Source organism: Bradyrhizobium sp. HKCCYLS20291, assembly GCF_051167715.1.
Taxonomy (GTDB): Bacteria; Pseudomonadota; Alphaproteobacteria; order Rhizobiales; family Xanthobacteraceae; genus Bradyrhizobium.
In genome coordinates, this window is sequence record NZ_JBNPTO010000002.1 from 560,667 (window position 1) to 616,851 (window position 56,185).

The 56,185-nt window shown below is 65.9% G+C and carries 51 protein-coding genes and 1 tRNA gene; 18 read left to right on the forward strand and 34 right to left on the reverse strand.

Annotated features, from left to right (window positions below):
* Positions 1–84: 84 nt before the first annotated feature.
* The 3 genes from ACQR07_RS06715 to ACQR07_RS06725 all read left to right on the forward strand — a co-directional run bounded on the left by ACQR07_RS06715 (position 85) and on the right by ACQR07_RS06725 (position 3,146).
* Positions 85–321, forward strand: a complete 237-nt coding sequence (locus tag ACQR07_RS06715; protein ID WP_434901521.1) for a hypothetical protein — start codon at positions 85–87, stop codon at positions 319–321.
* Positions 318–2,027, forward strand: coding sequence for a long-chain-fatty-acid--CoA ligase (locus tag ACQR07_RS06720; RefSeq protein WP_434901522.1), 1,710 nt, complete (start codon positions 318–320; stop codon positions 2,025–2,027). The genes ACQR07_RS06715 and ACQR07_RS06720 overlap by 4 nt, the downstream gene beginning before the upstream one ends.
* 141 nt (positions 2,028–2,168) lie before the next feature.
* Positions 2,169–3,146, forward strand: coding sequence for a zinc-binding dehydrogenase (locus ACQR07_RS06725; protein ID WP_434901523.1), 978 nt, complete (start codon positions 2,169–2,171; stop codon positions 3,144–3,146).
* A 375-nt stretch (positions 3,147–3,521) separates the two neighbouring features.
* Here ACQR07_RS06725 and ACQR07_RS06730 read toward each other — a convergent pair whose 3' ends face one another.
* The 16 genes from ACQR07_RS06730 to ACQR07_RS06805 all read right to left on the reverse strand — a co-directional run bounded on the left by ACQR07_RS06730 (position 3,522) and on the right by ACQR07_RS06805 (position 21,429).
* Complete coding sequence (locus ACQR07_RS06730; RefSeq protein WP_434901524.1) at positions 3,522–4,292, reverse strand: esterase/lipase family protein; 771 nt, start codon at positions 4,290–4,292, stop codon at positions 3,522–3,524.
* A gap of 169 nt (positions 4,293–4,461) precedes the next feature.
* Positions 4,462–5,745 (reverse strand): DUF445 domain-containing protein, encoded by a 1,284-nt coding sequence (locus tag ACQR07_RS06735; protein ID WP_434901525.1) that lies wholly within the window; start codon positions 5,743–5,745, stop codon positions 4,462–4,464.
* Positions 5,746–5,823: 78 nt separating this feature from the next.
* On the reverse strand, positions 5,824–6,300 hold the full coding sequence (locus ACQR07_RS06740) for a phasin (RefSeq protein ID WP_434901526.1): 477 nt from the start codon (positions 6,298–6,300) through the stop codon (positions 5,824–5,826).
* Between the two features lie 158 nt (positions 6,301–6,458).
* Positions 6,459–7,052: a GNAT family N-acetyltransferase gene (locus ACQR07_RS06745; protein ID WP_434901527.1), complete on the reverse strand. Its 594-nt coding sequence runs from the start codon at positions 7,050–7,052 to the stop codon at positions 6,459–6,461.
* Complete coding sequence (locus ACQR07_RS06750; protein WP_434901528.1) at positions 7,049–8,134, reverse strand: PHA/PHB synthase family protein; 1,086 nt, start codon at positions 8,132–8,134, stop codon at positions 7,049–7,051. Before ACQR07_RS06750 ends, ACQR07_RS06745 begins: the two co-directional genes overlap by 4 nt.
* Positions 8,131–8,508 (reverse strand): poly(R)-hydroxyalkanoic acid synthase subunit PhaE, encoded by a 378-nt coding sequence (locus tag ACQR07_RS06755; protein ID WP_434901529.1) that lies wholly within the window; start codon positions 8,506–8,508, stop codon positions 8,131–8,133. Before ACQR07_RS06755 ends, ACQR07_RS06750 begins: the two co-directional genes overlap by 4 nt.
* A 68-nt stretch (positions 8,509–8,576) precedes the next feature.
* Positions 8,577–11,822 carry a bifunctional cytochrome P450/NADPH--P450 reductase gene (locus ACQR07_RS06760; protein WP_434901530.1) on the reverse strand — a complete coding sequence of 1,082 codons (3,246 nt, stop codon included), beginning with the start codon at positions 11,820–11,822 and terminating at the stop codon, positions 8,577–8,579.
* 178 nt (positions 11,823–12,000) lie between these two features.
* Positions 12,001–12,996, reverse strand: a complete 996-nt coding sequence (locus ACQR07_RS06765; protein WP_434901531.1) for an alpha/beta fold hydrolase — start codon at positions 12,994–12,996, stop codon at positions 12,001–12,003.
* Positions 12,997–13,215: 219 nt separating this feature from the next.
* Positions 13,216–14,757 (reverse strand): WS/DGAT/MGAT family O-acyltransferase, encoded by a 1,542-nt coding sequence (locus tag ACQR07_RS06770; RefSeq protein ID WP_434901532.1) that lies wholly within the window; start codon positions 14,755–14,757, stop codon positions 13,216–13,218.
* A 610-nt stretch (positions 14,758–15,367) separates the two neighbouring features.
* Positions 15,368–15,443, reverse strand: a tRNA-Lys gene (locus tag ACQR07_RS06775).
* Between the two features lie 164 nt (positions 15,444–15,607).
* Entirely contained in the window at positions 15,608–16,198 is a 591-nt protein-coding gene (locus ACQR07_RS06780) for a Spy/CpxP family protein refolding chaperone (RefSeq protein WP_434901533.1), read from the reverse strand.
* Positions 16,199–16,348: 150 nt separating this feature from the next.
* On the reverse strand, positions 16,349–17,674 hold the full coding sequence (locus ACQR07_RS06785; protein ID WP_434901534.1) for a TRAP transporter large permease: 1,326 nt from the start codon (positions 17,672–17,674) through the stop codon (positions 16,349–16,351).
* Positions 17,671–18,231, reverse strand: coding sequence for a TRAP transporter small permease (locus ACQR07_RS06790; protein ID WP_434901769.1), 561 nt, complete (start codon positions 18,229–18,231; stop codon positions 17,671–17,673). The genes ACQR07_RS06785 and ACQR07_RS06790 overlap by 4 nt, the downstream gene beginning before the upstream one ends.
* A gap of 146 nt (positions 18,232–18,377) precedes the next feature.
* Complete coding sequence (locus tag ACQR07_RS06795; RefSeq protein WP_434901535.1) at positions 18,378–19,397, reverse strand: TRAP transporter substrate-binding protein; 1,020 nt, start codon at positions 19,395–19,397, stop codon at positions 18,378–18,380.
* A 204-nt stretch (positions 19,398–19,601) separates the two neighbouring features.
* Positions 19,602–21,176, reverse strand: a complete 1,575-nt coding sequence (locus ACQR07_RS06800; RefSeq protein ID WP_434901536.1) for a 2-isopropylmalate synthase — start codon at positions 21,174–21,176, stop codon at positions 19,602–19,604.
* Positions 21,177–21,303: 127 nt separating this feature from the next.
* Positions 21,304–21,429 carry a hypothetical protein gene (locus tag ACQR07_RS06805; RefSeq protein ID WP_316192860.1) on the reverse strand — a complete coding sequence of 42 codons (126 nt, stop codon included), beginning with the start codon at positions 21,427–21,429 and terminating at the stop codon, positions 21,304–21,306.
* Between the two features lie 1,254 nt (positions 21,430–22,683).
* Here ACQR07_RS06805 and ACQR07_RS06810 point away from each other — a divergent pair.
* From ACQR07_RS06810 to ACQR07_RS06830, 5 genes are all read left to right on the forward strand, one after another.
* On the forward strand, positions 22,684–23,421 hold the full coding sequence (locus tag ACQR07_RS06810; RefSeq protein WP_434901537.1) for an alpha/beta fold hydrolase: 738 nt from the start codon (positions 22,684–22,686) through the stop codon (positions 23,419–23,421).
* Positions 23,422–23,549: 128 nt separating this feature from the next.
* Positions 23,550–24,878, forward strand: a complete 1,329-nt coding sequence (locus tag ACQR07_RS06815) for a serine hydrolase domain-containing protein (RefSeq protein WP_434901538.1) — start codon at positions 23,550–23,552, stop codon at positions 24,876–24,878.
* A 232-nt stretch (positions 24,879–25,110) separates the two neighbouring features.
* Complete coding sequence (locus ACQR07_RS06820; RefSeq protein ID WP_434901539.1) at positions 25,111–25,356, forward strand: CopG family ribbon-helix-helix protein; 246 nt, start codon at positions 25,111–25,113, stop codon at positions 25,354–25,356.
* Entirely contained in the window at positions 25,353–25,646 is a 294-nt protein-coding gene (locus ACQR07_RS06825; RefSeq protein ID WP_434901540.1) for a type II toxin-antitoxin system RelE/ParE family toxin, read from the forward strand. The genes ACQR07_RS06820 and ACQR07_RS06825 overlap by 4 nt, the downstream gene beginning before the upstream one ends.
* 118 nt (positions 25,647–25,764) lie before the next feature.
* Complete coding sequence (locus ACQR07_RS06830) at positions 25,765–27,324, forward strand: serine hydrolase domain-containing protein (RefSeq protein WP_434901541.1); 1,560 nt, start codon at positions 25,765–25,767, stop codon at positions 27,322–27,324.
* A 22-nt stretch (positions 27,325–27,346) separates the two neighbouring features.
* Here the strand turns inward: ACQR07_RS06830 and ACQR07_RS06835 are convergent, their stop codons facing one another.
* Both ACQR07_RS06835 and ACQR07_RS06840 read right to left on the reverse strand, forming a co-directional pair.
* Positions 27,347–27,913, reverse strand: coding sequence for an HXXEE domain-containing protein (locus ACQR07_RS06835; RefSeq protein ID WP_434901770.1), 567 nt, complete (start codon positions 27,911–27,913; stop codon positions 27,347–27,349).
* Positions 27,914–28,044: 131 nt separating this feature from the next.
* Complete coding sequence (locus ACQR07_RS06840) at positions 28,045–28,335, reverse strand: hypothetical protein (protein ID WP_434868897.1); 291 nt, start codon at positions 28,333–28,335, stop codon at positions 28,045–28,047.
* A gap of 176 nt (positions 28,336–28,511) precedes the next feature.
* Between ACQR07_RS06840 and ACQR07_RS06845 the strand changes: the two genes are divergently transcribed.
* A complete protein-coding gene (locus tag ACQR07_RS06845) occupies positions 28,512–29,120 on the forward strand; it encodes a TetR/AcrR family transcriptional regulator (RefSeq protein WP_434901542.1) in 609 nt (202 codons plus the stop codon).
* Here the strand turns inward: ACQR07_RS06845 and ACQR07_RS06850 are convergent.
* A complete protein-coding gene (locus tag ACQR07_RS06850; RefSeq protein ID WP_434901543.1) occupies positions 29,117–29,350 on the reverse strand; it encodes a hypothetical protein in 234 nt (77 codons plus the stop codon). The genes ACQR07_RS06845 and ACQR07_RS06850 overlap by 4 nt on opposite strands.
* Positions 29,351–29,470: 120 nt before the next feature.
* Here ACQR07_RS06850 and ACQR07_RS06855 point away from each other — a divergent pair, with 120 nt between their 5' ends.
* A complete protein-coding gene (locus tag ACQR07_RS06855) occupies positions 29,471–30,196 on the forward strand; it encodes a Crp/Fnr family transcriptional regulator (protein WP_434901544.1) in 726 nt (241 codons plus the stop codon).
* Positions 30,197–30,206: 10 nt separating this feature from the next.
* Here the strand turns inward: ACQR07_RS06855 and ACQR07_RS06860 are convergent, their stop codons facing one another.
* Complete coding sequence (locus ACQR07_RS06860; RefSeq protein WP_434901545.1) at positions 30,207–30,833, reverse strand: CAP domain-containing protein; 627 nt, start codon at positions 30,831–30,833, stop codon at positions 30,207–30,209.
* Positions 30,834–31,026: 193 nt separating this feature from the next.
* Here ACQR07_RS06860 and ACQR07_RS06865 point away from each other — a divergent pair, with 193 nt between their 5' ends.
* Positions 31,027–32,274 carry a multidrug effflux MFS transporter gene (locus ACQR07_RS06865; protein ID WP_434901546.1) on the forward strand — a complete coding sequence of 416 codons (1,248 nt, stop codon included), beginning with the start codon at positions 31,027–31,029 and terminating at the stop codon, positions 32,272–32,274.
* Between the two features lie 6 nt (positions 32,275–32,280).
* Here the strand turns inward: ACQR07_RS06865 and ACQR07_RS06870 are convergent, their stop codons facing one another.
* Entirely contained in the window at positions 32,281–34,074 is a 1,794-nt protein-coding gene (locus ACQR07_RS06870; protein WP_434901547.1) for a ShlB/FhaC/HecB family hemolysin secretion/activation protein, read from the reverse strand.
* A 126-nt stretch (positions 34,075–34,200) separates the two neighbouring features.
* On the opposite strand from ACQR07_RS06870, the gene ACQR07_RS06875 reads away from it, so the two are divergent.
* Both ACQR07_RS06875 and ACQR07_RS06880 read left to right on the forward strand, forming a co-directional pair.
* Positions 34,201–35,400, forward strand: coding sequence for a FecR family protein (locus ACQR07_RS06875; RefSeq protein WP_434901548.1), 1,200 nt, complete (start codon positions 34,201–34,203; stop codon positions 35,398–35,400).
* A gap of 149 nt (positions 35,401–35,549) precedes the next feature.
* Positions 35,550–38,312: an EAL domain-containing protein gene (locus ACQR07_RS06880; RefSeq protein WP_434901549.1), complete on the forward strand. Its 2,763-nt coding sequence runs from the start codon at positions 35,550–35,552 to the stop codon at positions 38,310–38,312.
* A gap of 309 nt (positions 38,313–38,621) precedes the next feature.
* On the opposite strand, the gene ACQR07_RS06885 is transcribed toward ACQR07_RS06880, so the two are convergent.
* The 5 genes from ACQR07_RS06885 to ACQR07_RS06905 form a co-directional block, all read right to left on the reverse strand.
* Positions 38,622–39,548, reverse strand: coding sequence for a polyphosphate kinase 2 family protein (locus tag ACQR07_RS06885; protein ID WP_434901550.1), 927 nt, complete (start codon positions 39,546–39,548; stop codon positions 38,622–38,624).
* Positions 39,545–40,261: an NUDIX hydrolase gene (locus tag ACQR07_RS06890; RefSeq protein WP_434901551.1), complete on the reverse strand. Its 717-nt coding sequence runs from the start codon at positions 40,259–40,261 to the stop codon at positions 39,545–39,547. Before ACQR07_RS06890 ends, ACQR07_RS06885 begins: the two co-directional genes overlap by 4 nt.
* A 3-nt stretch (positions 40,262–40,264) precedes the next feature.
* Complete coding sequence (locus ACQR07_RS06895; RefSeq protein WP_434901552.1) at positions 40,265–41,278, reverse strand: ABC transporter substrate-binding protein; 1,014 nt, start codon at positions 41,276–41,278, stop codon at positions 40,265–40,267.
* Between the two features lie 219 nt (positions 41,279–41,497).
* A complete protein-coding gene (locus tag ACQR07_RS06900) occupies positions 41,498–42,283 on the reverse strand; it encodes an ABC transporter permease (RefSeq protein WP_434901553.1) in 786 nt (261 codons plus the stop codon).
* Positions 42,283–43,095, reverse strand: a complete 813-nt coding sequence (locus ACQR07_RS06905) for an ABC transporter ATP-binding protein (protein WP_434901554.1) — start codon at positions 43,093–43,095, stop codon at positions 42,283–42,285. Before ACQR07_RS06905 ends, ACQR07_RS06900 begins: the two co-directional genes overlap by 1 nt.
* A 117-nt stretch (positions 43,096–43,212) precedes the next feature.
* On the opposite strand from ACQR07_RS06905, the gene ACQR07_RS06910 reads away from it, so the two are divergent.
* Positions 43,213–43,998: an ATP-binding cassette domain-containing protein gene (locus ACQR07_RS06910; RefSeq protein ID WP_434901555.1), complete on the forward strand. Its 786-nt coding sequence runs from the start codon at positions 43,213–43,215 to the stop codon at positions 43,996–43,998.
* Positions 43,995–45,551 (forward strand): ABC transporter permease/substrate-binding protein, encoded by a 1,557-nt coding sequence (locus ACQR07_RS06915; protein WP_434901556.1) that lies wholly within the window; start codon positions 43,995–43,997, stop codon positions 45,549–45,551. The genes ACQR07_RS06910 and ACQR07_RS06915 overlap by 4 nt, the downstream gene beginning before the upstream one ends.
* Positions 45,552–45,711: 160 nt before the next feature.
* On the opposite strand, the gene ACQR07_RS06920 is transcribed toward ACQR07_RS06915, so the two are convergent.
* The 3 genes from ACQR07_RS06920 to ACQR07_RS06930 form a co-directional block, all read right to left on the reverse strand.
* Positions 45,712–46,107 carry a rhodanese-like domain-containing protein gene (locus tag ACQR07_RS06920; protein ID WP_434901557.1) on the reverse strand — a complete coding sequence of 132 codons (396 nt, stop codon included), beginning with the start codon at positions 46,105–46,107 and terminating at the stop codon, positions 45,712–45,714.
* A 112-nt stretch (positions 46,108–46,219) separates the two neighbouring features.
* Positions 46,220–47,926, reverse strand: a complete 1,707-nt coding sequence (locus ACQR07_RS06925) for a sulfatase-like hydrolase/transferase (protein WP_434901558.1) — start codon at positions 47,924–47,926, stop codon at positions 46,220–46,222.
* Between the two features lie 201 nt (positions 47,927–48,127).
* Positions 48,128–49,063 carry a DUF2380 domain-containing protein gene (locus ACQR07_RS06930; protein WP_434901559.1) on the reverse strand — a complete coding sequence of 312 codons (936 nt, stop codon included), beginning with the start codon at positions 49,061–49,063 and terminating at the stop codon, positions 48,128–48,130.
* A 184-nt stretch (positions 49,064–49,247) separates the two neighbouring features.
* On the opposite strand from ACQR07_RS06930, the gene ACQR07_RS06935 reads away from it, so the two are divergent.
* Positions 49,248–50,657: a HAMP domain-containing sensor histidine kinase gene (locus tag ACQR07_RS06935; protein WP_434901771.1), complete on the forward strand. Its 1,410-nt coding sequence runs from the start codon at positions 49,248–49,250 to the stop codon at positions 50,655–50,657.
* Positions 50,654–51,295 carry a response regulator gene (locus tag ACQR07_RS06940; RefSeq protein WP_434901560.1) on the forward strand — a complete coding sequence of 214 codons (642 nt, stop codon included), beginning with the start codon at positions 50,654–50,656 and terminating at the stop codon, positions 51,293–51,295. Before ACQR07_RS06935 ends, ACQR07_RS06940 begins: the two co-directional genes overlap by 4 nt.
* 35 nt (positions 51,296–51,330) lie before the next feature.
* On the opposite strand, the gene ACQR07_RS06945 is transcribed toward ACQR07_RS06940, so the two are convergent.
* Entirely contained in the window at positions 51,331–51,621 is a 291-nt protein-coding gene (locus ACQR07_RS06945; RefSeq protein ID WP_434901561.1) for a hypothetical protein, read from the reverse strand.
* An 8-nt stretch (positions 51,622–51,629) separates the two neighbouring features.
* Entirely contained in the window at positions 51,630–52,487 is an 858-nt protein-coding gene (locus ACQR07_RS06950) for an SDR family oxidoreductase (RefSeq protein ID WP_434901562.1), read from the reverse strand.
* A 545-nt stretch (positions 52,488–53,032) separates the two neighbouring features.
* On the opposite strand from ACQR07_RS06950, the gene ACQR07_RS06955 reads away from it, so the two are divergent.
* Entirely contained in the window at positions 53,033–54,145 is a 1,113-nt protein-coding gene (locus tag ACQR07_RS06955; RefSeq protein ID WP_434901563.1) for a DUF2336 domain-containing protein, read from the forward strand.
* Between the two features lie 4 nt (positions 54,146–54,149).
* Here ACQR07_RS06955 and ACQR07_RS06960 read toward each other — a convergent pair whose 3' ends face one another.
* Genes ACQR07_RS06960 through ACQR07_RS06970 form a run of 3 tightly spaced genes read right to left on the reverse strand, consistent with a single transcriptional unit; the run spans position 54,150 to position 56,158 of the window.
* Positions 54,150–54,800 carry a hypothetical protein gene (locus ACQR07_RS06960; protein WP_434901564.1) on the reverse strand — a complete coding sequence of 217 codons (651 nt, stop codon included), beginning with the start codon at positions 54,798–54,800 and terminating at the stop codon, positions 54,150–54,152.
* Positions 54,797–55,372, reverse strand: coding sequence for a histidine phosphatase family protein (locus tag ACQR07_RS06965; RefSeq protein WP_434901565.1), 576 nt, complete (start codon positions 55,370–55,372; stop codon positions 54,797–54,799). Before ACQR07_RS06965 ends, ACQR07_RS06960 begins: the two co-directional genes overlap by 4 nt.
* A 15-nt stretch (positions 55,373–55,387) precedes the next feature.
* Positions 55,388–56,158 (reverse strand): CbtA family protein, encoded by a 771-nt coding sequence (locus ACQR07_RS06970; protein WP_434901566.1) that lies wholly within the window; start codon positions 56,156–56,158, stop codon positions 55,388–55,390.
* Positions 56,159–56,185 lie beyond the last annotated feature (27 nt).

The following is a 56,185-nucleotide window of genomic DNA, read 5'->3' on the forward strand; positions in this document are numbered from 1 at the left end:
GCCTTTTCGAGGCTCCGGGTTCCCGATAGCGTTGTTTCCAAATCAGGGCGCGCGAGACGCCCCAACTGGGGAAGGAACGTTGGCATGGGACGGGCGACCGAGCCTGGTGCGCCGCCGTCGCGGCTGCTGATGCTGGCGCTGGAAATGCGCGGCATCTTTGAGTTGCAGGCATTCTCCGCCGTTCATCCGCTGTTGCGACGGGCTCCGCGAGGAGACGATCATCCCGTGCTCGTCCTGCCCGGTCTGGCGGCGAGGGACCTCTCGACCAGCGCCCTGCCCTATCCCGATCCGCAGCGCAACAGCAGGAGACCTTTGCAATGAACGACATGCCCTGGACAAAGTCCTACCCCGCAGGTGTCCGTTGGGACACCACGATCGTTCCCATGCCGGTGCAGCAAATCCTCGACGACAGCATCGCCAAGTGGCCGGATCGTCCCGCCGTCAATTTCATGGGCAAGCGCCTGAGCTATCGCGAGCTCGGCGATCACGTGAACCGCGCGGCGCGGGGCTTGCAAAAACTCGGCGTGAAGCCTGGGGTACATGTCGGCCTGTTTCTGCACAACACGCCGCACTACATCATCTCGTTCTTCGCGGTCCTCAAGGCGGGCGGCACGGTCGTGAACTACTCGCCGCTCGATGCGGCGAAGGTGCTGGAGCACAAGATCGAGGACAGCCGGACTGACTTCCTCATCACGCTCGACCACGTGACGCTGTATCCGCAGATGGCCGGGATGCTCGGCAAGACGCGGCTGCAGAAGCTGGTGGTCGGGAGCCTCGCCGAGATGACCGCGGCGCCCGACGCGGTCGCCGCCCAGATGAAGGCCGGGAAGCAGGTCAGCGACGTCAACTGGGACGAGAGGCACATCAGCTTCGCTGACCTGCTCGACAATGATGGCGCGTTCGAAAATCACCCGATTGCCGATCCGCGCGAAGCCATCGCCGTGCTGCAGTATACGGGCGGCACCACCGGACTGCCGAAGGGCGCCATGCTGACACACGGCAATCTGTCGGCCGCATGCCAGCAATACAAGGAGACCACGCGCGGCGAGCCGGCGGTGCTCTTCGAAGGCCAGGAGCGGTTGCTGGCGGTGCTGCCGCCCTTCCACATCTACGCGCTGACCGTGAACGTGCTGTTCGGCCTCCTGTACGGCATGGAGATCGTCCAGCATGTCCGGTTCGATCCGCAGGCGGCGCTGGCCGAAATCGCGCAGAAGCAGATCAACGTCTTCTGCGGCGTGCCGACCATGTTCACCGCACTGATCAACCACCCGGAGACGCCCAATCACAGCCTGCGCACACTCAAATATTGCGGCTCGGGGGGAGCCCCGTTGCCGCTCGAGGTCGCGCAGCAATTTGCTTCGATCACGGGGTGCCAGCTGACCGAAGGCTGGGGCATGACCGAGACCTCCCCTAGCGGCACGTTCACGCCGGCTCAGCCGGGCGCGATGCGCAAGGCGGGCTCCTGCGGCATGCCTTCACCCGGGATCATCATCAAGTTCCTCAGTGTCGACGACCCCACGCAGTATGTCGCGCTCGGCGAGCGCGGCGAAATCTGCATCAAGGGGGCCAACGTCATGAAGGGCTACTGGAACAACCCTCAGGCGACCGCCGAGGTGACCACGTTCGATGGCTTCATGCGCACGGGCGACGTCGGCTATATGGACGAGGACGGCTTCATCTTCATCGTCGATCGGACCAAGGACATGCTGCTGTGCAGCGGCTACAACGTCTATCCGCGGGTGCTGGAAGAGGCGATCTACAAGCATCCCTCCGTCGAGGAGGTCGCGGTGATCGGCATACACGACACGTATCGTGGCCAGTCTCCGAAAGCCTTCATCAAGCTGAAGGCTGGAGCGGAAGCACCTTCCCTCAGCGAGCTGCAGAGCTTTCTGAAAGACAAGCTCGGCAAGCACGAAATGGTGCAGGCGCTCGAAATCCGTGCTGAGCTGCCGAAGACCGCTGTCGGCAAGCTCTCGAAAAAGGAACTGTACGACGAGGAGCAGCGCAAGGGCGCCGCCCCGGCCTAGTTCGACGCGGGCAGCTTGCTCCTGCTACTGACAGGTCGACGTCGGCTGCGGCTGCAGGAGCGATGGCCGCTGCACGTTGATGTTTCGGCGTAAGCTGGACCAGCCGTTATTAGTTCAATACGTAAGCTCAAGGATCTTTTCATGCGCAGTGCCATCCACAACTCGTTCGGCGAACCCGCGGACGTCCTCGTCGCTGGGGATAGCGCCATTCCACAACCGGGCCCCAACGAGGTCCGCATCAAGACCATCCTGTCGCCGATTCACAATCATGATCTCTGGACGGTGCGGGGCAGCTATGGCTACAAGCCAAAGCTGCCCGCCATCGGCGGCTCGGAAGCGGTCGGCACGATCGATGCCCTCGGCGAAGGCGTCACCGGTGCGACGATCGGCCAGCGTGTCGCGGCCGCTTCGGTCCACGGCACCTGGGCAGAGTACTTCATCGCCCCCGCTGCCGGGCTCGTCCCGGTGCCCGCCGCGATTTCGGACGAGGCGGCGGCGCAACTGATCGCCATGCCATTCAGCGCCATCTCGCTGCTCGAATTCCTCGAGGTGAAGAGCGGCGACTGGGTGATCCAGAACACCGCCAACGGCGCCGTGGGCAAGACGCTGGCCATGCTCGCGGCCGCGCGCGGCGTGCATACCGTCAATCTCGTCCGTCGCGACGCGGGCGTCGACGAGCTGAGCGCGCTCGGGATTGCCAACGCCGTCTCGACCGCGACCGCAGGCTGGCAGAAACAGGTCCGTGCCATCACCGGAGGCGCGCCCATCCGTGCGGCGGTCGATTCCATTGGCGGCAAGGCCAGCAGCGAGCTGCTGTCCCTGCTCGGCGAGGACGGGCTGCTGGTGTCGTTCGGCACCGCCACGGGCGAGCCGATGCAGATTTCCTCCGGAGACCTGATCTTCAAGCACGCCGTCGTGAAGGGATTCTGGGGCGCAAAGGTCAGCGCCGCGATGCCGGCGGCAACCAAGGGCCGTCTGATCGGCGAGCTGCTGAGACTGGTCGCGAGCGGCGAACTGAAGCTGCCGATCGAAGGCATTTTCGAACTGGAGCGTATTGCCGACGCCGTGAAGGCCTCGCTGACACCGGGCAAGGCCGGCAAAGTGCTGCTGAAGCCTTGAGTTACTTAAAGCATGCTATCACCCTCCCCTGGAGGGGGAGGGTCGGTTCACGTGCGCGAACCGGGGTGGGGTGATCTCTCCACTTGCACCGGTTTCCGCGGCTTCACCCCACCCCGCTCGCCCGCTTCGCGCGCGATCGACCCTCCCCCTCCAGGGGAGGGTGAGACCGAGATCGCGGCGCCTGCCGTCGTCATCATAGGGACGTTGACGATGAGAGCATGATGCGTTTCCACGCATTCGCAACATGCTCTAGCGCTCGGCCGTCACGCGCGGTGCGCGGCGGCTCGCGCCTGATATGGCCGACAATTACGGCAAGTGGCGAGGACGTGTATGACGTGTCCCGCGTGCTAATCCCGCGCCAACGCGGCCCGCGAACTACCGGTGCGGATCGGGGAAGACGAGGCTCCGCCAGCCGCTGCGGTCGAACGGCTGCCATTCCCCTTCAGGCTGCGCCAGCCGGTCTGCGACGGCGTAGACTGCCGCAGGATGATGGCCCATCCCACAATGGCTGCTTTCGACCTCGATGCTTTCCGCAATCGACGAAGGTTTCTCCTTGCAACCCTGCCAGGCACAAACGCCATCCGAGCGGCTGAAGATCGCCGTCGTCGGCACCGGCGGCGGCTCGGACAGATGTCCGCCGAACCGCAGATCCTCCTCGTCGGCGCGGCGCCCGCTCGCCAACTCATAGACGCGCCAAGCATTGGTCGATTTGGGCGAACCCGCAAAGGGGCTGCCGAGCGTGATCACGCTGCGCACGCGGTCCGGCATCATCTTGGCGAGCTGACGCGCATACAGCCCGCCAAGGCTCCAGCCGACGAGCGAGATCTTGCGGCCATGGCTGTCGTTCATCTGCTCGACGAGGTCGACCATGGATTGCTGGACGCCGGGACGCAGGCCGAGATTGCGGCCCTGCTGCCAGCCGCTCACGGCGTAACCCTTGCCCTTCAGGAAGCTGCGCAGCGGCCGGGTCGAAACGTCCGAGGCAACGAGGCCGGGCAGCACCAGCACTGGATGGCCATCGCCGCGCGGCGCCATGCTGAGCAGCGGCATGGCGGCAACGAACGCGCCCAACTCATGCAGGGCGCGACCCTCCAACAGCATCAGGAGCTTCGACGGCGGACCGAACGCGTGGGCGGATGCGGACATGCCTTTTTCCTCTTTCATGCTGTGCCCCGAAAATGCGCGAGCAGGCGCGATTGTTCCGCAGTGCAGCAAATCTATTATCAGCCCAGACGACCGATTCCCTCATTGAAGCGGTTAACGCCCGGTTCCACAAGGGCCGGGATCGCGATCTCACGCGTCTGTAGTGAAGCAGTCACAATAAACGCAGCAGGATCTCGGCAGTATAAAGCACAAGTCCCGCCAGCCCGCCGATCACCGAACCGTTGAAGCGGATGTACTGCAGGTCCTTGCCGATATTCAGTTCGATCACCGAAATCAGCTGCTCCATGTTCCAGGACTTGACCTGGTCGGAGATGAAGGTCGACACGCCGCTCTTCTGATCGGAGATGAAGGTCCTGAGTACGGTCACTAACCCACGATTGATCTCGCCGCGTAGTTCGGCATCGCCGGCCAGCGTCTCGCCCGCGCTCACGAACATTCCGGACAAATAGTGCCGGAGCACCTGAGTCTCGCCGCTCGCGCTGCGCTCGATGAAGGAGCGCGTGTTGGACCAGACGCTCTGCGCGAGCTCGCCGAGCTCCGGCCGCGCCAACAGGTCGCGCTTCAGCGCATCGATGCGTCCGGCGTAGGCAGGGTCCGTGCCGAGGCGCTCCACGAAGGACAGCACCATGCGATCGAACTCACCGCGGAACGGATGATCGGGATCGCCGCGGACCTCCTCGAAGAAGGCGCCGGCGGAAGCCACGATCTTGTTCATCAGGAATTTGTCGGCGCGATAGAGCCGCAGCAGGGTTGGTAGTTCTGCCCGGATCTTGGCGCGGATCATCGCCACGGTCTCAGCCTGGGTCAGCGTCTCATGGATGACGCGCAGGAAGTCGTCGAACAGCACCTGGTGCCGTCCTTCCGCGACGAAGGCGCGCAAGGTGCCGGCGGCGAGCGGAGCCAGATTGATCGCCTGCAACTGGCTGTTCAGACGACGGATGATGAAAGTCTTCAGCCCCGATGTTTCGGTCGCAGAAATCGCCTCGGGCAGGAGGCGCAGGGTGAAGCGCGCAAGATCGTCGCTGCGTTTACGATCGCGGAGCCAATCGGCGATGAAGGAGCCGAAATCGATCTCGCGCAACTTGGCCTCGACCGGAGCCTGCTCGAGAAAATGCACCTCGATGAACTCGCCGAGCTTGTCGGCGATGCGGTGCTGATTGATTTGGATGATCGCCGTGTGCGGGATCGGCAAGCCGAGGGGGTGGCGAAACAGCGCCACGACGGCGTACCAGTCGGCGAGGCCACCGATCGCTGCAGCCTCGGCGAAGGCGGCGATGAAGCCGAACGCCGGATGCATGCCGACCAGAGATTTTGAAATCGCAAACAGCGCCAGTGCGCCGACCAGCACCAGTGTCGCCTGCGTCTTGACGCGCCGAAGCTCGGCGGCGCGGGCGGCGTCGCCGGGCATGTCGAGTGAAAAAGAGCCGGTTTTCATCAACCAGAGCTATGCGGCCGTGCCGAAAAGAGAAGGCCCGCAAAACGCGGGCCTCCGGCGGCTGACCATCAGGACCGATCAGGCGGTCTTGCTGACGACCTTCGAGAAGTTGTCCTGCGCGACCTTCGCGCCATTGGCAACCAGCTTGCCGACATACTCAGTGGTCGACTTCGCGCGGTTGACGAGCACTTCGCCGTGCGCACGCGCCAGTTCGGACTGGATCTGCACGACTTCGCCGAACGACTTGGCAGACGCGAGCTTATCGATACCGGCGAACAGAGCCTCTGCGTCCTGGTACAGCGCCTGCTGGATGTTGCGGCTGACCTTGGCGACCTCGCTGACGGAATCGGACACTGCGGTCTCGATCACGGCGGTCACCTTCTCCGAGCCGGCATAGGCTTCGGCGGCGCGCTCCTTGGCGGTGTTGGCGGACTTCTTGACGAACTCGCGGGCAGCTTCGGGGACTTCCATGTTCTGGAGGTTCTTGAAGGCCTCGGTCACGGGAGCAAAGGCTTCCTTGACGCTGTCGAGCACAGTGTTGGTTTCGGCGGTCATGATCGTGTCTCCATCCTCTTGAGAGCTATGGCCTCACCCGTCCGGATTTGGCCCGGGGCGAAGTCTTGATGCCATGAGCGATGGTGCAATGCAACATCAATGTTGCATTGCGATATCACGAAACCGTGATCTGGAGACAGAGCGCCTTCCTCTCAGGCCTAATCCGATACCGCTCCCGGTACGCCATAGGCGTCCAGCTGAGCCCGGACCCGGGCGACGTCGTGCCCGAAGACCACGATGTCGTGCGTCTTGCCGTCGACATCGCGAACCTGGTCGCGCAGCAGCCCCTCGGCACGAAAACCGAGGCTCTCGAACAGCGCAATCGCCCCGCGCTGATCCACCGTCATCTGGACAGTGAGCTTCTCCAGCCCGGCCTCGAGGGCGAGCGCGAAGGTCTCCTGCGAGAGCGCCCGCCCGACCCCCTGTCCCCGCGCACCAGACGAGATGACCATCCGGATCTCACCGACATGCGGCGACCAGGAATGCGGATCGCGAACCACGGCGCTGCAGCCGACCACCTCGCCGCCCCGGATCGCAAGCAGGCTCGTGATCTGCCCGCGCTCGATTTCGGCAATCCAGGCCGACAGGACCTTGGGCTCGCTGATGTTGCGCGGCAGGAACAGCAGGTCATGGGTCGGCAGCGCCCGGGCGAAACCGAGCACCGCGGCCTCATCGGCGCGCGACATCAGGCGAAATTCGATTTCGCCGACATCCGTCGTGACGTGACGGGGATAGGATCGCGTTTCACTCATATGGATCGTCCACCTAGCCAGGAATCCAGTTTGGGCCACAGCCGCCGGACCGCATTGGCGCCGGCGACAAGAGAGACGTGGCCGCCCTTCAGGATCACCTCTTCCTTGTCGGTCGACCCGACCTTCGGGATGAGATGCTTTGCCGCCTCATAGGGCACGATATGGTCGTGCTCGGCCACCGCATGCAGGATCGGCACCTTGATGTCGGCGAGATCACATCGATGCCCGCCGACCGACATGGTGCCGTTGTAGAGCTTGTTGTCCCACATCAGGTCCTTGGTGATCGCGCGGAAATACTCGCCGGCGAGCGGCAGCGTGTCGGTCGCCCAGCGATCGAACATGCGATAGGATTTGACGTAATCGTCGTTCCAGATGTTCTCCCACAACTGCACCTGGCTGATGGCGCGCGAGGCCGGGCGCAGCATTTCGAACGAGGAGAAGATCATTTCCGGCGGCACGTTGCCGATGGAATCGACGAGGTGATCGACGTCGAAGTAGCGGCGATCCGAGAAATTCTGGAACAGCGTCATCTCGCGGAAATCGATCGGCGTGGTGAAGCAGATCAGATTCTTCATCGGCCCGTCGTGGAAGATCGAGCCATACAGCAGCGACAGCACACCGCCGAAGCAGTAGCCGATGACCGAGACATCCTGCTCGCCTGAATCCTCCTGCACGCGGCGGACGCAATAGGGAATGAAGTCGAGGACATAGTCCTCCATCCGCAAACCCTTCTCTTCCGGATTCGGCGCGGTCCAGTCCAGCATGTAGACGTCGTAGCCGCGCTTGAGCAGAAACTCGATGAAGCTCTGGCCCGGCACCATGTCGAGGATGTAGCCGCGATTGGTGGTCGCCATCACGATCAGGATCGGCACCCGATAGATCTCGTCGGACTGCGGGCGATAGTGATAGAGACTCATCGTCCCGCGCACGCTCAGGACGTCCTTCGGCGTCGAGCCCAGCGTGGGGCCGGAGGTCGTGAGATACTCAACGCCCTTGATGCTGCGCTGGATCGCGCGCTGCACCTCGGCCTGAATGCGCTCCGGAATCGAGGCCAGTTCGTCGAACGGGGCGAACGCGCTCATTTCTGCTCTCCGGGCGGCTGCTTCGTGCGTGGCGGACGTGGCGACCCCGGTTGCCCCGCGCGCTGCGCGCCGGCCGCCGCACCAGACTGCAGCAGCAGCGACTTGATCTCGGCGAGTTGCGCCTCGATGGACTGCAGGCGCACGGCCATGTCGACCATCTGCGCCCGGCTCGGCATGTTCAGTCCGCCGAGATATTTCTCCATCACCTCGGACATCTGCTTCTGCGCGCCCGCCGAAGCCCCGCCGGCCTGGTTCATGGCCTTGCTGAACTCGGGCGAGGAGACGGCCTGGCCGGCGAAGGTATTGAAGCTCTTCTCCATCTCACCGAGCATCGTCTGCCACATGGCCCATGGATCGTTGCCTTTGTCGGCCATCAGTTCCTCCGCAAAAATCAACCTATGTCTGCGCGCGGCTTGCCGGGCTGACGCACCCGGCCCTCGAGCTATCCCCCGGCCCAGACGTCGAGCACGTAACGATTCTTGGCGCCGAGATCGGCGACCCAGTTCGCTGCCGCCTCTGCGTCGGATCCGGTGCAGTCGCGATGGATCTGCATCAGCGTCGCCTTGACGTCCGGCTCCATCTTCGAGCCGTCGCCGCAGACGAAGATGACCGCGCCCTGCTCGAGCAATTCCCAGACCCGCGCCTTCTGGGCGGCGAGCAGGTGCTGCACATAGGTCTTCGGTCCATCGCCGCGCGAGAAGGCCGTGAACAGCTCGCAGATGCCGCCGTCCGCGAACGCCTTGAGCTCATCGGCGTAGAGGTAGTCCTGCTCGGGATGGCGGCAGCCGAAGAACAGCATCGCCGGCCCGAGCGACTTCCCAGCCGCCTTTTGCGCGGCGCGCTCGTGCAGGAAGCCGCGGAACGGCGCCAGCCCCGTGCCCGGCCCGATCATGATGATCGGCAGCTGCGCATCCTCAGGCAGATGGAAACCGGCCTTGGTCTCGCGCACGGTGGCGAACACGCTCTCGCCCTCGCGACGCGAGGCGAGGTAGTTGGAGCAGACGCCCTTGTAGAGGCCGCGGCCCGATGCCGCCGGTCCCGCGACGACGCCGACGGTGACGCTGCAGCGCGCAGGATCCGTCGATGGCGATGACGAGATCGAGTAGTAGCGCGGCGCCAGCAGCGTCAGCATTTCGAGGTAGGAATGGAACGGCAGCTCGCAGGCGGGAAACTCCTCGAGCAGATCGTACACCGACTTGCGCTTGGCGAGGATCTCGGCGCGATAGCGTTCGCCGGATTCGGCATCGTCGCCGAGGAAGGCGGCGAGCTTCGGCCGGGTCACTGGACAGCGCGTATGCTCGGACATGATCTGGATCTGCTTGCGCGTCGCGACCTGCTGCAGCTCGACGAAGTCGGTCAGCAGCCGGCCGACCGAGACTGCTTCCCCCGCCGGCAGCTGCGCGCGACGGCCCTCGGCGACGTGCAGACGGATCTGGTCGGCAGGCGAGAAGCCGAAGCGGCGCGCCACCTGGTCGACCAGCGCCGGATCGTTGCGCGGCACCACGCTGAGATGGTCGCCGACGCGATAGCTGACACCGGCCGGCAACTGCACCTCGATATGCCGCGTCGAGCGCTCGGACGGATTGGCCCCCGACCGGTTCTGCAGCTCGCGACTGGCCAGAATCGTCATCGACGCAGCACCACCGAGCGCCACCACCGCGCCTGCCGCGGTCGGCGCCAGCGGCTCCACGGAGTAGAGCGGAGCGTCGTCCGCACTGCGGCTGAAGCCGGTGTCGAGGCCGAACTCCTTGGCTGCCGCCGCGCCCAGCGACGCGAACCAGGCGTCGAACTGGCCGTCGAGATCGCTCCGCGCATCGCCCTCGCCGCGCGTGTGGACGCGCTTTGCGCCGTGCGCCGCCAGCGCATCGTCGATGAAGCGCGGCACCGTCTGATAGGTCGCGGCCCAATCGCGGTTGCCGCAGCCGAACACGGCATAACGCAATCCCGCGAACGCATCCGGCGCCAGCTCGCCCTTCAGCCAGCTCACGAACTTGCCGGCATTGTCCGGCGGCGCGCCGTTGTAGGAGGCGCAGAAGATCAGCACGCCGCCGTCCTTCGGCAACTTGCCTGCGAATTCGTCGAGCGGGGCAAGCCGCGTCGCGAAGCCGTTGACCTCGGCGAGATCGGCCACGCGCGTCGCCATGTCCTCTGCGGTGCCGAGGTTGGAGCCATACAGCACCAGCAGCGGTGTGTTGTGCCCCGGCCGCGTCCGCGCGCGCGCGATCGTCACGCCCGGCGTTGCGGCACCCGCGCGCTTCGGATCATGAGCGCCGCGGTCACGGTCGCTGCGAGGGCGCACCTTGATCTTGAAGCCCTCCGGCTTCATCGTCAGCGTCTCCTTGAAATGGAGCTGGTAGCGCTGATGATCGATCAGCTTGAAGCGCTGCAGGATCATGCCGAGCGCCAGCGCCGCCTCGTGCATGGCAAAGCCGCGGCCGATACAGGCGCGCTGGCCGTTCCCGAACGGCTTCCACGCATTGACCGGGCGCTTGGCCTCCGCTTCCGGGCTGAAATTGTCGGGATCAAACGCGTCGGGGTTGGGTCCCCAGACGCTGGGATCGCGATGCAGCGCGGTGACGAGGATGGTGATGAAGGTGCCCTTCTTCAGCTTGTACTTGCCGCCGATCGTCTCGTCCTGCAGCGGCGCGATGCCGTAGGCCGGCGCCGGCGGCCACAGCCGCAGCGATTCCTTCAGGATCTGGGTGATGTAGGTGAGCTGCGTGACCTGCTGATAGGTCGGCTTGGCATCGATATCGGGGCCAAAGACGCGATCGACCTCCTCATAGGCCTTCTTCAGGACCTCGGGGTGTTTCAGCAGCGCACAGATCGTGTAGGACAACAGGCCGCTCGTGGTCTCATGGCCCGCGATCAGAAATGTGTTGATCTGGTAGCGGATGTTGACGTCATCGAGCTGCTCGCCGGTCGAGCGGTCGACGCCGCTCATCATCGCATTGAGCATGTCCTTCTTGGCATCAGCGGATGCCGCGGCGGATTCGGCGTTCTTGCGCCGCTCGGCGACGATCTCGTCGACCATCTTGTTCATGAAGGCGACGTCCTCGGCGAGAACGGTGCGCCGCCGTTGCAGCCATAGATGCTCCAGCGGCAGGCCGCGGGTCATCATGATAGTCTCGAGCGAGCGGACCAGCCCTTCCACAAACGGATGATAGTCGCGCCGGTAGAACGAGTTGAAGCGATAGTCGAAGCCGCACAGGCCGATGGTGTCGAGCGTGAGCGCCGTCATGTCGTGGACGACGTCGATCTCCTCGTCGGCGTTCAGGCGCTCCCATTTCTTGACGAGCTGATCGGCGATGTCGACCATGCTGGCGTGATAGGACTGCATGGCGCGGTTGCCGAACGGCTGCAGCAGGATGTTGTGGGCCTTGTTCCAGTTCGGCTCCTTGGTGTCGGCCGTGAACAGGCCGTCGCCCCCGATGGCGCGCACCCGCCGCAATGAGCCGCGGACCACCTTGTCGAAGCGTTTCTCGTCGGAGAGCTCGTCGACCAGATCATGGCCGGAGGCAATCACGATCGGCAAGCCCATCATGTCGAGCCAGAAGATCGGCCCGTACTCCTTCGCGAGACGGGTCAGATGCTGCACCGGTGCGTTCGCATCGAGCGAAAGCATGTTGCCGACCACGGGCTTGGCCGGCGGCTGCGGAATCGGGCTCAGTCTGTTGCTGGACGGCATTGTCGCTTTCGGTCCCTCACCTTTGTCGTTCCTGAGCGCGCGGCGCGAACCCGGAACTTGTCACCACGGGCCATTGTTGCCGGCCCGCTTCACGATGTCTCACCGGTGTCAGGCCTTCGGGGTGGCCACAGCTGCTAGTTTGCTTGCATCGAAATATCTCTGCAACAGCACCGTTGCCTCATCCGAACCGCCGTCGCCGCCATTCGATCAGCTTGGCCGAAACTTCCTCCGGCTTCTCCTGCTGCGTCCAATGGCCGCTGTCCTTCACCAGATATTTTTCCAGGTCCGGCACGAGCTTCTCCATGCCGTCGGCGGCGGACGGCGGCAGCACGTGGTCGTTCTCGGCCATGATCATCAACGATGGCACCCGCACGGTGTGATCGAGATCCGCCGAGCGCTGCCAGTTGCGCGTGAAATTGCGGTACCAGTTGATGCCGCCGGTGAAGCCGGTGCGCTTGAAGGTGTCGACAAACACCTGTCTTTCCTCGTCCGACAGGATCGTCGCGCGCGGATCGTGCCGCGCGTCGTATTTGGCGATCATCTGCGGAAAGGCGAGGTTGACCCGCGGCGACGCTCCGACCCCGGCGACCGGCTGGTCCGCCGGCACGTCAGGACTACGCGGCACGGGCTTGCGCATGAACGCGTCGAAGGTCTGCTCGACACGGCCGTCGAAGACCTTGTCGGCCGCGCGCGAGCGGTCCTGAAACTGCACGATATACATGTGCTCGCCGTAGCGCTGCCGGAACAGCTCGATCGGATCGATCGGCGCGCGCGGCAGATGCGGGGTGTTGACCCCGATCACACCCGCGACCCGCGCGGGATGCCGCATCGGCATTTGCCAGACGATGAAGCCGCCCCAGTCATGGCCGACGAAGATCGCCTTGTCGATATTCAGATGATCGAGCAGCCCGACGAGGTCGCCGGTCAGATGCTCCATGTCGTAATCCTCGACCGCCTCGGGCTGGTCGGTCGCTCCGTAGCCGCGCTGGTCGGGTGCGATCACGCGCAGGCCGGCCTCGCTCAAGGCCTTGATCTGGTGGCGCCAGGAGAATGCCAGTTCGGGCCAGCCATGGCAGAGCACCAGCGGCGGCGCATCGGTTTTCGGGCCCGCGTCGTAATAGCCCATGCGAATGCCGTTGACGGTGGCGAACTGCAGCGGAGGCATTTCGATCATGGTCATGTCCTCAAACACGCGAAGAGTTTCTCGTTCTGTCCTGCGGACACCGTTCACCTCTCCTTACATCCGGCGAGAGGTCGCAGCGCCATGCGCAGCGGATGCGGGGACTCGTAGCGACCGCTCTCGGCTGGTCGCCCGCCCGCGCCCCTCTCCTCGCAAGCGAGGAAAGGCAGCGTAGCGGCGATGCTGAACCAGCCCAAGCTGACGCTCGAACGATCAGCTCGCCGCGCTCTTGCGCGGCGGCGGAGCGAATGCCTTGTCCAGCCGCTCGAATTCCTCGGGCAGCATGTCGCACAGCACCTGCACATGGGGGATGATGTTGGCGCCTGCGATGAACCCGAAATCGAGCTGGTCGCGATAGCTCTGCACGGTGATGTTGAGCGCGAGCCCATGCGCCGAGATCGAGACCGGAAAGATGTGCAGGAGCTCGGCACCGGCGGCATACAGCGTCTGCCGCGGCCCCGGCACGTTGGATACCGTGATGTTGGCGGCGGGCGGCAGCACGTCGGACAGGCTGGAGCGGCTGTACAGCAGCGCCAGGATCTGCACCAGGATCGGTGTGCCGAGCATGGAGACGTTGGAGACCTGCGGCATGAAGGCGCGCAGCGGATGCGACATCTCCTTGGATTTGGTCGACTGCGCGATGATGGTCTGCAGCCGCTCCTTGGGATCGGCGACATCGGTGGCGATGCCGCAGATCATGCCGAACACCTGGTTGTTGGCCTCGGTGTTGCCCTCCTCGCGCAGCGATATCGGCACCGCCGCGGTCAGGGATTTCTGCGGGAGCGCCCCTTGCTCCTCGAGATAGCGCCGCACCACGCCGGATGACAGCGCCAGCACCACGTCATTGAGCTTGCCCTCGGCCCGCTTGGCGAGCGCCTTGGCCCGCGACAGCGAGATCGAGGCGCCGGCAAAGCTGCGCTCCGAGGAGATCGACTTGTTCAGGATGGAGGGCGGCGAAGCCATGCTGGCGAGACTGCGGCGCGAGGCGGGATCGGAGGCCTTGCCGACCACGTCCGAGACGCTTTGCAGCATCGAGGGGATGCTGCCGGCGAAACGCACCGCGCTCTCGATCTGATACATGGCGTTGTCGAACAGGATCGAGCCGAGATCGCTCTTGCCCGAGCGCGGCAGCTCAATGCCCTTGGCCAGGTTGGCATTGAGCGGCTGGTTCCACAACTGGGTGTAGGCATTGAGGAGGGTGGCAGCGATGTCGCGCGGCTCCTGCCCGGCCTTCGGCCGCGCGCTCGGCGGATCAACCTGCCGCGGCACGGGCGTCAGGTCGTAGATCATATTGGTCAGCGCCGCGCCGGCACCGCCATCGATGCAGGCGTGGTGCATCTTGGAGTAGAGCCCGACCTCGTTGTCCTTCATGCCCTCGAAGACATAGAACTCCCACAGCGGACGCGCGCGGTTCAGGAGCTTGGCGTGCATCCAGCCGACGATGCGCTCGAGAGTTGCCCGATCACGCGGCTCCGGCAGGCTGGCGCGGAAGATGTGGCGGTCGATGTCGAACTGGTCGTCCTCGACCCAGGAAGGGTGATCGATGTCGAGCGGCGCCTTCTCCAGGCGGGCCTTGAGGATCGGGGCGAGGTGCAGCCGCGAGGCGAGCATCGCCTTGAACTGTTCGAAGAAATCGCCCTTGTGGTCCTCGGGGAGCCGGAAGATCGCCATGCTGCCGACATGCATCGGCATCTCAGGGGTCTCGAGATACAGAAACGATGCATCCAGCGATGACAGTTTCTTGCCGTCACCCATCTGATCCTCCCCTCAATATCCAGCGCGTTGATCGCGCTCGTTAGCAGATGAGGATAGTGCCCGTTCCGGCAGCGCATAGGCAATGGCAAACGGTTCCCGATCTGGCAAATTGCTTAAATTGCTCTCCCCGGGCGCTCAGAGCGGGTCGGCGGCCGCGGGCACGAGCCAGAACAAGATACCATCGCGACGCGGCACAACGGCCTGAGCGGCAGGCTCGGGTTGGCGCGATACCTCCGGCCCAGGCCAATGGCAGCCCGGCACCGAACGCAATCGCTCCAAGGCAGCCGGAGCACGTTCACATCCACGCCGTGCAAAGCAGACCGCGTCCGGACGATGCATGGCTCCACGACCTTCGCGGAGCTCGATGCAAACTATCTTGGCGAGCAAGTTGAATTTGCGGAGTCAGCAATCAAGCAGTTCAGCGTGGTCTACTTCGAGAAGCAGAGATGGGGATTGGGTTGTGACAGATCGGAGGAAGGCGTTCACCGGCTGTCGAGCAGCCGTCCCCCCAAACATCGGCCCAATCGATGAGCACGAACGAAAACTCCCAACCGACCTCCTGACGTGAAGGCCCGTTCTGAAGCTGATCGTGGCTAGGATTTTGAAGGCTTGGTGGGCGCACTAGGGCTCGAACCTAGGACCCGCTGATTAAGAGTCAGCTGCTCTACCAACTGAGCTATGCGCCCGGATCTTGCATCCGGAGTATGCCTTCGCAAGAGCCGGTCGTTTAGCAAAGGGATTCCGGGATGTCCAGCGATGTCAGAGGATTTTTCGGCACATTCGATGCAGAAAAACCGCCGGCGGGCGGCGGTTTTCCCCGCATGAAATCAGGAGGATCGTTAACCGGTGATCAGAGCCGTCCGGACTCGCGTTCCTCGTCGGACCAGCCCATGCGGCCCGGGCCGAATCGGTGCTCGCCGAAGCGCGGACCGTCGCCCTCGCCACGCTCCATCCAGCGATGGTGACGCGGACCGTCGGGTCCCATCATGTGCCCCATCGGCCGGGTCAGCATCGACAGCCGGCGCTTCTGGCCGTCGTCGAGCGTCTTGTAGAGCGGGTCGGCCGCGTCAGCGACCTTCTTCATCGCATCCGCCGTCACCGCCATCGTGTCGGCCCGCTCGCGCAGCCGCGCCACCGGATCGACGTTCCTGTCCTGCGCGTCGCCGGCGGCGTTCATCCGCGCATTGGCGCGGTCAAAGCGCAGCTTGGCGAGATCGCGCACCGCGCTCTCGACCGGCGGCCACAGCTTGTCCTGGTCGGCGTTGAGCTTCAGGCCGGCATGGACCGACGCGATGCGCGCGTCGAGCATCGCGGCGCGATCCTCGGGATTCATCCGCGCAAGGTGCATGTGATCATGAAACCAGGCGCGATGCTGGGCGTAGACCGCGGTCGAGCCGGCGATTGCGAGCACGGCGACAGCGGCAATGGTGAACCTTCTCATGCCAACCTCCTCTGGAAAGCCGGGCCAGCATGGGCCTGCCGCGCCGCACCTTCAACTTACAGTTTGGACAGAGTGGAAGACCTTACGAAGATGTAATTGCTTCAAATACCTTTCTGTTTTTGCAATTCGGTTTCAATTGATTGCTGCACGTCAGAGCATCCCGAGCATGCGCGGCAACCACAGCGAGATTTCCGGCACGTAGGTCACGAGCGCCAGGAAGCCGAGCATCGTCAGCAGCCACGGCATCACGGCAATGGTCAGCTCGGTGATTCCCATCTTGGCGATGCCGGAGGCGACATACAGGTTCAGGCCGACCGGCGGATGGCACATGCCGACCTCCATGTTGACCACCATCAGGATGCCGAGATGCACCGGGTGGATGCCGAGCTTGACCGCCACTGGGAACAGGATCGGCGCCATGATCAGCACGATCGAGGTCGCCTCCATGACGTTGCCGGCGAGCAGCAGGAGGACGTTGACGACCAGCAGGAACACCGCCCAGTTGACGCCGGCCGTCGCCATCCAGTTGGCGATCTGCTGCGGAATGTTCTCGTTGGCCATCAGGAACGAGAACAGCACGGCGTTGGTGATGATGTAGAGAATCATCGCGCTCATGTTGGCCGAGCCGAGCAGCACCTTCGGAACGTCCTTCAGCGACATGTCGCGATAGACGAACACGGCGATGACGAAGGCGTAGACGGCGCTGACGGCGGCCGCTTCCGTCGGCGTGAACTTGCCGGTGTAGATGCCGCCGAGCACGATCACGATCAGCAGCAGGCCCCAGATGCATTTGCGGAAGGCGGTGAGGCGCTCCGCCCAGCTGGCGCGCGGCAGCCGCGGATAGTCGTTCTTCCAGGCGCGGTAGAAGGTGGTGAAGCCGAGCAGGCTCGCCAGCATCAGGCCGGGGATGACGCCGGCCATGAACAATTGCCCGACCGAGGCCGAGGACACGCGGTGGCCCGCGGGATCGAGTGCGATGCTGCCACCGGTCGCGACCGAATACACCACCATCACGATCGACGGCGGGATCAGGATGCCGAGCGCGCCCGACGTGGTGATCACGCCAGCGCCGAAGCGTTTTGGAAAACCCTGCTTGACCATCGCCGGCAGCATGATCGAGCCGATCGCGATCACGGTCGCAGGCGACGAGCCGGACACCGCGGCGAACAGCGCGCAAGCCATCACGCCGGCAAGACCCAGGCCGCCATACCAGTGCCCGACCATCGAGGTCGCGAAGTTGATCATCCGTCGCGCGACGCCGCCATGGGTCAGGAAGTTGCCGGCGAGGATGAAGAACGGGATCGCCATGATCTCGAAATTGTCGATGCCCGTGAACAGCTTCAGCGCGACGGATTCGGTCGGCACGTTCGTCATGAAAAAGACGAAGGAAAGCACCGTGAGGCCGAGCGCGATCGAGATCGGCATGCCCGTCAGCATCAGGAAGATGAGCAGGCCGAAGATCAGGAAGCTGCTCATCGAGCGGCCTCCACGCCGGTCGTCTCGATGCCCTCGACGGCCGCATGATCATGGTGCGGCAGCTCGTCGTGGCGCAGATAGTGCCAGGCGACCTGCAGGAAGCGGAAGCACATCAGGTAGGAGCCGAGCGGGATGCAGAGATAGACCAGCCAGCTCGGTATTTCCATGTCCGGCGTCACCTGGTCGGTCTGCGACAGGCCGTAGACGAACTTCGCGCCCATGGTGCCGATGATCGCGGTAAACAGCGCCCCGCACAGCAGGCCGAACAGGATCGTGACCTTTCGCAGCGACGGCCGGAGCATGTTGACCAGGACGTCGACGCCGACATGGATGCCGGTGCGCACGCCGTAGGCGGCGCCGAACTTCGCCATCCACACGAACATGTAGATGCAGAGCTCCTGCGCCCAGGACAGGTCGATCGGGAACAGGATCGGATAGAGCAAGGGGATGCCGACCAGATAGCGGTGCAGCACGGCCACAAAGATGATCGAGGTCGCCGCCGCGATCAGGAATGCAATCAGGATCTCCTCGAGCCGATCGAGGATGCGCAACAGCAAGCCCAACAGGAAATCCAAGTCCCCTCCCCCACAATCAAACGTCGAGCGACGCTTGACTGCGCCGTCTGCTCCTCCTGGCGCCCCGCCAGGCCGCTTCGCCATCAGCATGCGCGGGCCGTCGGCCCGCGCATCGACCATTCAAACCGTCAGTTCGTCGTGCCGCGCGTCTCCTTGAGGAACTCGTCGATCAGCGGCTGACCGACGCGGCCTGCGACGTCCTTGTAGACCGGCATCATCGCCTTGCGCATCGCCTCGTCCTGGGCAGGCGTCAGCTTGACCAGTTCGGACTTGCCGGACTTGCGGATCTCCTCCAGCGCGTCGTCGTTCTCCTTGGCCGACTGGCCGTTGCCATACTCGGTGGCTTCCTTCATCGCCTTGTCGCAGGCGGCGCGGATGTCCGGCGGCAGGCCGTCCCAGAACTTCTTGTTCACGACCACCACGTAGCCGATGTAGCCGTGATTGGTGAGGGTGATGTACTTCTGCACCTCGTGCATCTTCTGGGTATAGATGTTCGAGGGCGTGTTCTCCTGGCCGTCGACGACGCCGGTCTGCAGCGCCTGATAGACTTCCGAGAACGCCATCACCTGCGGGATCGCACCGAGCGTGCGGAACTGGGCATCCAGCACCTTGGAGGACTGGATGCGGAATTTCAGGCCCTTGTAGTCGGCGGGATCGACCAGCTTCTTGTTGGCGCTCATCTGCTTGAAGCCGTTGTCCCAATAGGCGAGCCCGATCATTCCCTTCGGCTCGAGCAGCTTGAGCAGCCTGGTGCCGAGCGGACCGTCGGTCACCTTCCGCAAGGTGGCGAGGTCGGGCAGGATGTAGGGCAGATCGAACACCTCGAATTCCTTGATGCCGATCGGGCCGAACTTCGAGTTCGACGGCGCCAGCATCTGCACGGCGCCGAGCTGCAGCGCCTCGAGCTCTTCCTTGTCCTTGTAGAGCTGCGAGTTCGGGTAGACTTCGACCTTGACCTTGCCGTCGGTGTATTTCTCGGCAAGTTCCTTGAACTTGTCGGCCGCGAGCCCCTTGGGCGTGTTCGACGCCACCACGTGGCTGAACTTGATCACGATCGGATTGTCGGCCGCGGAGGCCGGGCCGGCCAGCGCGACAATGGCGAGCGAGGCTGCCGTGGCGATCCAGTGACGGAGTGTGAATTGACGCAAGATGTCCTCCCGAAGGTCCCGGGGGGCATTGCAACGATGCCCCCGCTTTGTATGCCAAGAGCATTGTTAGCGGCTGGCGGGCAGGAATGCCATTGACCCTTCGCCGCAGACAAAACGATTCCCGTGCTGCAACGCAGCAGAATCAGCGTCGCTCCGGGCCTCACCGCTGACGCGGCCGGCCCGGAACAACGTCGTGAGATCGGCTCAGCTTGCAGCCGCCGACGATCCGCCGCTCGGCACGGTATCGCGCTGACGCTTCATGACGATCTTGTTCAGCGCGCCGAGATAGGCCTTGGCGGAGGCCACCAGCGTATCCGGATCGGCCGCGCGCGCGGTCATCGACCGGCCGTCCTGCGACAGCCGCACCGAGACCTCGGCCTGCGCATCGGTGCCCTCGGTCACCGCGTGGACCTGATACAGCTCCAGCTTGGCCTGGTGCGGCACCAGTGCCTTGATGCAGTTGATGACCGCGTCCACCGGACCGTTGCCTTCGGCCTCCTCGATCTTCACCTGGCCGTCGATGTCGAGCTTCATGGTCGCGCGCTGCGGCCCATGGGTGCCGGCGATCACCGTCAGCGACGCCAGCTTGATGCGGTCATGCGCGGCGGCGATGCGCTCGTCGAGCAACGCCTCGATGTCCTCGTCGAAGATGTCCTTCTTGCGGTCGGCCAGCGCCTTCATCCGCACGAACGCGTCCTCGATCTGGTTCTGGCCGAGCTTGTAGCCCATCTCCTCCAGCTTGTGCACGAAGGCATGGCGGCCGGAATGCTTGCCCAGCACCAGCGAGGACTGCTTCAGGCCGACCATCTCCGGCCGCATGATCTCGTAGGTCGAGGCATCCTTCAGCACGCCGTCCTGGTGGATGCCGCTCTCATGCGCGAACGCGTTCCGGCCGACGATCGCCTTGTTGTACTGCACCGGGAACGAGGTCGCAGCCGACACCAGCTTCGAGGCGGAGGTCAGCTTGGTGGTGTCGATCCTGTTCCAGTAGGGAAACTTGTCGTTGCGCACGTTGATCGCCATCACGATCTCTTCGAGCGCAGCATTGCCGGCGCGTTCGCCGATGCCGTTGACGGTGCACTCGACCTGGCGCGCGCCGCCGACGATGCCGGCCAGCGAGTTGGCGACCGCCATGCCGAGATCGTTATGGCAGTGGACCGAGAACACCGCCTTGTCGGAGTTCGGCACCCGCTCGATCAAGGTCCGCATGAAGTGGGTGTATTCGTCGGGGACGGTGTAGCCGACGGTGTCGGGAATGTTCACCGTGGTGGCGCCGGCCTTGATGACGGCCTCGACGATGCGGCACAGGAAGTCCATCTCGGAGCGGGTGCCGTCCTCGGCCGACCACTCGACGTCGTCGATCTGGTTGCGGGCGCGGGCGACCATCGCCACCGAGGTCTCGATCACCTGCTCCGGGGTCTTGTTCAGCTTCACCCGCATGTGCAGCGGCGAGGTCGCGATCACGGTGTGGACGCGGCCGCGCTTGGCGAACTTCACCGCTTCGGCGCAGCGGTCGATGTCGGCCGGATGGGCGCGCGACAGGCCGGCGATGACGGCATTCTTGGAGCGGCGGGCGATCTCGCTGACCGCCTGGAAGTCGCCTTCCGAGGTGATCGGGAAGCCGGCCTCGATGACGTCGACCCCCATATCGTCCAGCAGCTCGGCGACCTCGAGCTTCTCCTCGAAGGTCATGGTGGCGCCGGGACATTGCTCGCCGTCGCGCAGGGTGGTGTCGAAAATGATGACGCGGTCCTTGTCGGACTTCGGTGCGGTGGACATCGGCTGAATTCCTTGAGTTCAGGTGGTGCGCTTGGCGTCGAGCATTGCTGAAGACGTGAGCGCTGAAGGGTGTTGCGGTATCGAAGCAGCCCCCTGAGTGCCCAGGCGCATCCCGCCCAGCCGGCCCTCAGGGGCAGCTAAGAAGCAGAAGCTCGAGCGCGCCGGTCAGGCCGCGAGCCGGCAGCGAGGCGAGCGCGATCGACCGGGCGTCTGCCCCGGCGATGGCCTCGATCTCTGCGCTGCGAATCAGCATTGCCAAACCCTTTGCGAGGACACGAAAACTGTGCGGCAAAACCATTGATGGTTTGTTGCCGAGGTGCCCTCGCCGGTGCTTTTACCGAGAATGCCAGGGCCCCGCAACGCCGAAAAATGGTCAAAAGGGGTGACGTATTGCGGGCGTCCGGCGTGGCGGTAGCGCCTGGGATTATGGATATCGGGTCTGCGCCCGCCTGCTGCGCGATCGTCCGGGACGACGGTGAGAGTGGGATTGGCAGTGGCAGCCTCCATAGGACATGCGTTCGGGTTTGCCAGCGCTGCCCACCCCACAAACAGCGTCATCCCGGGCAAGGCCGCCAACGCGATAGCGTCGGTGGCCGCCGACCCGGGATCCATACGCCGTGACAGTCGTGGCTGGGCGGGATGGAGCGGCCAGCGTGCCTCGCAGATCTCCCTGGGGTTATGGATCCCGGATCGGCGCGCACGTGCCGCGCGCTTGTCCGGGATGACGGAGGGGGTGTGGTTGGCAGTGTCGGCATCCACATCCACGCGTTCCCGCTTGCCAGCGCTGCCCACCCCACAAACCGTGTCATCCCGGGCAAGGCCGCCAACGCGATAGCGTTGGTGGCCGCCGACCCGGGATCCATACGCCGTGACGGTCGTGGCTTGGAGGGATAGAGCGGCCATCGTGCCTCGAATTGTTCCCTGGGATTATGGATCCCGGATCTGCGCGCGCGTGCCGCGCGCTTGTCCGGGATGACGGCGAGCGTGTAGTTGGCGGTCGGCATCTGCATCAGCACGCACCTCATCATCCCCGCGACACGAACGTGCCCGGGTTGATCATCGACATCGAAACCCTCGGCAAATCGAGGGTGCAGGGAAGGCCAGGTGTCTGCCGACACCCGTGGCCCCCGTGCGGAAGAAGTGCACGGGGCAGGAACCACAGGATCGGCCAGGACATCCCGGCCTTCCCTGCGCAACGGCTTTACGGCTTACTTCGCGCTCTCCCCGGGGACCGGCTTGATTGCCCCCGTCACCGGCGCGCTCGTCATGAACGCCGCCGGCTTGACGCCAGCTTCGGGGCGCCAGGACCACACGACTTCGCCGTCCGCAATGCGCCGGTCGTCCACCGGCGCCTCACGGCCATCGCTCCCCGCACTCCACGTATCGTGACGACGCGTACGTCCCTCTTCGACGAGGCGGGATGGCCGGGAGATAAGCATGATTTCTGAAAAAATGAAAGAGTAAATTTCGCGGAATACGAAGAACGAGCCTGTGCTAGGATCAGACCATGACCAACCGCATCTTCCTCCACGGCGTGCCCGATACGCCCGCGATCTGGAGCCCGCTGATCGCGGCGCTCGGTGAGACCATCGCGCTGCCCTGCCTGCCCGGCTTCTGCGGCGAGGCCCCGGCCGGCTTTGCATGTACCAAGGATGCCTACGCCGACTGGCTGGTCGCGCTGATGGAGGCGCAGCATGCGGCGTTCGGGCCGCTCGATCTGGTCGGTCATGATTGGGGCGCGCTGCTGGTGCTGCGCGCGGCATCGCTGCGGCCCGAACTGGTGCGCTCCTGGGCTGTCGCCGGCGCCGCACTCGACGCCGACTATCGCGGCCATCGCATCGCGCGGATCTGGAACACACCCGTGCTCGGCGAGATCTTCATGGCGCTGTCGTCACAACGGGCGATGGCGCGCATGTTCCGCCAGAGCGGACTGCCGGCCGACCTCGCCGCGCGCGAAGCCGCGGCCTGGCAGGCACCGATGCGCCGGGCGATCCTCGCGCTGTATCGCTCGGCCGATGGGCTGCGCTTCGGTGGCGACTGGATCGCAGGGCTGGCGCAGCTGCCGCGCCGCGGCCTGGTGATTTCAGGCACGAACGATCCTTTCGTGCCGCTCGCCACGCTCAGCCGTTTCGCCCAAGCGCATGGCGCGCGTCTGCATGTCGAGCAGGACGCCGGCCACTGGAGCATCGTCGAGCGGCCGCAGAGCATCGCCGCGGCGCTGCGGGCGCATTGGGGAACCGCCTGAACTGGTCCCCGAAGTCGAACTACGCCCCGCCTTGCCGCCGGCGGGTTGCGATTGACCCAAATCAATCACTAATGGCTTCTGCACGCGCAGGCTGCGCCGACTGTCCAACATCACCAGAGGGAGGAGCCATGCGACCGTCTCTGCAGATGCAAAGGCCGTGGTGCGCCACGCTGTCATCGTTGCTGCTGGCCGTCAGCCTCACCATCCCGGCCTTCGCCGAAGGCCTGCCCAAAGCCAACCAGCCCGAGAGCGTCGGACTGTCGTCCGAACGGCTGCAGCGCCTGACCCAGGCGTTCCAGGGCGATGTCGACAAGGGGCTGATCCCCGGCGCCGTGGTGATGATCGCGCGCAAGGGCAAGGTGGCCTATGCCCAGGCCGTCGGCTTCCAGGACCGCGAGAAGCAGGTGCCGATGAAGCTGGACGCGATCTTCCGTATTGCCTCGATGAGCAAGCCATTCACCTCGGTCGCCGCCATGATGCTGGTCGAGGAAGGCCGGCTGCAGCTGCTCGATCCGGTCTCGGTCTACCTGCCGGAGTTCAAGGGCCTGCAGGTCGGCGTCGAGAAGATCAATCAAGGCACGGGCCAGCCAGAGCTGATCTTGGAGCCGGCGCGCCGCGAGATGACGGTGCAGGACCTGATGCGGCACACGTCGGGCCTCACTTACGGCATCTTCGGCAAGTCGCTGGTCAAGCAGGCCTACAACAATGCCAACCTGTTCGATCCCGCCCAGACATCGGCCGACCTGATCACCAAGCTGTCGAAGCTGCCGCTCGCAGCGCAGCCGGGCACGACCTGGGACTACAGCATGTCCACCGACGTGCTCGGCCGCATCGTCGAGGTCGTCTCGGGCCAGCGGCTGGATCAGTTCATCGCCGAGCGCATCAGCAAGCCGCTGGCGCTGAGCGGGACGGGCTTCTCCGTCGCCGAGGACAAGGCGGCACGCATCGCCGAGCCGCAGATCGACCCGGCGACCGGCAAGCGGCCGCCGATGCCCGACATGACCAAGCAGCCGAACTGGATGTCGGGCGGCGGTGGCATGGTGTCGACAGCGGCGGACTACACGGAGTTCGCCCAGATGCTGCTCAATCGCGGCGAATGGAGCGGCAAGCATCTGCTCGCGGCCAAGACGGTTGCCTTCATGACGTCAGATCATCTGCCGCCCGGCATCGCCTTCAGCCAGGTCACCCTGCTGGGCTTCCATCCGCAGGCGATCGCGCCGACGCCGGGGGACGGCCAAAGCTTCGGTCTCGGCTTCGCCATCCGCACCCAGGCGGGACGCAACCCGCTGCCGGGATCGGTGGGAGAGTTCTACTGGACTGGGCTCTACGGCACCGCGTTCTGGGTCGACCCGGAGGAGAAGCTGGTCGCGGTGCTGATGATACAGGTGCCGCCGTCGCAGGCGCCGCACTATCGCTCACTGGTGCGCAATCTCGTCTATCAGGCGTTGACCGAATAGGAGGCAACTCCGATAGCGCGCCCGCGCCAGTCACCGCGACGACACCGAGAACTCGCGCGAGCGCGGCCAGGACGGCCGCTGAATCGAGATCGAGCGGCAACGACAACAAGGACCGCCGCGGCTGAGCATGCCGATGTGGCGGCGTGAGCGCGAAGCACGCGAACGATCCTGACAGGGCCGTTGACCAGCAGGCCGGTCTCACACACAATCCTGGCAAATCGAGAGACAACCCATGGCCGCCTTCACCGTCCGCGTCTCGGATGCGACGTCTGCAAAGCTCGACGAACTGGCCGAGAGGCTCGGTCGTCCGCGTTCCGAAGTTGCCGCGGACGCGATCCAGGAATTCGTCGATCGGGAAGCTTGGCAACATGCCGAGATCGAGGCGGGTCTGGCCGAAGCTGAGCGCGGAGATTTCGCCAGCGATGCTGAACTCGCCCAGGTGATTGCTAGATACGTGAAGCCAGCTGGACGAGGATGAGCCAGCGGCAAATTCGCTGGACAAGGAGGGCGCTGCAGCGCCTCGATGAGATCGGCTCGTACATCGCCAAAGACAATCCGGGAGCAGCTGCACGCGTCGTTGCCCGTATCGTTCTCCGCGTCGAATCCCTTGCTGCGCGCCCCGAGATGGGACGTCCGGGCCGGGTCACCGGCACTCGCGAACTCGTACTCGCAGATGTCCCTTACATTGTCCCCTATCGTCTGACGCAGTCCGGGATCGAGGTTCTGACCGTGATGCACACGGCTCAAAAATGGCCGGACAAGCTCTAGACCTCGTCGGTGGCCACGCGCCGCTTTAGCCGCGTGTGGAGCGATCATCACACAATCTTCGATGGATTGTGGTCTTCTGATACCCTATCATTGGTTCGTTCATCAGAGGACGTTCGGCATGGTGCGTCTCAGGATTGGCGTCTTGTTCTTCGCGGCCGTTGTGGTCGCCGGTCTCTTCACCAGCGCGGCCTCGGCCGAGGACGCCGGCCTCTCCCGCTTCCCCCAGGCCGACTGGACCACCGCCGCGCCCGAGGCCGAAGGTATGGACTCCGCGGCGCTGACAAAGCTCGTCGCCGCCGGCAAGACGATGCGCTTCGACAGTCTGCTGATCACGCGTCACGGCCGCGTCGTCCTCGACGCCTCCTATGCGCCGTACAAGACCGACGAGCTGCACATCATCAACTCCTCGACCAAGGCAGTCGTCGCCACCTTGATCGCGATCCTGCTCAAGGACGGCGTGCTCGACAGCCTCGATCACTCGGTGCTGGACTTCTTCAAGGATCGCAAGATCGACAACGTCGACGCGCGCAAGCAGGCGATCACCGTGCAGCATCTGCTCAACATGACCTCCGGCCTGGACTGGGACGAAGGCTATAATGGCGGCGCGGAGACGTCGATCGTCGGGATGACACGGAGCGCGGACTGGGTGCAGTACATCCTCGACCGTCCGATGGCGCATGCGCCGGGCGAGACGTTCTACTACAATAGCGGCGGCTCGCATCTGCTGTCCGCGATCGTCACCAGGCTGACAGGAAAGAGCGCGGCGGATTTTGCCACCGAGAGATTGTTCAAGCCGCTGGGGATCGCCGATCATTCCTGGTTCAAGGATCGGCAGGGGATCTCCGGCGGCGGTTTCGGACTGGCGCTGAAGCCGCGCGACATGGCGAAGATCGGCTACCTCTATCTGCGCCGAGGCCGCTGGGGCGAGCAGCAATTGCTGCCGGACAACTGGATCGAGGCCGTCAACCACGCGACCGTCAGCATGAATTCGACGTTCGATCCAGGCCTGCGCTACGCGAACCAGTTCTGGACGCTGCCGGATCGAAACGTCGCCATGACGGTCGGCTATCACTGCCAGGTTGTCATGGTGCTGCCGGACCGCGACGTCGTCGCGGTGATGACCGCGCGCGACTTCTGTCCGTTCCGCAAGCTCGCCAATGAGATTTCGGCCACGGTCACATCGGACGACGCGCTGCCCGCCGCGCCGGAGGCCGTGGCCGCGCTCGCCGCAGCCGTCAGCGACACCGCCACGGAGAAGAAGGACGCAGTCGGCGCCGTGCCCGACATTGCCGCGGCCATCTCGGGCAAGACTTACAGCTTCCCGCCCGGCCCGCTCGGCGTGAGCGCGATCAAGCTCGACCTCACGGGTTCCGACCCGCACGTCGAATGGGACCTGCCGGGGCAAGGCCCGGGCGGCCGCACCCTTCATCTGCAGAATCCGATCGGCCTCGACGGCTCGTATCGCAAGACCACGCCACCGCATCCCTGGCAGCCCTACGCTTATCGGGCGATGAAGGGCAGCTGGACCGACGCCACCACCTTCGCGATCGACGTGCAGTTCATCGGCCAGGGCGAGGAGCGCAACTGGCGGCTCAGCTTCGACGGCGACAAGGTGACGTTCAGGACGAAGGGCCGCTACGGCAAGGAGCTGGCGGTCGAGGGCCAAGCCTTGAATTAGCGGGAGTTCGCGCTGCTGATGACTACGCCTTTGCCGGCGCAGCGCCGCGGGCGCGGCGCACGGCGTTGGCGGCGATGATGATATGCAGCAGCAGCGACAGGCCGAAGCCCAGGGCATGCTGGGCCGCCGTCGCGGGGATGGTCAGCACCGTCGCCAGCCCGAGCGGAATGAACAGCACGACGCCGCTGGCGAGGCCCGGATTGTAGCCGCGAAAACGCAGCGCCGGACCGATGTGACCGAGCGCGTTCACCAGCATCAGATAGGGCGCAACCAGCGCCCACCCGGGTCCGGCGATCCAGGCGACGTAGAGCGCGATGAGATCGATGCCCCACACCGCGCCGCAATTGACCCAGAGCACGTCGACGGTGGTCAGCGCCTCGCGGCCGCCGAACATCACGTCGTTGACGAACTTGCGGAAGCGGTCGCCGCTGTGCTCCTCGACCTGGTGGATCATGTAGCCCGGCGAATGCAGGAAGATCAGCAGCATTGCGAGCGGCCACTCGGCCGCCAGCAGCGGCACCAGCGCCAGCAGCGCTGCCGCCATGAACACGGCGCCGGCAACCCAATGGCGGGCGAGGAGGTCGAGCATCATGCAGTGATGCGCGAGTCGGCGGACCTTGCCAAGCCGGATTCCCCCGGGGCGGCGCACGTGCGCCGCGCCGGAGCGGCTGCGACCTTATGTCAGGCCGCAGCGTGCAACCCGGCGCGGCGCCGCGCGACTCACTTCAGCAGCACCAGGCACTCGCCGGCCGGCGTCGCATTGGTGCGCGCCGTGTCGCGATCGAACTTGCCGGCCACGACCAGCGGCCGGACGCGGTCGACGATCACGTCCTTGACGACGCTGTCCGGGCCGATCGCCGGCGCGGTGACGTCGTAGATCTGCTTCGCCACCGGCGACAGCTTGGCGGCGCAGCTGTCCGCTGCGGCGCGGTTGCCGGCAAACGCGCTCTGCGACAGCAGACATTGGGAGACGGCGATGAGGGTCACAAACGGAAATACGACGCGCAGCATGGCAATCGGTCCTTCGTTCAAATGCGGTTCAGTCTGGTGCACGCAGGCTCGGCTCCAACTCATCCAACACCGGCCGCCCTGCGAACGGGCTCTGATCTAACTCGCCCGCCGTCCAACGCCTACTCGATTTCCGAAAGCCGCGAGACCGGACCAGACCGATGCAGGAAGCTCCTGAAATGCTTCGAAAAACTCCGGTGCAGAAGCGCACCCGGCAGACCCTGGACGTGCTGTTCGAGGCGACCGCTCAACTTCTGCACAGGGATGGCGGCAAGGGGCTGAACACCAACGCGATCGCGGAGCGCGCGGGCTTCTCGATCGGCACGCTGTACAGCTACTTCAAGGACAAGACCTCGCTGTTGCGCGCGCTGGCGCTGCGCGAGTTCGCCCGCCAGGAGGCGCAGTTCACCGACACCCTGGCCGCCCATCGCGGGCTCGGGCGCGAAGCGATCGTGCGCGCGGCGGTGCGTCAGGGCTTCGCGCCGTTTGCCGGACGCCACGGCGTGCGCCGCCAACTGCTGGTGCTGTTGGGCAATGACGTCGAGCTGCAGCGCGCGCTGCACGACATGGTGGACCGCATGACCGACCGGCTGATCGAGGCCGTCGGACTCGACGCCGAGGCGCTGCCGCCGGCGCGCCGCTACATCCTGATCCGCTCAGCCCTCAGCCCGATCCGGGCTGCCGTGATGCGCGAGCATCGTCTGGTCGCGACGACGGAGCTGGAGGACGAACTGGTGCGCCTGGTGCTGTTCCTGCTCGAAGCGGATCCCGCGCCCTCACCCTGCTAATGCGGCTTGCGCTCGGTCTCGCCGAGCCGCTGCGCGAGCTGTCTCAGCGTCGCCTCCGACGGCGGCCGGCTCTGGAACTCGCGGATCGCGCGCGCCAGCTCATGATCGGACATCGGCTGGACCGGCGGGCGGAGGCGGCCATCGCTCAGCGCCGCGGCGATGCTCTCGATCTGCGGGCCGGAGCCGCCGAGCAAGCGGCGAAGCCGGTCAAGGAACGCGATGTGCGGCACGGCTGTTCTCCCGATGCGGTGACCGGCTGTTCGCTGACGTACCCTTGATACCATCCCGACTTTAGTAGGAACCGCGGTCCGCGTCGTCTCATTTGATAGGGAGAGAGGATCAGATTTCGCATGGATGTCGACAAGATCGTCATCAACAAGCTCAAGGAACATTCCCGCCTCTCGGCCGACGATATTACCGAGATCAGGAACTTCAACTTTGCGCCGCGCGAGCTTGCCGACCAGGAGGACCTGATCCGGCAGGGCGACGAGCCGGACAAGTCCGTCGTGGTGATGTCGGGCTGGGTCGCGCGTTATCATCTGCTGCCCGGCGGCAGCCGGCAATATCTCTCGTTCCACATGGCCGGCGACTGGCCGGATGCGCAGGCGCTGTTTCTCGACCGCATGGACCACGCGGTGTGCGCGATCGGCGAGGCTCTGGTCGCCGGCATCGCCCACAAGGAAATGACCCGCGCGATCAGCCGGCGGCCGGCGCTTGGATTTGCGATCTGGCGCGAGACGCTGATCGACGCTGCGATCTTTCGCGAGGCCATCACCAACAACAGCGCGCGGCGCAAGCCGGCGCGGATGGCGCATCTGTTCTGCGAGCTGTTCTACCGCGCCCGCGCGCTCGGCCACGTCCGCGACGGTCAGCTGCAGCTGCCGGTCAGCCTGATCCAGCTCGGCGAAACCCTGGGAATGTCGATCGCGACCGTCAACCGCACCCTGCTCGAGCTGCGCGCCAGCCGCGCGGCGGATTTCCGCTCGGGCACGCTCTCCGTGCACAATTGGTCGCGGCTGTGCGCCTTGGGTGAGTTCGACCCGGGCTATCTGCACCTGAAGAAACAGCCGCGCTGAGGCGCAAGGCTCAGATGCACAGGCCGATCACCTTGATGCTGAGATGGCAGTCCTTGGTGGCCGGCGGCTTGGCGCCCCAGCGCGTCCCCTGTTTCGCCTCGGACTTCGCCTGCGCCACGACCGGCTTGCCCTTGCTCTTCGGACTGCCCTTCGGCTTGTCGTAGTCGCCCGCGATCACCATCGCCCAATAGGTGCGCTTGCCGCTGGCGGTCCTGGCGCTGGCGATGCCGACCTTGGTCGCCTTCGGCAGCAGCAGGTTCTTGCGATGGCCGGCGGAGTTGATCCACTGCCCGAGCGTCTTGTCGAAATTGTCGTAGCCATAGGCGATGTTCTCGGCGGCACGGCCGGCGTTCGAGGGCGCGACGCGGCGCGTGAACGGGCCGAGCACCTCGTGGCTGAGATCGTCCTTGTCGGCCATCGCCCGCGCCTGCTCCATCGCGATGCGGTCGAGGGTCGCATCCCGGGTGACGCGGCCCTCCCCATGCTTGAGCCGGAACGCCGAGATCTGCTCGGCCGGCGCGGCATCCTGGGCGGTCGCGGCCTGCGGCGCGATCGCCACGACCAATGCGAGCAGCACCGCGCGGACGAGACGAAGGGCCACAGGCCCATGCCCTTCATGGCTAACGAGCAGTTTCATGCGCGAGGAAATCCGTCCAACCATCACGCGCGCGTTACCATCCGCTGTCCGCCGGCGCAATTTTCGCCAGCTCACGCCTGGTCACGATTGCGCCAAGTGAGCTGCCGAGCAGCCATTCCGAAACGGACATTGTGCGACGCAACAAGTCGGATACATAGAGCTGCCCAACTGCTCCCCACGGAAGGCCCGCGTCTTGACCGATACCAGTGCCGACAACATCGAGATCGTCCGCCACCGGCCGATGGGCTTCACCGAATTCGTCATCGTGATCGCTGCGATCATGGCGCTGAATCCGCTCGCCATGGACATGATGCTGCCGGCGCTGCCGAACATCGGCGCCGCGTTCCACATCGACGTCGCCAACCGCCTGCAGACCGTGCTGTCGGCGTTCGTGATCGGCTTCGGCCTCGGCCAGTTCGCCATCGGTCCGTTGTCGGACAGCTACGGCCGCCGCCCGGTGCTGATCGGCGGCATGGTGGTGTATGCGGCAGCCAGCGTGTTCGCGATCGCCGCGCCGTCGTTCGAGATGCTGCTGCTGGCGCGTGCGCTGGAGGGCCTCGGCACCGCCGCGACGCGCGTGATCGCGACCTCGATCGTGCGTGATTGCTACGCCGGCCGCCGCATGGCGAGCGTGGTCTCCTTGGCGATGATGGTGTTCATCGCCGTCCCCGTGATCGCGCCGTCGTTCGGCCAGGCGGTGATGCTGCTGACGCAATGGCGCGGCATCTTCGTCGTGCTGACCCTGTACGGCGTCGTCGCCCTGCTGTGGACCGCGGCGCGGCTGCCGGAAACGCTGCCGGAAGCCGAGCGCAAGCCGTTCTCGGTCGCCGAGATCAGCGCTGCGTTCCGCCGCACGCTGACCAACCGCCAGACGCTCGGCTATGCGCTCGCCGCCAGCGGCATCTTCGGCGCCGTGCTCGGCTACGTTCTGTCGTCGCAGCAGCTGTTCACCGGCGTCTATCATCTCGGCCACTACTTCCCGCTCGCCTTCGCGGCGATCGCCGTGACCATCGCGGTCGCCGGCTTTCTCAATGCCCGCCTGGTCGGCCGCCTCGGCATGCGCGCGATCTCGCATGGCGCGCTGATCGGCAGCGTCGCGATCGCGCTGGTCTGCTTCACCGCGGCCCTGCTCGGCACGCTGCCGCTGTGGCTGTTCATGGTGCTGTCAGCCGGGATGATGTTCTCGTTCGGCCTGATGTTCGCGAACTTCACCGCGCTCGCGATGGAGCCGCAGCGCGCCAACGCCGGCACCGCGTCCTCGCTCTACGGCTCGATCACCACCCTGCTCGGCATGGCCGCGGGCGCGGTCGTCGGCCAGGCCTTCGACGGCACGCCGCTGCCATTCGCCACCGGCTTCCTGGCCTGCACCGCGAGCGCGCTGGTCGTCGTGCTGATCACCGAGAAGGGCCGGCTGTTCCGCGGTTCGGCCAAGCCGGTCTGACAGGCCCTAGATGCACGGCCCCTGGCCACGCTGCGGGCACAGCTTCAGGACGCTCGACAGTGACAGCATCAGCCGCGCGCCGCGCGTGGTGTTGTCGGGCGCGCGATAGCCGAGCGGCACGGCGACGCCGAGATCGGCGCGCCAGTCGTTCGGGAAGGTGAAGCGCACGCCAGCCCCCGCCGAGGTCAGCGCCACGCCGTCGGACGGCCGAAAGCCATCGTTCCAGGCCAGCCCTGCGTCGAAGAAGCTGTAGAGCTGATAGCTCTTCAGATAGGTCCAGTTCGGCTTCTGATCGAAGCGGACCTCGAACGTGCCCGCAACGCCATTGTCGCCGCTGACCTCGGCGCTGCCATAGCCGCGGCCATAGGACAGCCCGCCGAGATAGAACTGCTGCGAATTGTACAGCCGGCCGGAGGCGAGCTGCCCGGCGGCCGCCAGCTTCAGCGACCACGCCTCGGACAGCGTCTGGTAGCGTGCGAACCAGCCGTTGAGGACGGAGAAGCTCGGCGAGGCGCCGGCGCGCGAGGCCAGCGGATCATTCTCCCGCGCCGCGCCGAATGCGTTCAGGCCCTGCCGGTAGGCCAGCGTCAGATAGCTGTCGCCGCCAACATCGTCCTTCCAGTGATAGTCGCCGGTGAAGGTCAGCGTCCGGATGTGATCGCGATACCAGAGACCGAACATGTCGCGCTCGGTCGCGTCGCTGAACGCAGCCGCGAGCGTCAGCTTCAGCGAGGCGAGCTGCGACTGCACCGGCGCAATGCTGCCGCGCAGCTCGAACGTCTCGGTCACGGTTCGGTCGAGGAACAGACGCCTGAAGTCGCCGGGCCGCACCTCGCTGTACAACGCGGATGCGCCGATCTGGGCGCCGTCCGTGCCGACGGGAACATCATAGGACAACCGCCCGAAGGCGAGCTGACGCGGATCGCCGGGAGTCGTCGACATGTTGGCGGTGAGCGTGTCACCAGGCAGCAGATAGGAATTGAACGCTGCCGTGGCGTAGCTCTGCCAAGGTCCGACGGTCGAGGATCCAAAATTATCGACACCTGCGAAGCCATAGACGTGCCAGGTCTTGAGCTCGAGCACCAGACGAAACCGGCCGGTGGTGCCGCCGATCTCCTCCAGCGAGGAATCGGCGAGCCGCACACCGCCGCGGCTGCCGATCAGCAGCAGCTGCCGTTCGAGCGTCGCCAGCCGCGACGGCTGCTCGGCGAGCACGGGGCCGAGCATCGGACGGATGCCGAACTCCTCCGCCCCCTCGCCTTTCAGGCTCACCTCGGTGATGCTGCCTTCGAGCACCTGGATCCGCACGACGCCATTGCTGATGTCCTGCGGCGGGACGATCGCGCGACTGAGATGAAAACCTGCGGCGCGATACTGATCGCTGATGGCGGCCGCGATCGCGGCGAGGTCGGCCTGCGAGACAGGCTTGCCGAGAAAAGGCTGATAGGCCGTAGCGAGCTGCTCGGCCGTGAGCGCCGTAGCACCGGTCAGCGCAACGCCGCGAAGGGTAAACAAAGGTTTACGATCACCGCCGCCTTGGGTAGCGAATTGCGGCGCGCGCGGGCGCGGCGGCAGCGGCTGCGCGGAGCGGGACTGGTCGTCGAAGAATCTCTCGGTCTGCCGGGGATCGAAGCTCGGCTGAGTGACCTGCTGCGCCTGCACGCTGCTCGCAAGCAACGCTGCGATCAGGGTGACGCTCGAGGTCGCGTATCCACCAAATAGGTGCAATGCGGATCGCCCGACGGCTGTCGTGCGCCGATCCGTAGTAGTCCCGACGCTCCTGACACAACAGCGACCCATGCTGTCGTTCTTAATTTGTTAAGGTCAATGAAGCGTAAATACGGGAGAAAAACCTAGCTACAACTCATAAGGCTCTCTTGAAACATTTTGTCTACTTTCGGGAAGTGACAACCCGCGAGTAGCCTCATGTCATCCAAGCGATTCCTGTTGTCGGCCTTGGTCGCCGCATGCTGTTTCGGAGCAACGCCCGCTGCGATCGCGGCTGATGGCGAGCCGTGGCTGGTGAGCAAATCGTCCGGTGAGGTCTGGGTATCCACCAAGGGGGCCGTGCAGGTCTCGCTGGGGCGCGAGGATGCATTGAAGCCGGGCGACACGATCCGCACCGGTCCGAACGGGCGCGTGCGGCTGACCCGCGGGGCCGAAACGATGGTGATCGCGCCGAACTCGGAGGTCGGCCTGCCGGCCGCGCCGAAGGACGGCATGGCCACGACCATCCTGCAGCGCGCCGGCTCGATCCTGCTCGACGTCGAGAAGCGCAACGTCCAGCATTTCGAGGTCGAGACGCCCTATCTCGCCGCCGTCGTCAAGGGAACCCAGTTCAGCGTCACGATCTCCGGCCGCAACACCAAGGTCGAGGTCAGCCGCGGCCAAGTGCAGGTCTCCGACTTCAAGACCGGACAGATCGCCCAGGTCATGCCGGGCCAGGCCGCAACGGCCTTCGCCGCTGGCCGGTCCGGCCTCAGCCTGTCCGGCTCCGGCACCTTCAGCCCGATCGAGCAGGGCCGTCCGCGGGCGCCGACGATCGATCGCGTTCAGGTGCCGCGCGACGGCCTGCATGCGCCGCGTGAAGCCAAGGGCAGCGTGATCCACGCGCTCAACGGCAATACGCCCGCAGCGCGAACGAACACGACTGCTCCCTTGCACCAACATTCGGCTGCCACATCGGTTGGAGCCAAGCCCAACGTCATCAGGATCTCGAGCTCGATCGGCGAGGTCAATCTGAACATCCAGAAGGCGACGCGCGGCCTGGCCCATGGTCCCCAGACGGCCACCATCGGCAGCGGGCGAAGCAATGGCGGAAGTGATGCGCGCGGCAACAGCGGCAACGCATCGGGCAATGCCGCCGCCGGCGGTTCATCTGGAGATTCGTCGGTTGCGGCCGCCGTGACTGCCGCCGTCGGGTCGCCATCGGCATCCGCCAACGCAAGCGGCAATTCCGGCGTCGCTGTCGCCGGGAACGGCAACAGCGGCAACGGCAATGGCAATGGGAACAACGGCAACGGCAACGGAAATAGCGGCAACGGAAACAGCGGCAAAGGCAACAGCGGCGACGACGAAAGCAGCGGCCACGGGCGCGGCCATGGCAATGGGCGTGGCAAGAACTGATGCGAGGCCGCGATGGCACGCGGCGCCGTTGCGATGATGCAAGCGCTGGCTGTCGGGGCGGATGATTGCCGACAGATGGGGACGAGAGGGTGAATCCGGGATCACGGACGCCAGGCGACAAGCCGGTCCGCGGACGATCGGGAGGGGGCATGCTCAGGCGGTTCATGCCGCATATTCTGGTGGTGGTGGCGCTGCTGACCGTCGGCCTGTCGGGCAGCTACGAGCTGCTCGGCCATGCGCTGATCGATCTGCGCTTCCGTCTCGATGGACGTCCGGCCAGCGGCGAGATCGCGGTCGTGACCATCGACCCGCGTTCGATCGAGGCGATCGGCGCTTGGCCCTGGCACCGCACGACTCACGCGAGGCTGCTGGATCAGCTGCAGCGCGCCGGTGTGCATGACGTCGCCTTCGACGTCGATTTCAGCGCGCCGTCCGTTCCTGCTGCGGACCAGGCGTTCGCGAATGCGCTGCAGAGTGCCAACGGCTCGGTCGTGCTGCCAGCCTTCAAGCAGCTCAGCGTCGCCGGCAAAGAGACAGTCATTCATGTCAACCGGCCGCTGCGGGAATTCGAACAGCTGGCGTGGTCGGCCTTGGTCAACATCGAGGTGGCGCGCGACGGCCGTGTCAGGAGCTACGCCTTCGGCGAATATTGCGACGCTGGCAGCGGCAAGACATTCCTGCAATCCATGGGAGCGTTTCTTGCCGGTAGCGATGCCGTCAAGGACAGTTCGTTCCTGATCGACTACGGCATCGATCCGTCATCGCTGCCGAAAGTCTCCTATGTCGACGTGCTCCGCGGCGACGAGACGGCGCTGGCGCAGCTCAGGAACAAGCGGGTGATCGTCGGGGCGACCGCGATCGAGCTCGGTGACTATTACAGCGTGCCGAATGGCCGCGTGCTGCCCGGCGTCGTGCTGCAGACGCTGGCGGCCGAATCGATCATCCAACATCGCACCCTGGTCACGACATCGACCGCGGCCACTGTGGCGGGCCTGTTGCTGATCGTGGTGCTGATGCTGGCGAGCTGGCCGCATCTGTCCGCGGCGCGGCGTGCCCTGTTGATCGCCATGATCAGCATCGGCGTCGAGGTCGCCGCACTGGTGCTTCACGATCGCTTCGCGCTGGTGCTCGACACCTCGCTGCTGCAAATCGCGCTCGTCGCCTACCTCATCGCAACGGCCCTCGACGAGATCGATTTCCGCGGCCTGCTGCGCAATGTCGCCGAGAGCCGCTTCGAGCGGATCGCGATGTCGATCGGTGATGGGCTGGTGTGCACCGACCAGGACAAGCGCATCACCGTCTGGAATCCAGGCGCCGTGGCGATTTTCGGTTATGGCGAGGATGAGATCATCGGCCGGCCATTCGCCTCGCTGCTCGATGACGGCGCCGATGCCGACGCGCTGTTTCCGCAATCCGAGGCGGCGCTACCGGCGACCCTGCTGCCAGGCGGCGCCACGATGGAGTTCGACGGCCGCCGCAAGGATGGCGAGGTGTTTCCGGCGGAGGCGAGCTTTTCGGCGTGGCAGGGCCCGGACGGCCTGCAATATGGCGTGATCGTGCGCGACATCTCGCTGCGCAAGCGCGAAGCCGAGCGGATCCGTTATCTGGCCGAGCACGACACGCTCACCACACTGATCAACCGCCACACGCTGCAGAGCGAGCTCGCGTCCATGATCGCGCGCGCCGACGCCGCATCCGACCGCGTCGTGCTGCTGGTGATCGGCCTTGACGCGTTTCAGCACATCAACGACATGCTCGGCCACGCCTATGGCGACAGCGTGCTGCGCGCGGCGGCCGACCGGCTTCGGGCGGAGATCGGCAGCGAAGGCCGCGTGGCCCGGCTCAGCGGCGACGAGTTTGCGGTTGCCATTCCCTGCTCCGCCATCGGCGGCACGGTGAGCGAACTCGCCGAGCACATCTCGGGCCTGTTCGACGCTCCGCTGGAGACCGGCGCGCGCCGCCAGCGCGTCAGGATCAGCCTCGGTGTCGCGGTGCATCCAGACGCCGGCCAGACCGCCGACGAACTGCTCAGCAACGCTCACCTCGCTTTGTGTCGCACCAAGACGGACCGGCGCGGCAGCCATCTGGTCTTCGAGCCCACGATCCGGCAGGAGCTCGAGCAGCGACTGACCCTGGAGGAGGAGCTTGCGCTCGCCGTCGAGCGGCAGGAGTTCGAGCTGTTCTACCAGCCGCAGGTCGAATTGCTGAGTGGCCAGGTGATCGGCGCCGAGGCGCTGATCCGCTGGCGCCACCCGACGCGCGGCCTCGTGCCGCCGAATGATTTCATTCCGGTCGTCAACAGCTCGCCGCTGTCGGAAGCGGTCGCCACCTGGGTCATGACGACGGCCTGCCGGCAAGCGCGGGATTGGCAGCTCGCCGGCCACGAAATCCGCGTCGGCGTGAACCTCGCGCCATCCCAGGTCCAGTCGGGCGACCTCGCGGCGTTCGTCGCCAAGCTTCTCGACGCAACCGGACTGACGCCTGGTCTGCTCGAGCTCGAAGTCACCGAGGACATCCTGCTGCATGACGAGGCCCGCGTGCTGCAGACCTTCAACCGGCTGCAGGCGCTCGGCGTCAGCCTGGTGTTCGACGATTTCGGCACCGGTTATGCGAGCCTCAGCTACCTCAAGAAGTTCCCGCTCGACGGTCTCAAGATCGATCGCTCCTTCGTCTTCGACGTGCTGACCCAGTCCGACGACGCCGCCATCGTCGGTTCGACGGTGAGCCTCAGCAAGCAGCTCGGCCTGTCCGTCATCGCCGAGGGCATCGAGAACCAGGCCACCGCCGAGTTCCTGCTCCGCCTCGGCTGCGAGCACGGCCAGGGCTATCACTTCGGCAAGCCGATGCCGGCAGCGGAGTTCGCGCAGCGGTTCCTGCGTGTGGATGAGACACGGCAGGCCGGCGCGGCGTGAGGTGACACCGCAATTCGTGTGAGCCGCAGCTCTCACCTCTTATGCGGTGTCGTCCCGGGCAAGTCCGGCGACGCGCAAGCGGCGGCGGGCGCTGCCGTGACGGTCGTGGCTGGGCGGGATGGAGCGGCCATCGTGCCCCGAACATCTCCCTGGGGTTATGGGTCCCGGATCTGCGCGTGCGTGCCGCACGCTTGTCCAGGACGACAGCGGAGGTTGACGCGCGGGCTTGCTATGCAAGCGGTGCAGTCACGGCGACGTCCAGCCGCGCGACGCGCGATGCCGTTGTAGGCTGCATCGCTCTCGACAGTCCTACTCCTGCCCCTTCTTCTCGCCCTTGCCTTCGTTCTCCAGCGCCTTGCGGACGGACTTGAACTCCTCGCGCGCGTCGGGATCGACGCGGGGGAAATGCAGGTCGAGGTTTTCCAGCGCCGCGACGATGGTCGAGCCGATGACGACGCGGGCAAACCATTTGTGATCGGCGGGTACGACGCACCAGGGCGCGTAGGGCGTCGACGTGTGGCGCACGATATCCTGGTAGACCGCCTGGTAGCGGTGCCATTTGGCGCGCTCGGTGACGTCGCCCATCGAGAACTTCCAGTTCTTCGCCGGCTGCTCGAGCCGGTCGAGGAAGCGCTCGCGCTGCTCCTCCTTGGAGATGTTGAGGAAGAACTTCAGGATCACGGTGCCGTTGCGCGTGAGGTAGCGCTCGAAGGCGGCGATGTCCTCGAAGCGCTCGCGCCAGATATTCTTGGTGACGAGCCTTGGCGGCAGCTTTTCGGCCTTGAGGATCTCCGGATGCACCCGCGTGACCAGGCATTCCTCGTAGTAGGAGCGGTTGAAGATGCCGATGCGGCCGCGCTCGGGCAGCGCGATATTGCTGCGCCAAAGGAAGTCGTGGTCGAGTTCCTTCGAGGTCGGCTGCTTGAACGAGGTCACCTCGCAGCCCTGCGGATTGACGCCCTCGAAGATGCTCTTGATGGCGCTGTCCTTGCCCGAGGCATCCATGCCCTGCAGCAGCACCAGCACCGACCAGCGGTCCTGGGCGTAGAGCTTTTCCTGGAAGTCGGCGAGCCGCTTGCGGTTCTGCTCGATGATCGCTTCGCCCTGCTCTTTGTCGAGGCCGCCCTTCACCTTGGTCTTGTGCGACTTGAGATGAAATTTGTGGCCGCCATCGATCCGGAACGGCGAGATGAACGGATCGAGCTCGCTGGCGAGCGTGCGCGCTTTCTTGCTCATGCGGATGGACCTGCCTCGCTGAACTGGGTCTCGAGAAACGCGGTGACGAACCGCGGCATCGCCGCGGTCAAGTCGCCTCGACTTCGAACCAGCCGGATGCCCGTGAGTTCCGGCTCGTTCTGCGCGGCGAGATTGGCCTCGATGCGGCGCTGCAGAACATCACCGCTCTCGGCCGCATCGAGCACGCGCATCAGCGCAATCGAGGCGCCGGTGACGACACAGTCCCAATGCGCCGCGGCCTGATAGTCGGCCGGCGTGAGCCCGGTCTCCTCCTCGACCTCGCGCGCGACGTTGGCAGCGAGATCGAGCATGCCATTTCTGACATCATCGAGGTCCGGCGTGCCGGCCGGGAAATACAGCCGGCCGGCATTGGCGGTGTGCGCCCCCATCTCGCCGAGCACGAAGGCGCCGTCGGCGGAGCGCAGCGCGCCCATGCCGAAGCCGTTGAAGGCGGTGCGGTCGGGAAAGCCCCAGTCGCGCCACGCCAGCAGGCTGGCGAAATCGGTCTCGAAGTAGCGCGCCGCGAACCGGTCGCCGTCGAAGCGGGCATCGCGTCCGAGCAGGATGCGGCCGTTCCACAGGCCGGGCTTCTCGCGCTGGTGCTCGGCGAAATGCGCCGCGATGTCGTCGCGGCGCTCTCGCGCGAACGGCCAGTCCCACGGCTCGACCTTGAGGTCGAGCGTGGTGACGCGGTGGATGACGACGTCGGCCATCCGCTATTTCGTGGCCTTGGCCTGCTCGACGAACTTGTTGGTGAAGGTCTTGCTGACGTCGACATTGGCCTTGGCGACGTCGGGCGAACCGGTCGAGAACACGGCGAGCACGGCATCCGCGCCCTTCGGATCCATCTTGCCGGTCTGCGAGTACATCGGAATGGTGTTCTTCAGCGCCGCGAGATAGAGCGCCTTGTCCTTGCCGACGAGTTCCTCCGGCATCTTGGCCATGATCTCCTCCGGCGTATGCGCGTGGATCCAGCCGAGCGTGGCGACGATGGCGTTGGTCAGTGCCTGCGTCTCCTTGTCGTGGCCGGCGATCCAGGCCGCGGTGGAGTACAGCGCGCCGCCGGGGTATTCGCCGCCGAACACCTCCAGCGTGTCGTGCTGGGTGCGCGTGTCAGCAAGGATCTTCAGGTCCTGATGCGTCCCCTGCAACACGGTCACCGAGGGATCGAGCATCACGGCGGCGTCGATCTGGCCCTGCTCCATCGCCGCGACCGCGGTCGCGCCGAGGCCAACGCCGATCACGGCGGTGCCGGCGGGATCGAGGCCGTTCTTCTTCAGCATGTATTTCAGGAAGAAGTCGGTCGATGAGCCCGGCGCGCTGACGCCGACCTTCTTGCCGGCGAGATCCTTGACCGAGCTGATCTCCTTGTTGTGCGACGGCGCAACCACCAGCACCAGGCCGGGATAGCGGTCGTAGACGACGAAGGACTGCATCTCCTGCTTCTTGGCGGCGAGATTGACGCAATGATCGAAATAGCCGGAGACGACGTCGGCGCTGCCGCCGAGCACGGCCTTCAGCGCATCCGAGCCGCCCTTGAGATCGACCAGCTCGACATCGAGCCCGGCCTTGTCATATTCGCCGAGCTGCTTGGCGAGCACCGTCGGCAGGTAGCACAGACATGCGCCGCCGCCGACCGCGATCGTGATCTTGGTCGCCGCACTCGCCAGCCCCGTGCTCAGCGTCAACGCCAGCAGCGCGCCGGTGACCCGGCCGATGATCTTGTTCATGTGTTTCCTCCGTTCGTTCCGATCAGATTAGGCGTCAGCGATTTGATTGAGAAGGCCGCCCCAAACTCCGCTGTCGTCCCTGCGAACGCAGGGACCCATACCGCGTGATGTCGCGGTTAGATAAGATTGGTCGTCCCGCCTGCCCCAAACCACTCCCTGGGGTTATGGGTCCCCGCGTTCGCGGGGACGACAGCGGTGGGTTGCGCGACACCGCGGCCATCATCGCCCATCCGCCGCATCGGGGCGCCACACCAGCAGCCGGCGTTCCACCAGGGTGACGCAGATGTCGATCAGGATGACGAAGGCCGACAACACGAACATGCCGGCGAATACGCCGGCGACGTCGAAGATGCCCTCGGCCTGCTGAATGAGATAGCCGAGCCCGGCCGCCGAGCCGAGATATTCGCCGACGACGGCGCCAACCACGGCGAAGCCGACGGAGGTGTGCAGCGAGGAGAACATCCACGACAGCGCCGACGGCCAATAGACGTGGCGCATCAGCTGCCGCTCGCTCATCCCCAGCATGCGCGCATTGTCCCGCACCACCGTCGAGACCTCTTTCACGCCCTGATAAACGTTGAAGAACACGATGAAGAACACCAGCGTGACGCCGAGCGCGACCTTCGACCAGATGCCCAGCCCCAGCCACAGCGTGAAGATCGGCGCCAGCACCACGCGCGGCAGCGCATTGGCCATCTTGACGTAGGGATCGAACACCGCGGCGACCAGCGGCTTGCGCGCGAACCAGAAGCCGACCAGCACGCCGCCGAGCGAGCCGATCGAAAACGCCAGGACCGATTCCCACAGCGTGATCACGAGATGCTTCCAGATCGACCCGGTCGCGAACCACTTGACGACCTGCGCCGATACGTCGACCGGATTGGAGAAGAAGAACTCCGGCAGCCAGATGCGCCCGAACACCGGGACCTTGGCCAGAAACTGCCACAGCGCGAGCGCGACGATCGCGACCAGCAGCTGCAGCGCGAGCAGACCGAGACGCGACATCACACCGCCTCCGCCTGCTTGTAGGTCTTCTCGACCTCGGCCTTCAGAGTCTGCCAGATCTCGCGATGCAGCTCGTGGAACTCGTGCTTCATGCGCACTTCGAAGATGTCGCGCGGACGCGGCAGGCTCACGCGCCAGTCGCCGATGATGCGCGAGGCGGGGCCGGCCGACATGATGACGACGCGGTCGGCGAGCGCGATCGCCTCCTCCAGATCGTGGGTGACGAACAGCACCGCCTTGCGGTCGGCACTCCAGAGATCGAGCAAGAGATTGCCCATGATCTGCCGGGTCTGCGCGTCGAGCGGGCCGAACGGCTCGTCCATCAGGATGATGCGGGGATTGCGGATCAAGACCTGGGCGAGGCCGACGCGCTTGCGCTGGCCGCCCGACAGCATGTGCGGATAGCGGTTGCCGAACGCGCCAAGGCCGACCGAGGTCAGCCATTGCTGCGCCTTTGCCGCTGCGTCGCGTGGGGGCGTGCCGGCGACCTCGAGCCCGATGGCGACGTTCTCCAGCGCCGTCTTCCACGGGAACAGCGCGTCGGCCTGGAACAGGTAGCCCGCCTCGCGATTGAGGCCCGCGAGCGGCTGGCCGAAGATGCGGACGCTTCCTGCGGCCGGCTTCAAGAGCCCGGCCGCGACGTTGAGCAGGGTCGACTTGCCGCAGCCGGTGGGCCCGACGATGGCGACGAACTCGCCGTCGGCGACGCTCAGATCGGCCGTCTCCACGGCGGTATAGGTGCGTCCGCCGGCGAGACGGAATGCGACCGTCGTCCCGTCGAGCGAGACCGCGGCGGCCGTGGGCTGCGTCACGTCCAAGTTCCTCCCCCGAAAATCGCCCGGACGGCTTAGCCGCTTGCGCGCTGAAGTTCAACGCGCCGCCCGGACGTGCTAGGTCTGCAGCCGAGGCCCCCCGCCCCGAAAGGCCGCATGCCGCGCACGCCCCTCATCACCTATGATCATGTCCGCAAGACTTTCCCCGGTCCGGTGGTCGCGGTGGACGACGTTTCGCTCGCGATTGCCGAGGGCGAGTTCCTGGCGATCGTGGGCGGCTCGGGCTCGGGCAAGACCACGCTGCTGCGGCTGACCAACCGCCTGATCGCGCTGGACGGCGGCACGATCCGGATCGGCGGCGAGGACATCGGCACCGTCGAGCCGGTCGCCCTGCGCCGCCGCATCGGCGCCGTGTTCCAGAGCGGCGCGCTGTTTCCACACATGACGGTTGCCGCCAACATCGGCATCACCCCCAAGCTGCTGGGCTCGCCACCGAGCGAGATCGCGGCGCGCGTCGACGAGTTGCTCGACCTCGTGCAGCTCGACCGCAAGGCCCATCGCGACCGCCTCCCCGGCGAACTCTCCGGCGGCCAGCGCCAGCGCGTCGGCGTCGCCCGCGCGCTCGCGGCGCATCCCCGCATCGTGCTGATGGACGAGCCGTTCGGCGCACTCGATCCGCTGACGCGCGATGCGCTGGGCAGTGACTACCGCGCATTGCACGACAAGCTCGGGCTGACCACGCTGATGATCACGCACGACATCACCGAGGCGCTGCTGCTCGCCGACCGCATCGCGGTGATGCGATCGGGACGCCTGGTCGAGGTCGGCACGCCGGCCGCGCTCGCAGCCAGCAATGAGGCCTATGTCGCGGAGCTGATGACGACGCCGCGCCGCCAGGCCGCACGTCTGGCGGCGCTGCTGCCCGGGAGCGGCGCCGCATGAGCCTGCTGTCCGATCCGCGCTTTGCCGAAGCGCTGTCGCATCTCGCCGATTATCTCGGCAGCCATCTGCGCGTCAGCATCACCGCGCTCGCGCTCGGCCTCGCGGTCAGCTTCCCGCTGGCGCTCGCTGCGCGCAACAAACCATCGCTGCGCAATGTGCTGCTCGGCCTGGCCAGCGTGGTGCAGACCGTACCGGGACTGGCGCTGCTGGCGCTGTTCTATCCGCTGCTGCTGGCGCTGGCGGCGGTGACACTGCGCTGGTTCGGCGTGTCGTTTTCGGCGTTCGGCTTCCTGCCCGCGGTGCTGGCGCTGGCGCTGTATTCGATGCTGCCGGTGCTGCGCAACACCATCACCGGATTGAACGGCGTCGATGCCGGCCTGATCGAGGCCGCCAAGGGCGTCGGCATGACCGAGCGCCAGGCGCTGACCATGGTCGAGCTGCCGCTGGCGCTGCCGGTGATCATGGCCGGCATCCGCACTGCGGCGGTCTGGGTGATAGGCACCGCGACGTTGTCGACGCCAATCGGCCAGACCTCGCTCGGCAACTACATCTTCGCCGGACTGCAGACCCAGAACTGGGTGCTGGTCGTGTTCGGCTGCGTCGCCGCCGCGGTGCTGGCGCTCGCGGTCGATCAGTTGCTGGCGCTGATCGAGCACGGCCTGCGCAGGCGCAGCCGCGCCCGCGTGGGGCTCGGCACCGCGACCATCGCGCTGATGGTGGCGGCGAGCCTGCTGCCCTCGCTGCCCGGTGGCGCCGCGCGCTACGTGATCGGCGCAAAGACCTTCACCGAGCAATATGTGCTGTCGGCGCTGATCGGCGAGCGGCTGCAGGCGGCGGGCCTTTCGGCGACGTCGCGCGCCGGGCTCGGCTCCAGCGTGATCTACGAGGCGCTGAAGAACGGCGACATCGACGCCTATGTCGAATATTCGGGCACCTTGTGGGCCAACCAGTTTCATCACAAGGAGCAGCTGCCGCCCAAGGCGCTGGTGGCGGCGCTGAAACAGGACCTCGCCAAGGACAAGGTGACGCTGCTCGGCGAACTCGGCTTCGAGAACGCCTATGCGCTGGTGATGCCGCGCAAGAAGGCCGAGGCGCTCGGCGTCCGCTCGATCGAGGATCTCGCGCGACACACGTCGCAGATGTCGATCGCCGGCGACTACGAATTCTTCTCGCGTCCGGAATGGGCCGCGCTGCGCGACGCCTATGGGCTTGCGTTCCGCGCCCAGCGCCAGATGCAGCCCGACTTCATGTATGCCGCGGTGGCCTCCGGCGAGGTCGACGTCATCGCCGGCTACACCAGCGACGGACTGATCGCGAAATACGATCTCGTCGTGCTCGACGATCCCAAGCACGCGATCCCGCCCTATGACGCGATCCTGCTGCTGTCGCCGAAACGCGCCGATGACCGCGCGTTGCAGGATGCGCTAAGGCCCCTGCTCGGCCGCATCGACATCGCGACCATGCAGCAGGCCAATCTGCGCGCATCCGGCAGCGATGCCGAGTCCTCGCCACAGGCGGTGGCGCGCTGGCTGTGGAGCAAGATCGCGAAGTAGGCCCGCCTGTCTCAGCTCGTCATTGCGAGCGCAGCGAAGCAATCCAGGGCTGTGGAAACTACGCTGGATTGCTTCGCTGCGCTCGCAATGACGGCGGTGGATTGCGCAACCACCGCCCGCACCAAACAGACGACCACGCCCGCCAATCAGCTGAGCGAAATCACATCCCCGGCTCGATCGGCTTCTCGACCGCACCGCCGCTCTCGGCCCAGTCCTTGAACGCGCCGACGTTGAAAACCTTGTCGTAGCCGAGATCCTTGAGCGTCTTGCCGGACAGCGCCGAGCGGCCGCCGGAGGCGCAATACAGGATGATGCTCTTGTCCTTCGCAAAGTTCTTGTCGTGATAGGGCGAGTCCGGATCGGCACGGAATTCGAGCATGCCGCGCGAGACGTGGTGAGCGCCCTCGATCTTGCCGCTCTTCTCGACCTCCGGCGCGTCGCGCACGTCGAGCACCAGCGTGTTGCCCTTGGCGATCATCGCCTGCGCCTCGGCGGGCGTGATCTTCGGCACCACGGCGTTGGCGGCGGCCATCAGTTCCTTGACCGATGTGGACATGTCGAACCTCCCAATTGCACGAAGCGCACGGCGTAGCGCAGCGCCGGGCGCGCGGCAATGCTCCGATCGGACGGTGAACGGTCGCATTGCCGTGAGGTCGGCGGCGCGCCGCCTATAATCCCCGGATCAGGTCGGCATCGATCAGCATGCGGTTGAAGCGGCGCGCCTCGGCGCCGTCGCCGCAGGCGTAGAACACGCCCTTGCAGCGCAGCATGATGTCCTTCTGCTCGGCGAAGGACGGATCGAGCGGAATGCCGGCTGCTTCCAGCGTGACCAGCGGCAGATAGGCGGCGTCGATCTTGTCCATCACGGCGTCGCTCCGGCGCGGTTCGAAATTGACGGCGTCGATCGCGAAATAGGTCTGATAGTAGCGCGGATCGTAGTTTTCGAGCTTCTGACCGATACCGGCCTCGTCCAGCTTGGGATCGAGGATGTGCGGCGAGAACTCCGGCTGATGGTCGCCGTAGCGCACGACCAGGAATGGCTGGTCGCCGAAGCGCTTCTTGAGGTTCGCCAGGAAGCGCTGATAGTCCGACGCGCTCATGGCCTGCCGGCGCAGATATTCGTCGATCGTCGGCATGTTGCCGGGCGCGCGCCAGGACGGCATCAAATCCGGCCGGAACGTCGTCTCCCAGGGGAAATGATTGGCGGCGAGGTAGACGAACATGAACAGCGGCTTGCCCGGCTTGCGCTGCTGCATCAGGTCGAGCGCCGCGTCGTAGAAGAAGCCGTCGGGCTCGACGCCCTTGGCGTGGAGATCGCGCGCGTCGAGGAAGCGGTCGACGCCCACCGTGGTCTGGAAGCTGCGCGCGCTCATGAAGGCGCCATGCGCCGGATACAGCGATACCGTGTCGTAGCCGCATTGGCGCAACGCCAGCGGCAGGCCGCGCTCGACGCGGCCCGAGGCGATGCGCGTGACGAAATAGGCGAAGCGGCCGAACGAGCGCGACGACAACCCGGCGAGCACGTTGTATTCGGTGAACCAGCTCGGCCCGCCATTGCTCTCGGCCATGAACTGGCGCGCCTTGCCATCGAACGACTTGAAGTGGCTGCCATAGCCGGCGGGCACCTTGATGCCGGGCGCTGAGCGGATGTCGAAGCTGGATTCGTCGTGGACCAGCACGATGTTCGGCCGCTGCCCGGCCGGATGGCAGGAATCCGGAACGAAGGCCGCCAGCTTGCGGTCCGCCGTGGCATCGGATTCCATGAAGCCGTTGGCGAGGAAATCCGATACCGCGGTCACGCCGGAGCGGGCGAATTTCGACAGATAGCCGTCGTCGTAATAGCCGCGCCAGGCTTCGTCGCGCCAGTTCAAGGAATAGAGCGTCAGCGCCGCGAGGCAGGCGAGCTTGCCCGCCAGCGCCGGCAGCCGCGCCACGCGATACGGGTCGGCCCACCACAACAGGCCCATCAGCGGCAGCACGACAGCGGCCGCCACCAGCACCGACAGCTTCAGGTTCGGAAAGATCGTGAACAGGAACGCCGCGCTGTCGTGATCGATCAGCATGACGTCGACGAAGTTCGCGGTCATCTGGACCACGGCGTGCTTCAGCTGCGACAGCAGCACCAGCACGACCACCATGGTCAGCGCCAGCGCGCCGGACACCGCCGGCCGCCGCAGCAGCACCAGCCAGAAGCCGTTCAGGATGCCCCAGGCCAGCACGAAGCCGAGCCGCGAGCCGAAATCGGTCTCGGTGTGCAGCATCAGCGCCAGCGCGGCGACGTGCGGCGCGGTGACGGCTGACATCCGGATAATGGCAGCACGGGTTGCGCTTGCCGCGCTGAGCGTGGAGATCGGTTCGTTCGGGGAGAGCGACATGCGGCGGCGATGCTCGGACACGACGGTCCATCGCCGGCGCATGCCGGCAGATCGAGGACGTCCCATCCTGTCATGTGACCGTAATGAAATCGTCACAAATGACAACAGTCCGGATTTGCACGGAGCCGCTTTCGCCATTCGGCGTTGCAGCGGAGACAACGCGGCGATCGCTCTTGCCGCCACGCCGCTCCCTGACCCCGATCAGCGCTCGGCGCCGCCGCTCTCGAGCAGCCGCTCGCGCACCAGGCGTACCGCACCGCGGCTCCAGGACTCGTTGGCGCCGAGCCGTAGCCCGCTGTCGCCTGCGGCGATCAGCGCACCCGTGTCTGCCTGACGGACGCGAAAGCCGATGATGTATTCGGTGCGGCCGATCCGCCGCACGATCCCGAACAGCGATTGCTGGGCGCCGAGTGCGCGGGCAGCACGGGCTTCGCAATCCTCGCAGGTGCGCATCGGCTGCTCCGGCGAGCGTTCGCCGACGTTGTCGACGAGCCGGTAGCGGGCCGACTGCTGCAGCAATTGCCGCACTGCGTCGGTCGCCGCCTGCAGGCTCTTGCGATCCGTCTCGGTCTCGCCGAGGGCCGCGCCGGCGCTGGTATCGTCGAGCTCGAACGGCAGCAGCACCAGCCGGATCGGCTCCGGCGCCAGCGCGTCGCGGACCTGACGCGACACGAACAGCTCGGCACGCTCCCACGCCTCGTCGCTGTCGCCGCGGAAGGTGAAGACCTTGTCGAACAGCACCCGGTGCGACGCGACGTCGATCGCCGCGGCCCGGGCCCACTGCACCAATGTCGAGAGCTTCTGGACCCCGCCGGTGATCACGATCCCGGCCCCCGCCGCGGCCGCCATGCGCAAGCGGTCGTCCGGAGACGCATCGCCCGGGCAAGCCGGCGCGCAGGACGGACTGACCAGGCGCAAGCGCGCGTCAGCGGCGACATCGCGCTTAAGCGCGGTGACGAAGGTCTGCAGCCGGCGCTGATGCGCGGCCGTCTGGTCGGCCGGCTCGCCCGACGTGTCGAGATAGCTGAATTCGTCGACCATCACGGCCGGAGCCTGATCTGACGCCGCGACGGAGCCCGCGCCGCAGAGAGCAGCGAGCGCGAAAACGAGGCAATGGACGAGACGGCGGTTTGACATCGGAACTCCCCCGGCATGGTGTTGCACAGTCCGAGCCTAGGCGCGCTGCGCCGAGGCTGAACCGGCGGCCCTCCCGGCGGAAGACGGGAAAATTTCACGACGTCCGGTCATCCAGGCCACAGCGCTTCCGGAGCCGGCGGTTCTGCCCTTAAATGCCGGCTGGGCGGCCAAGGACGCGCAGATGATGTGGACCCGCTACGACCTCAAATATCGCCTGACCTTGCGCATCGCATTGGTGTCAGCGTTCTGCTTCGCGGCGATCTGCGCCTATGTGCTGTTCGACATCGATCGCGCGGCACAGGCGCGCAACGCTGCGGTCGCCGAGATCGCCGCGCGGACGCTGCAGCTGCAGCAGAACAAGATGCACTGGGTCAACAATCCCCCGGCGTCGTTTCCCGACCTCGAAGCGATCGCCGCGGCCGCGATGGCGCCCGGCCTCTGCATCGCCTATCGCGATCTCAGGGGCGACATCGTGCAGCGCATCTGCGGCGGCTCCGATGCCCAGACGGACCAGCCGCCGCGCACCTTCGCCTGGCTCTACGAGCGACTGTTCGCGCCCGGCCGCGAGACCACGCGGCCGGTGCTGTTTCGCGACAACAGGACCGGCGATGCCGTGGTCGGGATCGATGCCGGGGTCATGACGGCGAACGCCTGGCGCGAATTGAGCCGGCTGCTGCCGGTGCTCGGGACCGCTTTTGTCCTGCTGTGCGTGCTGGCCCATGCGGCGCTGGCCCGCGCGCTTCGACCGACGCGGCTGATCCGCGCCGGGCTCGAGCGCATTGCCGCGAACGATCTATCTGCGCGGCTGCCGCCGTTCGATCTGGCCGAGCTCTCGGCGATCGGCGATGCCTTCAACCAGCTTGCCGAAGGATTGGAGACGGCGCTGGCGCAGCGCAATGAACTGACCCGGCGCCTCATCGCCCTGCAGGATGACGAGCGGCGCCATCTGGCGCGCGAGCTGCACGACGAGTTCGGCCAGTCGCTGGCGGCGATCCGCGCGCTCGCGGCCTCGATCCGTCACACCGCCGCGCAGGATTGCCCGGCGCTGACCGGCGAATGCGACAGCATCGCCCGCACCGCAACCGACATGATGGACACGCTGCGCGGCGCCTTGGTGCGGCTGCGGCCGCCCGATGTCGAGGAGCTCGGTTTGGCCGCGAGCCTCGAAGGCCTTGTTGCCGGCTGGAATCGGCGGCAGCAAGGATCAACCCGGTTCGAGATCGCGCTGTCGGGGCGGATCGACCATGTCCCCGACATGATCGCCACCAACCTCTACCGCATCGCCCAGGAAGCACTGACCAACGCCGCCAGGCACGCCGCCGCGACCCGCGTACGGCTGCAGCTGGCGGTGCAGCCCGAGCCAGGTGATGGCGGCGAGGTCATCGCGCTCATCGTCGACGACGACGGTCCCGTGCGCGAGGCGGTCGGCAAATCCGGCATGGGACTGCTCGGCATGCGCGAGCGCGTCGCCTCCCTGGCCGGCCAGATGAGCTTTGCGAGCGGAGCCGACGGCGGCGCGCAGCTCCGCGTCGTCATCCCCGTGCCGGCCGCATCCGGCCCGCCGACGCCGGCTGCGCTCGGGCGCGCCGCATGAGCACGCACGGCGGCACCATCCTGCTGGTCGACGATCATGCCGTGGTTCGCGAGGGCTATCGCTCGATGCTGCAGAAGCAGCCGGGGCTGCGGGTGGTCGCCGAGGCTGCCGATGGGGCCGAGGCCTACCGGCTGTTCAAGGAGGTTAGGCCCGACCTCGTCATCATGGATCTGACCATGCCGGGCGTCGGCGGCATCGAGGGCATCCGCCGCATCCGGCAGTGGGACCGCGACGCGCGCATCCTGGTCTTCACCATGCATGAGAATGCCGGCTTCGCGGTGCAGGCGATCCGGGCCGGCGCGCGCGGCTACGTCACCAAGAGCAGCCCGCCGGAGACGCTCGTGCGCGCCGTGATGGACGTGCTTGCCGGTGGGCTATCGATCAGCCCGGACATCGATCACGAGCTGGCGCTCAGTCGCCTGTCGGGAGAGACCGTCGCGAGCGACGTCCTCACCGCGCGCGAGTTCGAAGTGATGCAGATGCTGCTCGCCGAGCGCACCACCGATGAGATCGCGGCCGCCCTCCACCTCAGCCCCAAGACGATCGCCAATCTGCACTCGCTGATCAAGGACAAGCTCGGCGTCGCCACCGACATCGAGCTGGTGCGGCTGGCGTTGCGCCAGGGATTGTTGACCTGAGGATTGTCGACCTGAGCCTGTCGACCTCAGGGCCTTCAGGCGCCGTGCGAGACGGCGGGCCCCGCACGCGTCGCCTCCCCCGCCTCATCATCGGCAATCAGGTGAAACAGCCGCCCCAGCCGGCGCTGCACGCTCATGACGGCGCGGTCGACGTCGCTGATCAGGCTGTCGCCGAGGATGACGTGCGGGATCTCCCAGTTGCGGCCGCTGCGGACGTCGAGCGCATGAATGGCGGGCACGCGCGCGCTCTCGCATCCGGGCTGGGCCTGGATCGCCTGTTCGACCAGGCAGACGAGCTCCGCCTGGGTCTTGCCCGTCGTTGCCATGCCGGCCGTCAGGCCTTGCCCGCCGGCGTCAAGCCGAGCCGCTTCGCGATGATCCGGTCGACCGTCCGCTTCGGCAGTATCCGCACGATCCATTGCTGCAGGGCATCCGGCGCGATCTCGTAGCGCACCTTGGGCGTCGCCGCCGTCAGGGCCTCCGCCACCTTTTCGGCGATGGTCTCGGCCGGCAAACCGGTCTTGCCGAGATGCAGCATGAAGCTGCGCACCTTCTGCAGCGCCGGGAAGAACGGCGAGCGCTGGTACGGCGACAGGTCGACCTCCTCCGCCTTGCCCCAGATCGGCGTCTTCACCGCTCCCGGCGCAATGATGACGACATCGATGCCGAACAGCATCATTTCGCGGCGCAGGCTCTCCGACAGCCCTTCGACCGCGTGCTTCGAGGTCGAATACGGCGCCAACAGCGGATTGCCGTTGCGGCCCGCGACCGAACTGATCATCACGATCCGGCCGGGCCCGCCGCGCATCGCAGGATCGGCCCCGAGCAGCGGCGCGAAGGCCTGGGTCGCGATGACAGGGCCGATGACGTTGACCTCCAGTTGGTGGCGGAACTGCTCGATCGGCAGCTCCGTCACCGGACCGGCGACGGCGATGCCGGCATTGTTGACGAGACCGGCGAGCGCCTCGCCGTCGAGAGCCGCGCGCACCTGTTGCGCCGCGGCCTTCACCGCCGCCTCGTCGGTGACGTCGAACAGCAGCGGCGTAAAATTGGCGCCGAGCTCGGCGCGCAGGCGGTCCGCATCGGCCTGTTTGCGAACGCTCCCGAACACCCGGAAGCCGCGTGCGAGGAGAAGCTTGGAACAGGCGAAACCAATGCCGGTGGACGCACCAGTGACGACGACGGATTTCATGGCGACCTCAATGATTTGCGGAGCGATTATCGCACGGGATGCGGCCTCATGCTGAGGCTGATTTTCACGCGCCGGCGCCGGTCGCGCCCATCGCGTTCCGGCCCGCATCGCAAGGAAAATTTCGCTCAGCCATCGCCATCGTCGCAGGACGGCGCGTTGCGGCAAGAATGTGGTTTAGCATTCGATGCTTGAGACGATCACAGCCGAGGTGAGCTGGCGGAAGCGGAGCGTGAAGATGAAGAAAAGCTTCTGACCTTATGAGATCGTTAACTTTTCCTTTATCGTCCGGATCGCCTTGCAGGTCCTCGGATCGGGCCGCCACCGCGGTTCGCCGAAGCCGGGTGCTCTCACGCAGGCGGCACCCTGCTTGGCCTAGCAGCTTCGGCTTAATTTTTCGTATCCGTGTTTCTCCGGAGTTCTACGCCACGGCCGCTAACACATTGTTAGCGCCCGTGCCGGACGCTGGAGCAACCGACAGCTGCAAAAGTGAAGCCGGAACGCGTCGCTGCCGCGTCGGTCATTCCCGAGGCGAGACGAGCGTCAACGTGCATCAGTCAGAACAGCTTCCGCAGCCGGACCGTTCAATCATCTCCGAGCTCGAGGACGCCGTTCGCAGCGGCTCGTCCGAAAAGCGCGTCCATACGCTCCGCCAGGTCACGAACCTGTTCCTGCACGACGGCGAGCGTCTCAGTGAAGAGCAGATCAAGGTTTTCGACGACGTGCTGTGCATGCTCGTCTCGCGCGTGGAAACCCGCGCGCGCAGCGAGCTCAGCAAGCATCTGGCGCCGGTCGACCATGCGCCGGTCGAGGTCATCCAGCGGCTGGCGCGGGACGAGGAGATTTCCGTCGCCGAAAGCGTGCTGATGCATTCGACGCGGCTGTCCGAGCACACCCTGGTCGAGGTCGCCGCGACCAAGGGCCAGGACCACCTGATGGCGATCTCCAGCCGCCCGCATCTGACCGAGGCGATCACCGACATCATCGTCGACCGCGGCGAGCGCCGGGTGATCCGCAAGCTCGCCAACAACCAGACCGCACGCTTCTCCGAGACCGGCTATACTGGGATGGTTGCCCATGCCGAGGACGACGACGAATTGACCGAGATCATCGGCCTGCGCGTCGACCTGCCCAACCGGCATTTGCGCGATCTGTTGCGCCGGGCGACCGATGCGGTCCGCGCCAAGATGATGGCCTCCGCGCCGCCGGTGCTGCAGCAGGAGATCAAGAAAGTCATCAAGTCCATCGCAGACGTCGCCCGCACCGACGGCGGTCTCGTCGGACGCGACTTCACACTGGCCGAAGAGGCCGTGAAGCGGATGAAGGGCCTCAACGAGCTCAACGACCCCGCGATCTCATTCTTCGCCGAGACCCGCCGGTTCAGCGAGGTCGCGGCCGCGCTCGGGCTGCTCAACAACCTCCCGACCGAGATGATGGCCAAGGTGCTGGAAGGCCCGCGCACCGACATCGTGCTGATCCCCTGCCGCGCCGCCGGGCTGCCCTGGTCGGTCGTGGCGAAGATCCTGACCCACCGCCCGATCAAGCACGGCATCGACAGCGACACGCTCAAGCTCGCCGAGCGCGACTACGCGCGGCTGTCCCACGACACCGCCCAGCGCACCCTGCGGTTCTGGATGGTGCACAACAGGGTGGAGAAGTGAGCAGCTAGGCCGCCCCCGACGGCGTCCGTCGGTCGGCCGCCGGCAGGACGCGGGACAGCAGCCAAGCCGCCGAAGCTGCGACCAGCAACAGCAGAACACAGGTCAAAATGGTCGGAGCGTGAGACGGCAGCAGCTGCCAGTCCGGCCCCACGACCACGCCGCTATCGAATGTCTCGCTGCTGTTCGAACACAGCGCGGCGAAGGCCGGATCTGCGGCGATCTCGGCAGCGATGCGAGCCTCCAGCGCTCGTGCCGCGGACTGGGTGCCGGGCATCGTCGCCAGATGCGCAAGCAGGGCACGCGTGGCGGCCAGATCGGCATGGGCGCATTCGTTGAACGGGCTCGCCTCGTCGGTCAGGCTGCCGGGAACGAGGCCCCACAGGCAGGCGAAATGCTGCAGGCTGACGAAGCCCGTCAACCGGCGCAAGGTCGGGTCGGTTCGGGCCTGACGCGCGGCGAGCTCGACGATCTCCGAACGATGACGGGCGACCACCAGCATCTCGCCATGACCGATCGCCGGAATGGCGAGACCAATCGTCGTGCCGTCCGGCGACCGCGGGTGATGCGCGCCGGCCGGCATCGCCGTGAGGAGCGAGGCCAGCACCATGATGACGGCCAGCGATCGGCCGGCGACCGCACTCCACCCCGCCGTCATCGCTCGTCCTTCAGCGGCACCAGCGCCGCCAGCGTCCAGCGCCCGCCGACGGCCGAAAGCCTGGCGCGCGTCAGCGGCGCAACGTCGATGCGCCGGAACGCCGCCGGGCCTGCGCCGATCGCCTGCGCGATCGCCGCGCGCATGACCGTCGCATGCGTGATGGCGAGAACCGAGCTGTCGACCGCGAGCAGGCTCTCCATCCAACCGGCGACGCGGGTCGTCACATCCGTGAAAGATTCCCCGCCATGCGGGGCCGCGTGCGGATCGCGCAGCCATGCGGCGACGCCCTCCGGCGTCTCCGCCTGGACTTCGGCGAGCGATCGTCCTGCCCAGCGGCCGAAGTCGCAGTCGCGCAGCGCAGGCTCCGTCTGCGCGTCGAGGGCGAGCGCTTCGGCGGTGTCGGCGGCACTGCGGGCCGGGCTGCGCTGCGCGGCGTCATGGGACGGCAGCCGGCCGACCAAGCGCACGATGCTGTCTCGCCCGCGCGCATCCAGCGGCTCGTCGGCAGGAAATGCCATCGCCGCCGTGGCTGGCGTGGCCGCCGCACAGATGAGATGCAGGCGCGCCTTCATCGCCGGTGCGGCCGTTCAAGCGCGGGCGCCATGCGGCGCCATCAGACGCTCGGCCATCACGCCGAACAGCAATCCGAGCGTGGCCCACATGATCGCCTGGCCGCCAAGCGAGGCGATGCGGAATTGCCAGAGCACGGCGGCGGGAAACGCCTCGGGCACCTCGTTCACATCCGGCAGCGCGAGGCCAACGCCGGTCATCACCGCGATATAGACGACCGCAGCGACCAGGGCCGCGTTCCAGGCGCCGAGCCGCGGCAGCAGGCGGCTGCGCAGCATGCCGGCCGCGACCATCGCAGCCAGCGAGATCAGGATCATCGCAAAATACAGGCTGGTGCGCATCCCGATGGTCTCGGCGAGGCCGACCGACGGCGGGTTGGCCGGATATTTCAGCATCGGCGTCAGATAGACGGCGACGAAACCCAGCATCGCCAGCACGGCCGAGCTGGCCCGCGGACCGAGATCTGCCATGCGCCGGAAGGCGAGCGCAAAGGCCAGCGCGAACAGGCCACCAAACGCCGTGCTGTAGACGACGACGCCGCTCAGCAGTCCGATTCCAGCCTGGACCGCGCGGCTGACCAGTTCGGGCTCGGCCGGGACAGCCGGCACCGGCTGCCCCTTGGCCACCGCCTCCTCGGCGCTGGTCTTGGCTTTGGCCTCATCGATCATGGTCTCGAACGCGATCGCATGCTCGACCGACGATTCGCCGGCCAGCTTGAGAAAGCCGAAGGAGAGAATTGCGGCGACGAGGCCAGCCAGCATGCCGCGCAGGAGCAATCGCCCCGTCATCGATCGTCTCTCGAACTATCAGGAAGC

What these genes read in the sequence shown, in the direction of transcription:
- ACQR07_RS06715 (WP_434901521.1), top strand. Translation starts at nt 85, where the DNA reads ATGGGACGGGCGACCGAGCCTGGTGCGCCGCCGTCGCGGCTGCTGATG.
- ACQR07_RS06720 (WP_434901522.1), top strand. Translation starts at nt 318, where the DNA reads ATGAACGACATGCCCTGGACAAAGTCCTACCCCGCAGGTGTCCGTTGG.
- ACQR07_RS06725 (WP_434901523.1), top strand. Translation starts at nt 2,169, where the DNA reads ATGCGCAGTGCCATCCACAACTCGTTCGGCGAACCCGCGGACGTCCTC.
- ACQR07_RS06730 (WP_434901524.1), bottom strand. Translation starts at nt 4,292, where the DNA reads ATGTCCGCATCCGCCCACGCGTTCGGTCCGCCGTCGAAGCTCCTGATG.
- ACQR07_RS06735 (WP_434901525.1), bottom strand. Translation starts at nt 5,745, where the DNA reads ATGAAAACCGGCTCTTTTTCACTCGACATGCCCGGCGACGCCGCCCGC.
- ACQR07_RS06740 (WP_434901526.1), bottom strand. Translation starts at nt 6,300, where the DNA reads ATGACCGCCGAAACCAACACTGTGCTCGACAGCGTCAAGGAAGCCTTT.
- ACQR07_RS06745 (WP_434901527.1), bottom strand. Translation starts at nt 7,052, where the DNA reads ATGAGTGAAACGCGATCCTATCCCCGTCACGTCACGACGGATGTCGGC.
- ACQR07_RS06750 (WP_434901528.1), bottom strand. Translation starts at nt 8,134, where the DNA reads ATGAGCGCGTTCGCCCCGTTCGACGAACTGGCCTCGATTCCGGAGCGC.
- ACQR07_RS06755 (WP_434901529.1), bottom strand. Translation starts at nt 8,508, where the DNA reads ATGGCCGACAAAGGCAACGATCCATGGGCCATGTGGCAGACGATGCTC.
- ACQR07_RS06760 (WP_434901530.1), bottom strand. Translation starts at nt 11,822, where the DNA reads ATGCCGTCCAGCAACAGACTGAGCCCGATTCCGCAGCCGCCGGCCAAG.
- ACQR07_RS06765 (WP_434901531.1), bottom strand. Translation starts at nt 12,996, where the DNA reads ATGATCGAAATGCCTCCGCTGCAGTTCGCCACCGTCAACGGCATTCGC.
- ACQR07_RS06770 (WP_434901532.1), bottom strand. Translation starts at nt 14,757, where the DNA reads ATGGGTGACGGCAAGAAACTGTCATCGCTGGATGCATCGTTTCTGTAT.
- ACQR07_RS06780 (WP_434901533.1), bottom strand. Translation starts at nt 16,198, where the DNA reads ATGAGAAGGTTCACCATTGCCGCTGTCGCCGTGCTCGCAATCGCCGGC.
- ACQR07_RS06785 (WP_434901534.1), bottom strand. Translation starts at nt 17,674, where the DNA reads ATGAGCAGCTTCCTGATCTTCGGCCTGCTCATCTTCCTGATGCTGACG.
- ACQR07_RS06800 (WP_434901536.1), bottom strand. Translation starts at nt 21,176, where the DNA reads ATGTCCACCGCACCGAAGTCCGACAAGGACCGCGTCATCATTTTCGAC.
- ACQR07_RS06805 (WP_316192860.1), bottom strand. Translation starts at nt 21,429, where the DNA reads ATGCTGATTCGCAGCGCAGAGATCGAGGCCATCGCCGGGGCAGACGCC.
- ACQR07_RS06810 (WP_434901537.1), top strand. Translation starts at nt 22,684, where the DNA reads ATGACCAACCGCATCTTCCTCCACGGCGTGCCCGATACGCCCGCGATC.
- ACQR07_RS06815 (WP_434901538.1), top strand. Translation starts at nt 23,550, where the DNA reads ATGCGACCGTCTCTGCAGATGCAAAGGCCGTGGTGCGCCACGCTGTCA.
- ACQR07_RS06820 (WP_434901539.1), top strand. Translation starts at nt 25,111, where the DNA reads ATGGCCGCCTTCACCGTCCGCGTCTCGGATGCGACGTCTGCAAAGCTC.
- ACQR07_RS06825 (WP_434901540.1), top strand. Translation starts at nt 25,353, where the DNA reads ATGAGCCAGCGGCAAATTCGCTGGACAAGGAGGGCGCTGCAGCGCCTC.
- ACQR07_RS06830 (WP_434901541.1), top strand. Translation starts at nt 25,765, where the DNA reads ATGGTGCGTCTCAGGATTGGCGTCTTGTTCTTCGCGGCCGTTGTGGTC.
- ACQR07_RS06835 (WP_434901770.1), bottom strand. Translation starts at nt 27,913, where the DNA reads ATGCTCGACCTCCTCGCCCGCCATTGGGTTGCCGGCGCCGTGTTCATG.
- ACQR07_RS06840 (WP_434868897.1), bottom strand. Translation starts at nt 28,335, where the DNA reads ATGCTGCGCGTCGTATTTCCGTTTGTGACCCTCATCGCCGTCTCCCAA.
- ACQR07_RS06845 (WP_434901542.1), top strand. Translation starts at nt 28,512, where the DNA reads ATGCTTCGAAAAACTCCGGTGCAGAAGCGCACCCGGCAGACCCTGGAC.
- ACQR07_RS06855 (WP_434901544.1), top strand. Translation starts at nt 29,471, where the DNA reads ATGGATGTCGACAAGATCGTCATCAACAAGCTCAAGGAACATTCCCGC.
- ACQR07_RS06860 (WP_434901545.1), bottom strand. Translation starts at nt 30,833, where the DNA reads ATGAAACTGCTCGTTAGCCATGAAGGGCATGGGCCTGTGGCCCTTCGT.
- ACQR07_RS06870 (WP_434901547.1), bottom strand. Translation starts at nt 34,074, where the DNA reads ATGGGTCGCTGTTGTGTCAGGAGCGTCGGGACTACTACGGATCGGCGC.
- ACQR07_RS06875 (WP_434901548.1), top strand. Translation starts at nt 34,201, where the DNA reads ATGTCATCCAAGCGATTCCTGTTGTCGGCCTTGGTCGCCGCATGCTGT.
- ACQR07_RS06880 (WP_434901549.1), top strand. Translation starts at nt 35,550, where the DNA reads ATGCTCAGGCGGTTCATGCCGCATATTCTGGTGGTGGTGGCGCTGCTG.
- ACQR07_RS06885 (WP_434901550.1), bottom strand. Translation starts at nt 39,548, where the DNA reads ATGAGCAAGAAAGCGCGCACGCTCGCCAGCGAGCTCGATCCGTTCATC.
- ACQR07_RS06890 (WP_434901551.1), bottom strand. Translation starts at nt 40,261, where the DNA reads ATGGCCGACGTCGTCATCCACCGCGTCACCACGCTCGACCTCAAGGTC.
- ACQR07_RS06895 (WP_434901552.1), bottom strand. Translation starts at nt 41,278, where the DNA reads ATGAACAAGATCATCGGCCGGGTCACCGGCGCGCTGCTGGCGTTGACG.
- ACQR07_RS06900 (WP_434901553.1), bottom strand. Translation starts at nt 42,283, where the DNA reads ATGTCGCGTCTCGGTCTGCTCGCGCTGCAGCTGCTGGTCGCGATCGTC.
- ACQR07_RS06910 (WP_434901555.1), top strand. Translation starts at nt 43,213, where the DNA reads ATGCCGCGCACGCCCCTCATCACCTATGATCATGTCCGCAAGACTTTC.
- ACQR07_RS06915 (WP_434901556.1), top strand. Translation starts at nt 43,995, where the DNA reads ATGAGCCTGCTGTCCGATCCGCGCTTTGCCGAAGCGCTGTCGCATCTC.
- ACQR07_RS06920 (WP_434901557.1), bottom strand. Translation starts at nt 46,107, where the DNA reads ATGTCCACATCGGTCAAGGAACTGATGGCCGCCGCCAACGCCGTGGTG.
- ACQR07_RS06925 (WP_434901558.1), bottom strand. Translation starts at nt 47,926, where the DNA reads ATGTCGCTCTCCCCGAACGAACCGATCTCCACGCTCAGCGCGGCAAGC.
- ACQR07_RS06930 (WP_434901559.1), bottom strand. Translation starts at nt 49,063, where the DNA reads ATGTCAAACCGCCGTCTCGTCCATTGCCTCGTTTTCGCGCTCGCTGCT.
- ACQR07_RS06935 (WP_434901771.1), top strand. Translation starts at nt 49,248, where the DNA reads ATGTGGACCCGCTACGACCTCAAATATCGCCTGACCTTGCGCATCGCA.
- ACQR07_RS06940 (WP_434901560.1), top strand. Translation starts at nt 50,654, where the DNA reads ATGAGCACGCACGGCGGCACCATCCTGCTGGTCGACGATCATGCCGTG.
- ACQR07_RS06945 (WP_434901561.1), bottom strand. Translation starts at nt 51,621, where the DNA reads ATGGCAACGACGGGCAAGACCCAGGCGGAGCTCGTCTGCCTGGTCGAA.
- ACQR07_RS06950 (WP_434901562.1), bottom strand. Translation starts at nt 52,487, where the DNA reads ATGAAATCCGTCGTCGTCACTGGTGCGTCCACCGGCATTGGTTTCGCC.
- ACQR07_RS06960 (WP_434901564.1), bottom strand. Translation starts at nt 54,800, where the DNA reads ATGACGGCGGGGTGGAGTGCGGTCGCCGGCCGATCGCTGGCCGTCATC.
- ACQR07_RS06965 (WP_434901565.1), bottom strand. Translation starts at nt 55,372, where the DNA reads ATGAAGGCGCGCCTGCATCTCATCTGTGCGGCGGCCACGCCAGCCACG.
- ACQR07_RS06970 (WP_434901566.1), bottom strand. Translation starts at nt 56,158, where the DNA reads ATGACGGGGCGATTGCTCCTGCGCGGCATGCTGGCTGGCCTCGTCGCC.